54 protein-coding genes (1 of these 54 cut by a window edge) are annotated in these 56,545 nt (G+C 63.0%); 14 read left to right on the top strand and 40 right to left on the bottom strand.

Annotated features, from left to right (window positions below):
- A protein-coding gene (locus EOA19_RS17730; RefSeq protein WP_128304339.1) for a molybdopterin-synthase adenylyltransferase MoeB crosses the window boundary here: on the top strand, nt 1–263 show its 3' end. 493 nt of this gene lie to the left of the window's left edge; the window shows 263 of its 756 coding nt (coding positions 494–756); the start codon falls outside the window, past its left edge; the stop codon is at nt 261–263.
- A 4-nt stretch (nt 264–267) separates the two neighbouring features.
- On the top strand, nt 268–756 hold the full coding sequence (locus EOA19_RS17725; protein ID WP_023811390.1) for a GNAT family N-acetyltransferase: 489 nt from the start codon (nt 268–270) through the stop codon (nt 754–756).
- 33 nt (nt 757–789) lie between these two features.
- Here the strand turns inward: EOA19_RS17725 and EOA19_RS17720 are convergent, their stop codons facing one another.
- A complete protein-coding gene (locus EOA19_RS17720) occupies nt 790–1,791 on the bottom strand; it encodes a D-glycerate dehydrogenase (protein ID WP_023811391.1) in 1,002 nt (333 codons plus the stop codon).
- Between the two features lie 219 nt (nt 1,792–2,010).
- On the opposite strand from EOA19_RS17720, the gene EOA19_RS17715 reads away from it, so the two are divergent.
- Nucleotides 2,011–2,571 carry an SH3 domain-containing protein gene (locus tag EOA19_RS17715; protein ID WP_023811392.1) on the top strand — a complete coding sequence of 187 codons (561 nt, stop codon included), beginning with the start codon at nt 2,011–2,013 and terminating at the stop codon, nt 2,569–2,571.
- A 111-nt stretch (nt 2,572–2,682) separates the two neighbouring features.
- Here EOA19_RS17715 and EOA19_RS17710 read toward each other — a convergent pair whose 3' ends face one another.
- Nucleotides 2,683–3,540 (bottom strand): LysR family transcriptional regulator, encoded by an 858-nt coding sequence (locus EOA19_RS17710; protein ID WP_023811393.1) that lies wholly within the window; start codon nt 3,538–3,540, stop codon nt 2,683–2,685.
- 116 nt (nt 3,541–3,656) lie between these two features.
- Here EOA19_RS17710 and EOA19_RS17705 point away from each other — a divergent pair, with 116 nt between their 5' ends.
- The gene (locus EOA19_RS17705; protein WP_023811394.1) at nt 3,657–4,196 is read left to right on the top strand and encodes a carboxymuconolactone decarboxylase family protein; all 540 of its coding nucleotides are present in this window, start codon (nt 3,657–3,659) and stop codon (nt 4,194–4,196) included.
- A gap of 25 nt (nt 4,197–4,221) precedes the next feature.
- The gene (locus tag EOA19_RS17700; protein WP_164892952.1) at nt 4,222–4,638 is read left to right on the top strand and encodes a DUF302 domain-containing protein; all 417 of its coding nucleotides are present in this window, start codon (nt 4,222–4,224) and stop codon (nt 4,636–4,638) included.
- Between the two features lie 29 nt (nt 4,639–4,667).
- On the opposite strand, the gene EOA19_RS17695 is transcribed toward EOA19_RS17700, so the two are convergent.
- A complete protein-coding gene (locus tag EOA19_RS17695) occupies nt 4,668–4,796 on the bottom strand; it encodes a DUF4260 family protein (protein ID WP_245486205.1) in 129 nt (42 codons plus the stop codon).
- Between the two features lie 59 nt (nt 4,797–4,855).
- The gene (gene irrA / locus EOA19_RS17690) at nt 4,856–5,287 is read right to left on the bottom strand and encodes an iron response transcriptional regulator IrrA (RefSeq protein ID WP_164892951.1); all 432 of its coding nucleotides are present in this window, start codon (nt 5,285–5,287) and stop codon (nt 4,856–4,858) included.
- A 242-nt stretch (nt 5,288–5,529) separates the two neighbouring features.
- Here irrA and fabA point away from each other — a divergent pair, with 242 nt between their 5' ends.
- The 4 genes from fabA (at nt 5,530) to EOA19_RS17670 (ending at nt 9,892) form a co-directional block, all read left to right on the top strand.
- Complete coding sequence (gene fabA / locus EOA19_RS17685) at nt 5,530–6,045, top strand: 3-hydroxyacyl-[acyl-carrier-protein] dehydratase FabA (RefSeq protein ID WP_013527885.1); 516 nt, start codon at nt 5,530–5,532, stop codon at nt 6,043–6,045.
- Nucleotides 6,046–6,095: 50 nt separating this feature from the next.
- On the top strand, nt 6,096–7,316 hold the full coding sequence (gene fabB, locus EOA19_RS17680; RefSeq protein ID WP_128304336.1) for a beta-ketoacyl-ACP synthase I: 1,221 nt from the start codon (nt 6,096–6,098) through the stop codon (nt 7,314–7,316).
- A gap of 13 nt (nt 7,317–7,329) precedes the next feature.
- Nucleotides 7,330–8,142 (top strand): enoyl-ACP reductase FabI, encoded by an 813-nt coding sequence (gene fabI, locus EOA19_RS17675; RefSeq protein WP_023811399.1) that lies wholly within the window; start codon nt 7,330–7,332, stop codon nt 8,140–8,142.
- A gap of 205 nt (nt 8,143–8,347) precedes the next feature.
- A complete protein-coding gene (locus EOA19_RS17670; protein ID WP_023811400.1) occupies nt 8,348–9,892 on the top strand; it encodes a bifunctional diguanylate cyclase/phosphodiesterase in 1,545 nt (514 codons plus the stop codon).
- Nucleotides 9,893–9,966: 74 nt separating this feature from the next.
- On the opposite strand, the gene EOA19_RS17665 is transcribed toward EOA19_RS17670, so the two are convergent.
- From EOA19_RS17665 to rimP, 10 genes are all read right to left on the bottom strand, one after another.
- Entirely contained in the window at nt 9,967–10,986 is a 1,020-nt protein-coding gene (locus tag EOA19_RS17665) for a class I SAM-dependent methyltransferase (RefSeq protein WP_023811401.1), read from the bottom strand.
- A gap of 99 nt (nt 10,987–11,085) precedes the next feature.
- On the bottom strand, nt 11,086–13,233 hold the full coding sequence (gene pnp, locus EOA19_RS17660; protein WP_128304335.1) for a polyribonucleotide nucleotidyltransferase: 2,148 nt from the start codon (nt 13,231–13,233) through the stop codon (nt 11,086–11,088).
- A gap of 276 nt (nt 13,234–13,509) precedes the next feature.
- Nucleotides 13,510–13,821, bottom strand: coding sequence for a 30S ribosomal protein S15 (rpsO, locus tag EOA19_RS17655; RefSeq protein ID WP_269470859.1), 312 nt, complete (start codon nt 13,819–13,821; stop codon nt 13,510–13,512).
- Nucleotides 13,822–13,961: 140 nt separating this feature from the next.
- Nucleotides 13,962–15,056, bottom strand: coding sequence for a magnesium/cobalt transporter CorA (gene corA / locus EOA19_RS17650; RefSeq protein ID WP_128304334.1), 1,095 nt, complete (start codon nt 15,054–15,056; stop codon nt 13,962–13,964).
- A 44-nt stretch (nt 15,057–15,100) separates the two neighbouring features.
- Nucleotides 15,101–16,114, bottom strand: a complete 1,014-nt coding sequence (truB, locus tag EOA19_RS17645) for a tRNA pseudouridine(55) synthase TruB (RefSeq protein ID WP_128304333.1) — start codon at nt 16,112–16,114, stop codon at nt 15,101–15,103.
- Nucleotides 16,114–16,554 carry a 30S ribosome-binding factor RbfA gene (gene rbfA, locus EOA19_RS17640; protein WP_128304332.1) on the bottom strand — a complete coding sequence of 147 codons (441 nt, stop codon included), beginning with the start codon at nt 16,552–16,554 and terminating at the stop codon, nt 16,114–16,116. The genes truB and rbfA overlap by 1 nt, the downstream gene beginning before the upstream one ends.
- 126 nt (nt 16,555–16,680) lie before the next feature.
- A complete protein-coding gene (gene infB / locus EOA19_RS17635; protein ID WP_128304331.1) occupies nt 16,681–19,251 on the bottom strand; it encodes a translation initiation factor IF-2 in 2,571 nt (856 codons plus the stop codon).
- The gene (locus EOA19_RS17630) at nt 19,248–19,898 is read right to left on the bottom strand and encodes an RNA-binding protein (RefSeq protein ID WP_023811407.1); all 651 of its coding nucleotides are present in this window, start codon (nt 19,896–19,898) and stop codon (nt 19,248–19,250) included. The genes infB and EOA19_RS17630 overlap by 4 nt, the downstream gene beginning before the upstream one ends.
- A 38-nt stretch (nt 19,899–19,936) precedes the next feature.
- Nucleotides 19,937–21,532 carry a transcription termination factor NusA gene (gene nusA / locus EOA19_RS17625; RefSeq protein ID WP_013527896.1) on the bottom strand — a complete coding sequence of 532 codons (1,596 nt, stop codon included), beginning with the start codon at nt 21,530–21,532 and terminating at the stop codon, nt 19,937–19,939.
- A 49-nt stretch (nt 21,533–21,581) separates the two neighbouring features.
- On the bottom strand, nt 21,582–22,226 hold the full coding sequence (gene rimP / locus EOA19_RS17620; protein ID WP_013527897.1) for a ribosome maturation factor RimP: 645 nt from the start codon (nt 22,224–22,226) through the stop codon (nt 21,582–21,584).
- A gap of 297 nt (nt 22,227–22,523) precedes the next feature.
- On the opposite strand from rimP, the gene EOA19_RS17615 reads away from it, so the two are divergent.
- Nucleotides 22,524–22,691, top strand: a complete 168-nt coding sequence (locus EOA19_RS17615; RefSeq protein ID WP_013527898.1) for a hypothetical protein — start codon at nt 22,524–22,526, stop codon at nt 22,689–22,691.
- A 66-nt stretch (nt 22,692–22,757) separates the two neighbouring features.
- On the opposite strand, the gene EOA19_RS17610 is transcribed toward EOA19_RS17615, so the two are convergent.
- The 18 genes from EOA19_RS17610 to EOA19_RS17525 all read right to left on the bottom strand — a co-directional run bounded on the left by EOA19_RS17610 (nt 22,758) and on the right by EOA19_RS17525 (nt 40,414).
- Nucleotides 22,758–23,459 carry a tRNA (guanosine(46)-N(7))-methyltransferase TrmB gene (locus EOA19_RS17610; protein WP_128304330.1) on the bottom strand — a complete coding sequence of 234 codons (702 nt, stop codon included), beginning with the start codon at nt 23,457–23,459 and terminating at the stop codon, nt 22,758–22,760.
- A gap of 23 nt (nt 23,460–23,482) precedes the next feature.
- Nucleotides 23,483–24,748: a methionine adenosyltransferase gene (gene metK, locus EOA19_RS17605; RefSeq protein WP_023811409.1), complete on the bottom strand. Its 1,266-nt coding sequence runs from the start codon at nt 24,746–24,748 to the stop codon at nt 23,483–23,485.
- A 169-nt stretch (nt 24,749–24,917) separates the two neighbouring features.
- Nucleotides 24,918–25,337: a helix-turn-helix domain-containing protein gene (locus EOA19_RS17600; protein ID WP_023811410.1), complete on the bottom strand. Its 420-nt coding sequence runs from the start codon at nt 25,335–25,337 to the stop codon at nt 24,918–24,920.
- Nucleotides 25,338–25,477: 140 nt separating this feature from the next.
- The gene (lnt, locus tag EOA19_RS17595; protein ID WP_128304329.1) at nt 25,478–27,070 is read right to left on the bottom strand and encodes an apolipoprotein N-acyltransferase; all 1,593 of its coding nucleotides are present in this window, start codon (nt 27,068–27,070) and stop codon (nt 25,478–25,480) included.
- A gap of 102 nt (nt 27,071–27,172) precedes the next feature.
- Nucleotides 27,173–27,451 (bottom strand): hypothetical protein, encoded by a 279-nt coding sequence (locus EOA19_RS35895; protein WP_245486204.1) that lies wholly within the window; start codon nt 27,449–27,451, stop codon nt 27,173–27,175.
- A gap of 324 nt (nt 27,452–27,775) precedes the next feature.
- Complete coding sequence (locus tag EOA19_RS17585; protein WP_023811412.1) at nt 27,776–28,888, bottom strand: hemolysin family protein; 1,113 nt, start codon at nt 28,886–28,888, stop codon at nt 27,776–27,778.
- Nucleotides 28,889–28,916: 28 nt separating this feature from the next.
- Entirely contained in the window at nt 28,917–29,417 is a 501-nt protein-coding gene (ybeY, locus tag EOA19_RS17580; RefSeq protein ID WP_023811413.1) for an rRNA maturation RNase YbeY, read from the bottom strand.
- An 18-nt stretch (nt 29,418–29,435) separates the two neighbouring features.
- Nucleotides 29,436–30,428: a PhoH family protein gene (locus EOA19_RS17575; RefSeq protein WP_023758127.1), complete on the bottom strand. Its 993-nt coding sequence runs from the start codon at nt 30,426–30,428 to the stop codon at nt 29,436–29,438.
- An 83-nt stretch (nt 30,429–30,511) separates the two neighbouring features.
- Complete coding sequence (miaB, locus tag EOA19_RS17570) at nt 30,512–31,933, bottom strand: tRNA (N6-isopentenyl adenosine(37)-C2)-methylthiotransferase MiaB (protein ID WP_023811414.1); 1,422 nt, start codon at nt 31,931–31,933, stop codon at nt 30,512–30,514.
- Nucleotides 31,934–32,005: 72 nt separating this feature from the next.
- Nucleotides 32,006–32,806 (bottom strand): 1-acyl-sn-glycerol-3-phosphate acyltransferase, encoded by an 801-nt coding sequence (locus EOA19_RS17565; RefSeq protein ID WP_023811415.1) that lies wholly within the window; start codon nt 32,804–32,806, stop codon nt 32,006–32,008.
- A 21-nt stretch (nt 32,807–32,827) separates the two neighbouring features.
- Nucleotides 32,828–33,322, bottom strand: coding sequence for a ribosomal protein S18-alanine N-acetyltransferase (rimI, locus tag EOA19_RS17560; protein ID WP_023811416.1), 495 nt, complete (start codon nt 33,320–33,322; stop codon nt 32,828–32,830).
- Complete coding sequence (gene tsaB / locus EOA19_RS17555; protein WP_023811417.1) at nt 33,323–34,000, bottom strand: tRNA (adenosine(37)-N6)-threonylcarbamoyltransferase complex dimerization subunit type 1 TsaB; 678 nt, start codon at nt 33,998–34,000, stop codon at nt 33,323–33,325. It lies immediately after the preceding gene.
- A gap of 95 nt (nt 34,001–34,095) precedes the next feature.
- Nucleotides 34,096–35,202 carry a DUF1513 domain-containing protein gene (locus tag EOA19_RS17550; protein ID WP_023811418.1) on the bottom strand — a complete coding sequence of 369 codons (1,107 nt, stop codon included), beginning with the start codon at nt 35,200–35,202 and terminating at the stop codon, nt 34,096–34,098.
- 352 nt (nt 35,203–35,554) lie between these two features.
- The gene (locus tag EOA19_RS17545; RefSeq protein WP_128304328.1) at nt 35,555–36,634 is read right to left on the bottom strand and encodes an imelysin family protein; all 1,080 of its coding nucleotides are present in this window, start codon (nt 36,632–36,634) and stop codon (nt 35,555–35,557) included.
- A complete protein-coding gene (locus EOA19_RS17540) occupies nt 36,634–38,235 on the bottom strand; it encodes a di-heme oxidoredictase family protein (protein ID WP_023811420.1) in 1,602 nt (533 codons plus the stop codon). The genes EOA19_RS17545 and EOA19_RS17540 overlap by 1 nt, the downstream gene beginning before the upstream one ends.
- Nucleotides 38,236–38,247: 12 nt before the next feature.
- On the bottom strand, nt 38,248–38,733 hold the full coding sequence (gene bfr / locus EOA19_RS17535; RefSeq protein ID WP_013527914.1) for a bacterioferritin: 486 nt from the start codon (nt 38,731–38,733) through the stop codon (nt 38,248–38,250).
- Nucleotides 38,699–39,010 carry a (2Fe-2S)-binding protein gene (locus tag EOA19_RS17530; protein ID WP_023811421.1) on the bottom strand — a complete coding sequence of 104 codons (312 nt, stop codon included), beginning with the start codon at nt 39,008–39,010 and terminating at the stop codon, nt 38,699–38,701. The genes bfr and EOA19_RS17530 overlap by 35 nt, the downstream gene beginning before the upstream one ends.
- A 114-nt stretch (nt 39,011–39,124) precedes the next feature.
- Complete coding sequence (locus EOA19_RS17525; protein ID WP_023811422.1) at nt 39,125–40,414, bottom strand: imelysin family protein; 1,290 nt, start codon at nt 40,412–40,414, stop codon at nt 39,125–39,127.
- Between the two features lie 433 nt (nt 40,415–40,847).
- On the opposite strand from EOA19_RS17525, the gene EOA19_RS17520 reads away from it, so the two are divergent.
- Nucleotides 40,848–42,101 (top strand): FAD-dependent oxidoreductase, encoded by a 1,254-nt coding sequence (locus tag EOA19_RS17520; RefSeq protein WP_023811423.1) that lies wholly within the window; start codon nt 40,848–40,850, stop codon nt 42,099–42,101.
- Between the two features lie 116 nt (nt 42,102–42,217).
- Here EOA19_RS17520 and EOA19_RS17515 read toward each other — a convergent pair whose 3' ends face one another.
- On the bottom strand, nt 42,218–43,495 hold the full coding sequence (locus tag EOA19_RS17515; RefSeq protein WP_023811424.1) for a 4-aminobutyrate--2-oxoglutarate transaminase: 1,278 nt from the start codon (nt 43,493–43,495) through the stop codon (nt 42,218–42,220).
- Nucleotides 43,496–43,738: 243 nt separating this feature from the next.
- Between EOA19_RS17515 and EOA19_RS17510 the strand changes: the two genes are divergently transcribed.
- From EOA19_RS17510 to EOA19_RS17500, 3 genes are read left to right on the top strand one after another with little or no spacing between them, the layout of a single operon-like run.
- Entirely contained in the window at nt 43,739–44,878 is a 1,140-nt protein-coding gene (locus EOA19_RS17510) for an efflux RND transporter periplasmic adaptor subunit (RefSeq protein ID WP_128304327.1), read from the top strand.
- Entirely contained in the window at nt 44,875–45,954 is a 1,080-nt protein-coding gene (locus EOA19_RS17505; protein WP_023811426.1) for an efflux RND transporter periplasmic adaptor subunit, read from the top strand. Before EOA19_RS17510 ends, EOA19_RS17505 begins: the two co-directional genes overlap by 4 nt.
- Nucleotides 45,951–49,046: an efflux RND transporter permease subunit gene (locus EOA19_RS17500; protein WP_128304326.1), complete on the top strand. Its 3,096-nt coding sequence runs from the start codon at nt 45,951–45,953 to the stop codon at nt 49,044–49,046. The genes EOA19_RS17505 and EOA19_RS17500 overlap by 4 nt, the downstream gene beginning before the upstream one ends.
- 12 nt (nt 49,047–49,058) lie before the next feature.
- Here EOA19_RS17500 and EOA19_RS17495 read toward each other — a convergent pair whose 3' ends face one another.
- From EOA19_RS17495 to EOA19_RS17465, 7 genes are all read right to left on the bottom strand, one after another.
- Nucleotides 49,059–49,397 carry a hypothetical protein gene (locus EOA19_RS17495; protein WP_128304325.1) on the bottom strand — a complete coding sequence of 113 codons (339 nt, stop codon included), beginning with the start codon at nt 49,395–49,397 and terminating at the stop codon, nt 49,059–49,061.
- Nucleotides 49,398–49,441: 44 nt separating this feature from the next.
- The gene (locus EOA19_RS17490; protein ID WP_128304324.1) at nt 49,442–50,191 is read right to left on the bottom strand and encodes an ABC transporter ATP-binding protein; all 750 of its coding nucleotides are present in this window, start codon (nt 50,189–50,191) and stop codon (nt 49,442–49,444) included.
- Nucleotides 50,188–51,033 carry an ABC transporter ATP-binding protein gene (locus EOA19_RS17485; RefSeq protein ID WP_031213315.1) on the bottom strand — a complete coding sequence of 282 codons (846 nt, stop codon included), beginning with the start codon at nt 51,031–51,033 and terminating at the stop codon, nt 50,188–50,190. Before EOA19_RS17485 ends, EOA19_RS17490 begins: the two co-directional genes overlap by 4 nt.
- Nucleotides 51,030–51,956 (bottom strand): nickel transporter permease, encoded by a 927-nt coding sequence (gene nikC, locus EOA19_RS17480; RefSeq protein WP_023811431.1) that lies wholly within the window; start codon nt 51,954–51,956, stop codon nt 51,030–51,032. The genes EOA19_RS17485 and nikC overlap by 4 nt, the downstream gene beginning before the upstream one ends.
- Before the next feature lie 298 nt (nt 51,957–52,254).
- Nucleotides 52,255–53,322, bottom strand: a complete 1,068-nt coding sequence (locus tag EOA19_RS17475; protein WP_128304323.1) for an ABC transporter permease — start codon at nt 53,320–53,322, stop codon at nt 52,255–52,257.
- Between the two features lie 18 nt (nt 53,323–53,340).
- A complete protein-coding gene (locus EOA19_RS17470) occupies nt 53,341–54,984 on the bottom strand; it encodes an ABC transporter substrate-binding protein (RefSeq protein ID WP_128304322.1) in 1,644 nt (547 codons plus the stop codon).
- A 262-nt stretch (nt 54,985–55,246) separates the two neighbouring features.
- Nucleotides 55,247–56,524, bottom strand: coding sequence for a lytic murein transglycosylase (locus EOA19_RS17465; RefSeq protein WP_128304321.1), 1,278 nt, complete (start codon nt 56,522–56,524; stop codon nt 55,247–55,249).
- Nucleotides 56,525–56,545 lie beyond the last annotated feature (21 nt).

Genomic DNA, 56,545 nt, shown 5'->3' with positions numbered 1-56,545 from the left:
TGCTGAAGCCATTCGAAGACGGCAAGGACGGCAAACCCAATCCAGGCTATCGCGATCTGTTTCCCGAGGCGCCGCCGCCGGGCCTGGTGCCGTCCTGCGCCGAAGCCGGCGTGCTTGGCGCGCTGACCGGCGTCGTCGGCACGCTGCAGGCCATGGAGGCGATCAAGCTGATCACCGGCGTCGGCGAACCGCTGGTCGGCCGGCTGCTGCTCTATGACGGGCTGGCGGCGCGCTTCGACACCATCCGCTACAAGAGAAGCTGAATTCTTGGACCGGATCGAAGCTGCCTCCATCACGCGGATCCCGACCGATTTCGACCGCTGGGACGATGTGCTCGCATTGATCATGCGCGCTTTCGCCTCGATGGACGGCGTCATCGACCCGCCCTCCTCGGCCCACCTTTTGACCACCGACACTCTGCGGGACAAGGCGCGGTGGGAGACCGGCTTCGTGGCGCTCAAGGGCGATCGGATCGTCGGCTGCGTCTTTGCCCTTGAAAAGGTGACAGAGTTCTATGTCGGCAAGCTCGCGGTCGCGCCGGACTGCCAGGGACAAGGCATTGGCCGGCGGCTGATGCAGGCGGTCGAAGACCTTGCCCGCAGCCGCGGCAAGGCGGCAATCGAGCTTCAGACGCGGATCGAGCTGACCGGGAATCATGCGGCCTTTGCTCGCCTCGGCTTTCGCGAAACTGAACGGACGGCGCACGAGGGCTATGCCAGGCCGACCTCGATCACCATGCGCAAAGCTATCCCGTAAGGTTTATCTTACGGTTTGTGGGCCGCGACAGCGTCAGGTCCTGAGCGGCAGCACGCGGTCTGGTGGGCGGTGGCCGTCAACGAAGGCGCGGATATTGATGATGACCTTTTCACCCATGTCGATGCGGCCCTCGAGCGTCGCCGAGCCCATATGCGGCAAAAGCACGACCTTGTTCTTGGCGGCGAGCTTCAGCAGCTTGCTGTTCAAGGCCGGCTCATGCTCGTAGACATCGAGCCCGGCGCCGGCGATCTTGCCGTCCTGGATCAGCTTGACCAGCGCTTCCTCGTCGATGATGTCGCCACGTGCGGTGTTGACGACATAGGCAGTCGGCTGCAGCAGCGCCAGCCGCCGCGCCGAAAGCAGATGGAAGGTTGCCGGCGTCGAGGGACAGTTGACCGAGATGATATCCATGCGGGCCAGCATCTGGTCGAGGCTTTCCCAATAGGTCGCCTCCAACCCGTCTTCCACGGCCGGCAGCACGCGGTGGCGATTGTGATAATGGATCGACAGTCCGAAGGCCTTGGCCCGCCTGGCGACGGCGGTGCCGATGCGGCCCATGCCGACAATGCCGAGCCGCTTGCCCCAGATGCGCCGGCCCAGCATCCAGGTCGGCGACCAGCCGGCCCATTTCTTGTCACCGGTGAGCACATTGGCGCCTTCCGCCAGCCGCCGCGGCACCGCCAGCATCAGCGCCATGGTCATGTCGGCGGTGTCCTCGGTCAGGACATTCGGCGTGTTGGTGACGGTGATGCCCCTCTTGGCCGCGGCCGCGACATCGATCTTGTCGACGCCATTGCCAAAATTCGCGATCAGTTTGAGGTTGTCGCCGGCCTGGGCGATCAGTGCGGCGTCGATCTGGTCGGTTACCGTCGGCACCAGCACGTCGGCCTCCTTGACCGCCGCGACCAGTTCCGGCTGCGTCATCGGCCGGTCCTCGACATTCAGCCTTGCGTCGAACAACTCGCGCATGCGGGTCTCGACGGGGTCGGGCAGCTTTCGCGTGATGACGACGAGAGGCTTCTTTTTGCCTGCCATTGTTTCCCTCTCGAGTACTTGCCGCAATTCCGAACGCAAAACCGCTTCACACTTTTGCTGGAATTGCTTCTAACCCGATCTCGTTGAGACCTCTTTAACCAAGACCGGCGAAACTGAAAGCCGGTCGCGGTGCCGATTACTCCCTGTAACAAGCGGTGCCGCCGAAGACAAAGAAAAAGGGGCGCCGAGGCCGATGGGCAAGCGCCGAAAGGAATGAAAGTGTCTGGTTTCGCGTCGCTTCGCCTGACCCTCAGCGCAGCATTTCTCGGCGCTCTGCTTTATTCTCCGCTTGCGGGCGCGCAGAGTGCCGCAGCACCTGCCCAGGGCGTCGTCACGCTTGGTCCGAGCGGCCTGCCGCTGCCGCGCTTCGTCAGCCTGAAATCCGGCCGCGTCAACTCGCGCGTCGGTCCCGGGGCCAACTACTCGGTCGACTGGATGTATATGAAGGCCGGCCTGCCGATGGAGATCATCCAGGAATTCGACACATGGCGCCGCGTGCGCGATGCCGATGGTTCGGAAGGCTGGATCAACCAGTCGCTGCTTTCCGGCCGACGCACGGCAATCGTCGCACCATGGCAGCGCGGCAAGGGCGCCCAGATCGACCTTCTCAACAGTCCCGACAAGGACGCAAGAGTGGTCGCGATGATTGAACCTGGCGTCATGGGTACGATCAAATCCTGCGACGGCCAGTGGTGCGAAATGACGTTCGACGGCCACACCGGCTGGCTTGCCCAGTCGGTTGTCTGGGGCGCCTATCCCGGCGAACGGGTCAAGGACTGACAACTTCATCGCGAGGCTCGGAAGAACTCGGGATCAGAAATAGGCCGGCAATCACGGATACGGCAACAAGGTGCTTGCGCCTCCGCTTCATCAAACTCAATTGCAGCATTGTCATTCACGCCGCCGATCGCTCGCGTCCGTTGCGAATGCGGCAGCGATTGCGCCTCTCAGCGGGTTGCTCAACCGTGTCAGGAGCGTAATCCGGCTGGCTGGCAAATCCGGCAATCCATGCGACCGGTTCAGTATCACGCAATCGGCCGGTACCTGGCTCTGCCCGATCGCCGCCACTCCCAAGCCCGCGCTGGCGGCCGATTGCAACGCAGTCACCGAACCGCCGGTGAAGGCGAGGCGCCAGGCGGTATTGCTGCCATCGAGCGCGCGTTCCGCTGCCAGTCGGACGGTGCAGGATCCGGGCAATGCCAACAGCGGCAACGCGGCAGACGACCGCCAGACGTCAGGCGACCTTGCACACCAGACAAGCTGGTCTCGGTAGAGCGGGATGCCCTGGCGCCGGCTGATATCCATGCGCACGACGGCAAAATCGGCCTTGCCTGCGTCGTAGCGGGCCTGCATCTCGGCTGAGAGACCCACCGACACTTCCAGCAGCAATTCCGGAAAGACTTGGCTCAGACGCCCAAACGCCGACTCCAGAAGCGCACCGGCGGCGTGATCGCCGATGGCCGCCCGGAGCGTGGTGGTTTGCGTGCCAGCATCGAATGTAGCCACGGCCCGGTCATGAGCCTCGAGGACCTGCCGCGCCGAAGCAAGGAACCGCGCGCCTTCGGGCGTCAGCGAAACCGCGCGCGGCGTCCGCGCCAGGAGACGCCGCTCCATCGCTTGCTCGAGCTTGCGGACCCGCAGGCTGATCGCCGACTGGGTGGTCCCGAGAAGATCGGCCGCGGTGGTGAAGCTCTCGCAGTCGGCAACAAGCACGAAGCTGCGAAGCTGTTCGATGGCAAGATGCTTCATTTCGTACTCATATCATAGAGACAGCTACTATGACATTTCCAAATGCTCCTCGTCGAGTCATATGGATTCCGACGAAGCACGGCGGTTGCCGGCTGACCCGGAAGGAGAATGATTAGATGTCTCGCCTATCGCCAATAAACGAAGATTCCGACACGGAAGCCGGCAAGCTTCTGGCGGAAACGCGACGCCAGCTCGGACGCGTCCCGAACCTCTATCGCGTCCTGGCCAACTCTCCGGTCGCTCTCAAAGGTTATCTGCAATTTCGCGAGTCGCTGCAGAGCGGCCGTCTCAGTTCGAAATTGCGCGAGCAGATCGCCCTGATAACTGCTGAGGTGAACCGCTGCGAATACTGCGTTTCGGCCCACGCATTTCGCGGATCCAAGATCGGCATCTCCGATACGGAATTGGAGCTAAATCGCAGGGGCGATTCAAGCGATGCCAGAGTGGCGGCCACGCTGGCGTTGGCTGCGGATGTGGCGCGTAGCCGCGGAGCCGTCACCGACCAGGCATTCGGCGCCGCCAGGGCCGCGGGGCTCGACGACGAGGAACTGGCAGAGGTGATCGCGCATGTCGCACTCAACTTCTATTCCAACATCCTCAATCACTTCGCCCAGCCAGAACTCGACTTTCCACGGACAGTGCTTCTCAATGACTGACCTCGTGACCCTCGATCCGAGTTCGATGGCGACCATTCCGCGTCACCAGATCGTCGTTTCCTCCAGCTATGGTTTCGATGAGACACTGCAACGGCTTCGCGACGCCATCGCTGCTGCCGAGCTATGGATCATCCATGAGATCGATCCGCAGGCCCTGCTCAGGAAAGGCGGGATCTCCACCATTCGGCTCCGTCAACTGCTTTGGTTCCACCCGCGATACATGGCGCGCCTGTTGCTGACCGATCCTGGCGCCGTGCCCGAAGCGCCGTTCAAGTTCGTGGTCAGCGAACAAGCAGCCGGCGTGACGGTCTGCGCCTTGAACCCGATTTTGGTGTTCTCGCCATATCCCCGGCTTTTTGGTCTCGCCCATGAACTGTTCGACGCGACGGAGCGAATGCTCGAGACGGTTTCCACGATGCCGGTGTCGGGAGGCGATATCTAGCGGAGCCATGAGCGGTCCGGCCGCCTGCATCAGGCGTGGTCATCTAGTCCCGATGCGGCCGAGATGGTGTCCGGAAAGCCGGTCGACAGCTTCAGGCCATAGCCCAGCGCACGGTCGATGGCGATGTGGGCGATCCAGATCAGCAACCGCCATCGCATTGCCCCACATGTGCCCGGCGAGCAGCAACAGCGCGGGCACGGTCAGGGGGCCTCGCCGGTCATTCGCGGCGTTTGGGGCGCAGCCTCACCACGATGTCGACATTGGCGATCTCCATCCCTTCCGGAGGCTCCGGCAGGTTGGCAACCGTCACCGGACCGCTGTCGATGTCGAATATGCGGTTTTGGCCTTCGATGTAGAAATGGTGGTGGTCGGAGGTATTGGTGTCGAAATAGGTTTTCGCGCCCTCGACGGCGAGGATGCGCAAAAGTCCCGCCTGGGTAAACTGGTGAAGGGCATTGTAGACGGTGGCCAGCGACACCGGCACGCCGGCGGCAACCGCCTCCTCGTGCAGTTCCTCGGCCGACAGATGCCGGTCGCCCTTGGCGAAAAGCAGATCGGCCAGCGCAATGCGCTGACGCGTCGGCCTCAGGCCGGCTTCACGGACCCGCTTGTCCACAGCGACATTTTCCTTCCGGCCGTCCAGGTCCATCTTCTCGTCGAACCCCACAGTTCCGCCCCAAGACACGCCCAGAATGGCAAAAAAATGAACGTCTGCCGAAACCGGACCTCTCAGGACATATATTCTGTCGTCCGAATGCGATCAATAGCGCGCATTGACCCAGGCAGACGAGCAGGCTAAGCGCAAACGCCGGTTTCCGGCCTGAAACAGATTGTGTTAGGAAACCAACGACAAGGGCACCCGATAGCCCGGAACGATATGGGATGAGATTGATGGCGGGTAAATCCAGCTACGAGTACGACGAATTGCTGGCCTGCGCCCGCGGCGAACTGTTCGGACCGGGCAACGCCCAGCTTCCTTATCCGCCGATGCTGATGTTCGACCGCATCACCGAGATCAGCGAGACGGGCGGCGCCTTCGAGAAGGGTTTCATCCGCGCGGAGTTCGACATCAAGCCGGACCTGTGGTTCTTTGCCTGCCATTTCATCGGCAATCCGATCATGCCGGGGTGCCTCGGCCTCGACGCCATGTGGCAATTGACGGGCTTCTATCTTGGCTGGCTGGGCGAACCCGGCAAGGGGATGGCGCTGTCGACCGGTGAAGTGAAATTCAAGGGCATGGTCACGCCCTCGGTGAAGAAGGTCGAATATGGCATCGACTTCAAGCGCGTGATGCGGGGCCGGCTGGTGCTCGGCATCGCCGATGGCTGGCTGAAGGCGGATGGCGAACCCATATACGCGGCAACGGATTTGAAAGTCGGTCTGTCCAAGCAGTCGGCGGTTGGCTGACCGGCATCCCTGGCCAGCTCTCTGGCCAGCATCCCTGGAAGGAGTTGCGAATGAGACGTGTCGTAGTCACAGGCATCGGCGTTGTGTCGTCGATCGGCAACAATGCCAACGAGGTGCAGACCTCTCTGCATGACGCCAAATCCGGCATCAGCTTCTCCGATTCCTTCGCCGAACACGGCTTCCGTTGCCAGGTCTGGGGAGCGCCGACGCTCGATCCATCGGCCATGATCGACCGCCGTGCGATGCGCTTCCTGAGCCAGGGGGCTGCCTGGAACCATGTCGCCATGGATCAGGCGATCGCGGATGCGGGCCTCGGCGAGAGCGACATCACCAATGAGCGCACCGGCATCGTCATGGGATCGGGCGGACCATCCACCCGCACCATCGTCGAAGCTGCCGAAACGACGCTGAAGAATGGCAGTCCCAAGCGCATCGGTCCGTTCGCGGTGCCGAAGGCAATGTCATCAACCGCATCGGCAACGCTTGCCACCTGGTTCAAGATCCACGGCGTCAACTACTCGATCTCGTCGGCCTGTTCGACCTCGGCGCACTGCATCGGCAATGGCTGCGAATTGATCCAGTGGGGCAAGCAGGACATCATCTTTGCCGGCGGCCACGAGGATCTCGACTGGACGATGTCGGACCTGTTCGACGCCATGGGCGCGATGTCGTCGAAATTCAACGACAAGGCATCGACCGCTTCCCGCGCCTATGACGCCAATCGCGACGGCTTCGTCATCGCTGGCGGCGCCGGGGTGCTGGTGCTGGAAGAGCTTGAGCATGCCAAGGCGCGCGGCGCCAAGATCTATGCCGAGATCGTCGGCTATGGCGCGACGTCGGATGGCTACGACATGGTTGCTCCTTCAGGCGAGGGCGCGGTCCGCTGCATGCGCCAGGCGCTGGCCACGGTTTCCACACCGGTCGACTACATCAACACCCATGGCACCTCGACGCCGGTGGGAGATTCCAAGGAAATGGGAGCGATCCGCGAGGTGTTCGGCCCAGAGATGCCGTATATCACCTCGACGAAGTCGCTGACCGGCCATTCGCTGGGCGCGGCCGGCGTGCAGGAATCCATCTATTCGATCCTGATGATGCAGGGCGGCTTCATCGGCGAAAGCGCCCATATCGAGACCCTCGACCCCGAATTCGAGGGCATGCCGATCGTGCGAAAGCGCATCGACGACGCCAGGATCGATACTGTCTTGTCCAATTCGTTCGGCTTCGGCGGCACCAACGCCACGCTCGTTTTCCAGCGCTATTCCGCATAAGGATTTGCCGGCCATGGACGGATTGATGAAGGGCAAGCGCGGGCTTGTCATGGGTGTCGCCAACGATCATTCGATCGCTTGGGGAATTGCCCGGAAATTGTCCGAACATGGGGCGGAACTCGCCTTCACCTATCAGGGCGATGCCTTCGGACGCCGGGTCAAGCCGCTGGCCGACAAGCTCGGCGCCTCGCTGGTGGTGCCGTGCGACGTCGAGGACAGCGCTTCGGTCGCCGCCACATTCGAGACCCTGGGCAAGGAATGGGGCGGGCTGGATTTCATCGTCCACGCCATCGGCTTTTCCGACAAAAACGAGTTGAAAGGCCTCTACGCCGACACCAGCCGGGACAATTTCGTCCGTACCATGGTGATCTCTTGCTACTCCTTCACCGAGGTCGCCCGCCATGCAGCCACCTTGATGCAGGACGGCGGATCGATGATCACGCTGACCTATGCGGGCTCCGTCCGCGTCATGCCGAACTACAATGTCATGGGCGTCGCCAAGGCAGGGCTGGAGGCGAGTGTCCGCTACCTCGCCAACGATTACGGTCCGCGTGGCATCAGGGTGAACGGCATATCGGCTGGACCCGTGCGCACGCTCGCCGGCGCCGGTATTTCCGATGCGCGCCATATGTTCTCCTACCAGCAGCGAAACTCGCCGCTGCGCCGCACGGTGACCATCGACGAGGTCGGCGGCTCGGCACTTTATCTGTTGTCGGATCTGTCTTCCGGGGTTACCGGCGAGATCCACTATGTCGATTCCGGCTATCACATCGTTTCCATGCCGACACTCGACGAATTGAAGCAGACCGACGGCGGACGAGACTAACGCCTGTCGCCCAAAGGTGCGCGGCGGTTTTGGAATGGCGACATTTGAAGACACGAAGCTTAAAGCGCGCCAACTGAATCCGTTTCAGCGCCAGGCGTATTGATCCGCTCAAGAAATACTTTCGGTCCAATAAAATTGGATTCATTCGCGGAAACTCATTTTAAGGAGATATCCGCTAGAAAGCCCCGTACTCAGGGGAACTTCAATGCTCGCCGTCAGCAACCCGAAGCGAACACCGGTGTTCCGACTGCTCACCATAGCGAGTTCGGGTCTCGGCAGTTTCGTCCTCGGGCTCTGGGGCTTGAAGCTCGGTCTCGGCGATGGTTTTGCCGGCATCTCCGCGGATATGATGGTCTCGGTGATGGCCGCTCTTTGCGCACTGGCGGCCTCGGTCGCCGCGATGTCCTTTTTCGCCGGCGTCGATGAATCGGCGGATTTCGTCTTCACGGAAACCCATTTCGACAAGCTGACCGGCCTGGTGGCACGCCCGGCGATGGTCGGCAAGATTGCCGAGGCGGCATGCGCGACCAGCCGGACCGGCGAGCCGATGTTCCTCATCGATATCGACATTGACCGCTTCAAGCAGATCAATGACGCCATCGGCTACAGCCAGGGCGACGAGTTGATCCGCGCCTTCACCAAGCGCTTAAAGACGTGCGTGCCGCCGCGCGCTCTGATCGGACGCATCGGCGCCGGTGAATTCGCGATCCTGCTGCCCGACAATCAGGTGTCCGGATCGCTGGAAAGCACCGTCGAGAGGCTCATCGACGAGATGATGGAGCCCTATGATCTCGGTACGCACCTGCAATCGGTCAGCCTGTCGGTCGGCATCGTGGCGATGCCAAAGGACGGCGTCGATCCGGTCCTCATCCTGCGCCGCTCCAATCTGGCGCTGCAGAACGCGCGCGCCAGTGGCGTCGGCAACTGGTCGGTCTTCCATGCCGAAATGGGCAGGGTCGCCGACCATCGCCAATGGATCGAATCCGAACTGCATATAGCCTTCGAGCGTGGCGACTTCGACCTTCATTACCAGCCGCAGCTCGATCTCCCGACCGGCCGCATCGTCGGGTATGAAGCGCTTATCCGCTGGCGGCATCCGGAACGCGGCATGATCCCGCCGATGGAGTTCATTCCGATCGCCGAGGAAACCGGCATGATCGGCCCGATCGGCGAATGGGTGCTGCGCAAAGCCTGCAGCGACGCACAGCATCTGCCCGATGATTGCTTCGTCGCCGTCAACATCTCGCCCGTCCAGTTCATGACCAAGGACTTCGTCGGCATCGTGCGCGACACTATGACGAGCACCGGCATCAAGCCGTCGCGGCTGGAGCTGGAAGTGACCGAGACGGCGATGATGCAGGACCGCGACCGCGCCGCCGCCATCCTGAAGGAGCTTGCGGATATGGGCATCTCGGTCGCCGTCGACGATTTCGGTACCGGCTATTCCAATTTGAGCTACCTGATCGATTTCTCATTCGGCAAGCTGAAGATCGACCGGTCCTTCGTCAGCCGCCTCGACACCGATTCCAGCTCCGGCGCTGTCGTCTCGACCATCGTCGGGCTTTCGCGCGCGCTCGGCGTCAGCATCATTGCCGAAGGCGTCGAGACCGAAAGCCAGGCGACGCTGCTCAGGGCGGCCGGCTGCGAGGTGGTGCAAGGCTATCTTTACGGCAGGCCCGCCCCCCTCAAGATCAGGGTCGGCGACGTGCATGTCACCGATGAGGTCCGGCGCGTCGCCAATCTGCATTGAGTGCGACGCGATGCCTGCTTCTGTCTGAGCATGATCTTTTCCGAAAACCGGTATCCACTTTTCGGGATCATGCTTCAACGACGAGCGGAAAGCACCTTGAACATGCCGTCGCGGGCGAGTTCGGCATGGCTCGAAAAGGCAGCCGCCAGGATCGGCTCATAGGGAAGCTGACGGTTGGCGACCATGAGCAGCCGCCCACCCGGCTTCAAGGCCTTGGCCGCCGCGCGGATCATGCCGGCGCCGATCTCCGGCTCGGCCGCCCGGCTGCGATGAAAGGGCGGGTTCATCGCAATCGCGTCGTAGCGCTTCTCGACTGGTTCCTTCAACAGATCGATCCAGAAGAAGTTTCTGGCGATCGACTGGGTGACCCCTGTCAGATTGAGCTTTGCGGCTTCGAGCGCGGCGAAATCGGCCTCATAGAGGTCGAGCGCCTGAACGCCGGGGGAGCGGGCGGCGATCTCGGCAGCTACATAGCCCCAGCCGGCGCAGAAATCGGCAATGTTGCCACGCAGATCATTGGGCAGATTCTCGACCAGCAATTTCGAGCCAGTATCGATCCGGTCGAAGGAAAACATGCCGGGCGCGGTGTGGAACCGGCTTTCAACCAGCAGAGCGGGATTGGCGGCGCGCAATTCTTCCGCGGCGGCCAGATCGGCGGGACGTCGCAACCAGAAGGCAATGCCGTGATATTTGGGCAAATGGCCTTCAAGCGGCACAAGCTCGTCAACGCGCTTGCGCAGGCTGGCAATGCCATCGTCCTTGCCGCCGGCAATGACGACCAGGCCGCCCGGCGCCACGCGCTCAAGCGCCTGCGCGAGGCGCACTTCGTTCAGGCCGCGATGCCGGCCGGCAAGCACAAGTGCCATATCGAAGCCATCGCCTTCCACTTGCGCGGTGACGACGAAGCCCGACGCCTGCAGCGCGCTAAAATGCGGCCGGAAGCCCTGCACGAGGTGAAGGGTCGCCTCAAAGCCTTCAGGCAGGCGAAAACCCGGCTCAGCGCCGAGAAACAGGGCGCGCGTGCCCTTTCCCGGCAGAGGAACAGCCTCGGCCTCGAAGGGATGGAAAAGCGTCTTCAACGGCTCGGCGGACATTGTTCGATCTCGACTTGTCTAAGCGCTTTGAAACCCAGGCTGAAAATGAAAACGGGCGCGACATAAGCCGCGCCCGTTTCGATTCATGGCTCAGACCAATCAGGCGGCGTTTTCTTCGCCTTCGGTCTTCTTGTCGCGGGCGAGTTCCTTGCCGGTGGCCTGATCGACGACTTTCATCGACAGGCGGACCTTGCCGCGCTCGTCGAAGCCCATCAGCTTGACCCAGACCTTGTCGCCTTCCTTGACCACGTCCGAGGTCTTGGCGACCCGGTCGTTGGCAAGCTGCGAGATGTGGACTAGGCCGTCACGCGGACCGAAGAAGTTGACGAAAGCGCCGAAGTCCGCGGTCTTGACGACCGTACCTTCGTAGATCTCGCCGACTTCCGGCTCGGCGACAATGGTGTGGATCCACTTCTTCGCCGCCTCGATCTCCTTGGCGTTGGACGAAGCGATCTTGACCGTGCCGTCGTCCTCGATGTTGATCTTGGCGCCGGTCTTTTCGACGATCTCGCGGATCACCTTGCCGCCCGAGCCGATCACGTCACGGATCTTGTCGGTCGGGATGTGCATCACTTCGATGCGCGGTGCGAACTCACCCAGTTCCGAACGCGCGCCGGTCAGAGCATGCGCCATCTCGCCGAGGATGTGCTGGCGGCCATCCTTGGCCTGGTCCAGCGCGATCTTCATGATCTCCTCGGTGATGCCTTCGATCTTGATATCCATCTGCAGCGAGGTGATGCCGCTGGCGGTGCCGGCGACCTTGAAGTCCATATCGCCGAGGTGATCTTCGTCACCCAGGATGTCGGACAGAACGGCGAAACGCTCGCCTTCCTTGATCAGGCCCATGGCGATACCGGCGACCGGCTTGGCCAGCGGCACGCCGGCATCCATCAGCGCCAGCGAGGTGCCGCAGACGGTGGCCATCGACGACGAGCCGTTGGACTCGGTGATCTCCGAGACGACGCGCAGCGTGTAGGGGAACTGGTCAGCGCTCGGCAGCATCGGGCGAATGGCGCGCCAGGCGAGCTTGCCATGGCCGATTTCGCGACGGCCCGGCGAACCCATGCGGCCGGTCTCACCGACGGAGTAGGGAGGGAAGTTGTAGTGAAGGAGGAACTTCTCCTTGTACATGCCGGTCAGCGAGTCGACATACTGCTCGTCCTCGCCGGTGCCGAGCGTGGCAACGACCAGCGCCTGGGTCTCGCCGCGGGTGAACAGCGCCGAACCATGGGTGCGCGGCAGAACGCCGACTTCGGAGACGATCTTGCGAACCGTGCTCAGGTCGCGGCCATCGATGCGCGAGCCGGTGTCGAGGATGTTCCAGCGAACGACCTTGGCCTGGAGTTCCTTGAATACCGAACCGATCTGCTCGGAAGTGTATTTGGCGTCTTCACCTTCGGCCGGGGCAAACGCTGCCTTGACCTTCGCCTTGACGGCATCGACGGCGGCGTAGCGCTTCTGCTTGTCGACGTTCTTGTAGGCAGTGCTGAGTTCGTCGCCGACGATCTTCAGCATCTCGGCTTCAAGCGCGGAATAGTCCGGCGCGGTGAAGTCGCGCGGCTCCTTGGCGGCAACTTCGGCCAGCTTGATGATGGCGTCTATGACTGGCTGGAAGCCCTTGTGGCCGAACATGACGGCGCCGAGCATCAGCTCTTCGCCCAATTCCTTGGCCTCGGACTCAACCATCAGCACGGCGTCGGTGGTGCCGGCGACGATCAGGTCGAGCTTGGATTCCTGCATCTCGTCGACATGCGGGTTGAGCACGTATTCGCCGTTGATGTAGCCGACGCGAGCGCCGCCGATCGGGCCCATGAAGGGAACGCCGGAGAGCGTCAAGGCGGCCGAAGTGGCAACGATCGACAGGATGTCGGGATCGTTCTCGAGATCATGCTGGACGACGGTGACGACGATCTGGGTGTCGTTCTTGTAGCCTGCGGCGAAGAGCGGGCGGATCGGGCGGTCGATGAGGCGGGAAACCAGCGTTTCCTTCTCGCTCGGACGGCCTTCACGCTTGAAATAGCCACCCGGGATCTTGCCGGCGGCGTAGGTCTTTTCCTGGTAGTTGACGGTCAGCGGGAAGAAATCGAGGCCGGGCTTCGGCTCCTTCATCGAAACGACGGTGGCGAGAACCTTGGTCTCGCCGTAGGTGGCGAGCACCGCGCCGTCAGCCTGGCGTGCGATCTTGCCGGTTTCGAGGATGAGCGGACGGCCGCCCCATTCGATTTCCACTTTGTGGTGATTGAACATGTCTTGTCCTTAATATGAGGAAAGGGCCGCGCCGTTTCACGGTGCGCGGATGCCCTTTCCCTGGCTTCCTTTCTCGGGCAGCCACGGGCAAGACAACGGGAAGCTCGGGTGATTTCGGCGCGGTGCGCGCGCGAGCGTCCTGCAATCCTGCCCCATGACCGTCCATGGGCGGTTTCGAGTGCCCTCTGCACGATCGAAACCGGGTCTGGCCAGTCGATGCGACTGGCAGAATGCGCGACCGGCGGGCTCTCCTTCGAAAGCCCGCCGGTCAATTCGTCAACGGCGCAGACCGAGCTTCTCGATCAGCGTCTGGTAGCGCGCGTCGTCCTTGCGCTTGAGATAATCAAGCAGGCTGCGGCGCTGGGAGACGAGAGCAAGCAGACCACGGCGGGAATGGTTATCCTTCTTGTGGTCCTTGAAATGGTCGGTCAGGTTCTTGATGCGCTCGGAAAGGATGGCCACCTGGACTTCCGGAGACCCGGTATCGCCCTTGGCGGTTGCGAATTCACCCATCAATTCCTGTTTGCGCTCGGCAGTAATCGACATCGTGTTTTTCCTTATCTGTTTGAGGAAACGGGTCGCCCTCAGCCGGGATGTCGTCCAGCAGGGGCCGGTGCAAGCAAAACGTCATAGCGCTATGCTGCGGCGCATATAGTGCAATTCCCCGGAAAACACCAGCCCAATTCACAAGCCGGCTTTTCAGGCCAAAATGGCAGGTTTTAGCCTTGTCAAAGCCATTTCTTCCATTTGAAGAAGGCGATCAGCCCGAACGCGACAAGCGCCATGAACAACAGCGACAAGGGATAGCCATAATAGGCCTTCAGTTCCGGCATGTTCCAGGGCGAAGACTCAGGATCGAAATTCATGCCCCAGATGCCGACCAGGAAGGTGAGCGGCATGAAGATTACCGAGACGATGGTGAGATAGCTGATGACGTCGTTGGTGCGCGCCTGGCTCAGCGACAGGTGCATCTCGATCAGGCCGGTCAGCATGTCGCGCTGGGTTTCGACCAGCTCGATCAACCGTAGCGCATGGTCGAGCGTGTCGTTGAGGAAGATCTTGGTCTCGGCCTTCACATAGGGCACATCGTTGCGGATCAGCGTCGCCAGCGCATCGCGCATCGGCCACAGCACGCCTTTCAGCACGTTGGCGTCGCGCCGCAATTCATGCAGCTGCCGCATCTGATGCTTGTGCGGCGAATGCAGCATCTGGTCCTCGATGCTGTCGACCATGTCGCCGGCTGCCTCGATCGGCGGAAAATAGCTGTCGACGATGGCATCGATCAGCGCATAGGCGAGGTAATCGGCACCGCGGGCGCGCAACCGGTTGGGCGCTGAGCTTTCGATGCGCTTGCGCACGGGATCGAACGGGTCGCCTTCACGCTCCTGGAAGGTGACGACGAAGTTGTTGCCGAAGAAGACGGCGATCTGCTCATAGCGGTGCGAGGCGACGTCGTCGATCATCCTGACGACGACGAAGGCATGATCCTCGAAAAAGTCGACCTTCGGCCGCTGGCCGGTGTTGACGACGTCCTCCAGCGCCAGCGGATGCAGGTTGAATATACGGCCGATCTCCTCGATCAGCGGGATGTTGGCGAGGCCGGTACAATCGAGCCAGAGGATCGGCCATTTATCGCAATGGGTGTTCAGGTCGTCGATGCTGGCATTTTCGATAGTCTTGAATTTTTCGGGCGAGATCAGCGTCAGCCTGAGTTCGCTGCGCCGCGCCGAGGGATCGGCGATCAGCGTGCCGGGCGACGCACCGACCGGCGGCCGCCGCGTTTTCACTGGTGCCCGCGTCTTCACGGTCTCAGCCTTTGCCATATGCCCCTCGTGCGAGTCCTCGCCTCGACATTAGACGACAGGAGTCACCCGGCAAAGACCCGCTTGGGCTTGAACATGCCTTGCTCGATGGCACCGATGGCGACCAGCTTGCCGCGCGCCGTGGCGCAGGCTTCCTCGGCTACCACCGGTGCATCACGGCCGCGGATGATGACTGGATTGCCGAGGCGGACCTTGGTCGCCGCATCGTCGCTGATGGCGATCTGCGGCAGGCAGTCAAGGGCGGCCGATGTATCGACCAGAAGCGCATCGATGGCGTCGAAGTCGATTGGTACTTCCACCGCGTCTGCGACTTCTGTCGTATCAGCGGCTTCAGCCGTGTCGGCGACGTCCGTCGCGCCTGATCTGTCTTCATCCTGCACACCGAAACGGGCGGCTTCCAGTTCGGCGATGGTGACGAAATCCTCCGCCGTGAACGGCTCGACCTCGACCCGGCGCAATTCGGAAATGTGGCCGAAACAGCCCATGTCGCGGCCCATGTCGCGGGCCAGCGCGCGCACATAGGTGCCCTTGCCGCATTCGACCTCGAAAACAGTATGGTCGGCGCCATGCTCGACAACGTCCAGACGGCCGATCTCGATCTCGCGCGCGGGTATGTCGACTGTCGCGCCGTCGCGGGCCAGATCATAGGCACGCTCGCCCGCGATCTTGATGGCCGAGAATTGCGGCGGCGTCTGCATGATGACGCCAGTGTATTTCGGCAGCAGGGCGAGCACTTGGGCTTGCGACGGGCGCAGGTCGGACTCTTTCGTCACCGGACCTTCGAGGTCATCGGTGGAGCGCTCCTGCCCCCAGGCAACGGTGAAGCGGTAGATCTTTGCGCCGTCCTGCACGTAGGGAACGGTCTTGGTGGCCTCGCCAAGCGCGATCGGCAGCATACCGGACGCCAGCGGGTCGAGCGTGCCGGCATGGCCGGCCTTTTCGGCCTGGAACAGCCATTTGATCTTGGAGACGGCTTCGGTCGAGCCCATGCCGACCGGCTTGTCCAGGATCAGCCAGCCCGAGATCGGCCGGCCCTTCTTCTTGCCGCGGCGCGCCACTATTCGGTGTCCTTGTTGTCGTCTTTGCCCTGGTGCGGGTTTTCCTGGTCCTCAGGACCCAGATCGCGCGCCACTTCCGGCGATTTCAACAGGTCGTTGATCCTGGCAAAGTTGTCGAAGGAGGTGTCGAGCTTGAAGCGGAACTCCGGCATGAACTTCATCTGCCGCAGCGCGCCGGAGACACGGCCACGGACGAATTTCGCATGCTTGTTCAGCGCCTCGACCACCGCATCGGTATCCTTGGCGCCGAGCGGCGAGACGAAAGCGGTAGCGACCTTCAAATCGGGCGACATGCGCACTTCCGAGACCGACACCACGGTGTTCTCGATCAGCGGATCGATGATCTCGCCGCGCTGCAGGGTTTCGGATAGCGCATGGCGCACCTGTTCGGCGACGCGCAGCATGCGCTGGGATGGGCTGGATGTGGTTGGACGGGGCATTTTTCTCTATCCTGAAAGCGTGAGGCGCGGGATGGGACCGTGCCGCATGTCTCATATGGGTCGTTCTCAATAGACCTCGGGCGGCGGCCTCTCGGCCACCGCCCGGTATGGACAAGTCACTCGAACTCAGAGTGTCCGGGTCACCATCTCGACGCGGAAGCACTCGATGACGTCGCCGACTCGCATGTCCTCGTAGTTCTGGAAGGCCATGCCGCATTCCTGGCCGCCGGGGACTTCCGAAACTTCGTCCTTGAAGCGCTTCAGCGTCTTCAGCGTGCCTTCGTGGATGACGACGTTGTCGCGGATCAGGCGCACGCCCGCACCACGCTCGACCTTGCCTTCGGTGACACGGCAGCCGGCGATCTTGCCGACCTTGGTGATGTCGAAGATCTCGAGGATCTGCGCGTTGCCAATGAAGGTCTCGCGACGCTCCGGCGACAGCAGGCCCGACAGAGCCGCCTTCACGTCATCCACGAGGTTGTAGATGATCGAGTAGTAGCGGATCTCGATGCCAGCCGCCGCTGCGGCGGCACGTGCCTGGACGTTGGCGCGGACGTTGAAGCCGATGATCGCGGCACCCGAAGTCTCCGCCAGCGACACATCGCTTTCGGTGATGGCGCCGGCACCGGCATGGACGATGCGCGCACGCACCTCGTCGGTGCCGAGCTTGTCGAGCGCGGCGTTGATCGCCTCGATCGAGCCCTGCACGTCGCCCTTGATGACCAGCGGGAATTCCTTCAGCCCGCTTGTCTGCAATTGCGACATCATCTGCTCGAGCGAACCGCGCTGGCCGGCATGCTTGGCAACCGCCTTCTCGCGCGCCAGACGCTGGCGGTATTCGGTGATCTCGCGGGCACGGGCCTCGTTGTTAACCACGGCAAAGCGGTCGCCGGCCTGCGGGGTGCCCTGCAAGCCAAGCACTTCCACCGGCATCGCCGGCGGCGCTTCCTTGATCTGCACGCCACGGTCGTTGACCAGCGCGCGCACCCGGCCCCATTCGTTGCCGGCAACCAGGATGTCGCCCGGCATCAGCGTGCCGGTCTGCACCAGCACGGTGGCAACGGGACCACGGCCCTTGTCGAGCTGGGCTTCGATGACGACACCCTCGGCGGTACGATCCGGATTGGCCTTCAGGTCGAGAATTTCGGCCTGCAGCAGGATCGCCTCGAGCAATTTGTCGAGATTGGTGCCCTTGGTCGCCGACACTTCGACGTCCAGAACTTCACCGCCCATGGATTCGACGAAGACCTCGTGGCGCAGCAGTTCGGAGCGCACTTTCTGCGGATCGGCATCATGCTTGTCGATCTTGTTGATCGCCACGATGATCGGAACGCCAGCCGCCTTGGCATGGCTGATCGATTCGATCGTCTGGGGCATGACGCTGTCATCGGCAGCAACCACCAGGATGGCGATGTCGGTCGCCTGGGCGCCACGAGCACGCATCGCCGTGAAGGCGGCGTGGCCGGGCGTGTCGATGAAGGTGATCTTGTGACCATTCTTCTCGACCTGATAGGCGCCGATATGCTGGGTGATGCCGCCGGCTTCGCCGGAGACGACATTGGCGTTGCGGATCGCGTCGAGCAGCGAGGTCTTGCCATGATCGACGTGACCCATGATCGTCACGACCGGCGGACGCGAAACCAGGTCCTCGGCATTGTCGGCGATGTTGAACAGGCCTTCCTCGATGTCGGACTCGGCGACGCGGCGGACCGTATGGCCGAATTCGGTAGCAACCAGCTCGGCCGTGTCGGCGTCGATGACGTCGCCCGGCTTCAGGATCTGGCCCTGCTTCATGAAGAACTTGACCAGGTCGACCGCGCGCTCGGACATGCGTTGCGCCAGTTCCTGGATGGTAATGGTCTCTGGCAGGATCACTTCGCGCATGACTTTCTCGCGCGGCTCATTGTGCATCGCGCGCTTGAATTTTTCCTGGCGGCGACGCATCGACGACAGCGAACGGGCCCGCGCGTCTTCGTCGGACAATGCTGAATTCAGCGTCAGCTTGCCGCGGCGGCGATCTTCCTCGCTCTTGGTCGGCTTGGCCGGACGCGCAACTTCGGGCGTGACCGGACGGCGCACCGGTGCGCCGGCACCAACACGCTTCGGCTTGGCCACTTCCTCGTCATCGACTGTTGCCAGTTCGGCAGCCAATGGCGCGCGTCGACGGGCTTCTTCCTCGGCCCGACGGCGGGACTCGGCCTCGGTCTGCAACCGCGCCTCTTCCTCGGCCTGGCGGCGTGCGGATTCATCGCGTTCGCGCTTGCGGCGCTCTTCGTCCTCGGCGCGACGCTTGGCATCCTCGGCGGCGCGCTGGCGGTCCTCGACCTCGCGAACCTTCGAGCCCTCCAGCGCCCTGCGGCGTGCTTCCATTTCACTGCGCGAAAGCTCGTTCAGCACCATGCCGCTGCGTTCGACCGGGGGCGGCGGGGGTGGCGGCGCCTTCGGTGCTTCCGGCACGACGACGGGCGCGGCCACGACCGCCGGCTTCGGTGTGAAGACGGGGGCGGCAGCAGGCTCCGGCTTGTCGCCGGGCATCGAGAACTTGCGCTTCTTGGTTTCGACGACGACCTGCTTGGTGCGGCCGTGCGAGAAGTTCTGGCGCACAGTGCCCTGTTCCATACCGGGGCGCTTCAGCGTCAAGGTCTTCTTCGGCGTCACACTCAGCGTATTGTCGTCACCCGATTTCGTATCGCTCATTCCATATCCTCTGCGGCATCATCTTCGTCAGCAACAGCCGCAAGCATTGCCAGATCGTCCGGGGAACCGCCCCGATACCGGTCGAGCGCAACCATGCGCTTCTGGACCGCCCTGCCCGCGTCTCCCGCGAGAACGGCAGCATGTATCACATTTGTACCCCCCAATGCCAAGCTCAACTCGGCCTCGGAGAAAAGTTTGTAGGCAAGGATGGCGGGCCCGCCGAGATGGACTGTCGCCCGTCGCGCCTGGCTGATCTTGCGCACGCCGTCGTCGGACGCCTCGGTCGCGTGGAGCACGAAAAGCGCCAATCCACCGCGGACAGCACTTTCGACCTTGGTAGCACCAAGCGAAATTGCGCCTGCCTTGCGGGCAAGACCAAGCATGCCCAGAGCGTGCCTGGAAAGTAGCCCGTCGATCATGCCGCCAAGATCGGGCGGCACGACCACCTGTGCCTTGAAGGCGCGGGCAAAGAGGTTCTTCGCCGCAGCCTTGTCGATATGTAGGCGGTCGGCGCTCACCCAGCAACCGCGGCCGGGCAGATTTCTCTTGATGTCGGGAACGACGGCCGAATCCGGGCCGACGACAAACCGGATCAGATCATCCGGTTCGGCTTGTTTGCGCGTAACGATGCAGGTGCGATCGTTCATCTCGTCCAAGGGCGGGTTCGGTGCGATGCGGTTTCACCTCACGCACCAACGGCTTCGTCAGCCGAGACTTCTTCGGCTGCAAGCTCGTCTTCGGTGATCCAGCCGGCCTTGAGGCGGGCGGCCAGAACCATTTGTTCGGCGTCTGCGCGGGTCACGCCATGATTGGCCAGCACGCCCGGATAGACTTTTGTCTCGCCGTCCTTGCGTTCCTTCCAGCCGGTCAGGTCGTCGGCGGCATAGCCGGCGAAATCCTCGATCGTCTTCACGCCGTCCTCGCCAAGCGTCACCATCATGGCGGTGGTGACGCCGGGGATTTCGCGCAATTCGTCCGAAACGCCGAGCGCCTTGCGCTTGTCGTCGTGCTCGGCCTCGATCTTCTCCAGATATTCGCGGGCGCGGGTCTGGATTTCCGAAGCGGTGTCCTCGTCGAAACCGTCGATAGAGGCGATCTCGCCGGAATCGACATAAGCGACTTCCTCGACGCTGGTGAAGCCTTCGGAGGCCAGCACCTGGCCGACCATCTCGTCGACGTCGAGGGCTTCCATGAACAGCGACGAACGCTCGACGAATTCCTTCTGGCGGCGCTCGGATTCTTCGGCCTCGGTCAGGATGTCGATATCCCAACCGGTCAGCTGCGAAGCCAGGCGCACGTTCTGGCCGCGGCGGCCGATGGCCAGCGACAGCTGGTCGTCGGGAACCACGACTTCGATGCGTTCGGCATCCTCGTCGAGCACGACCTTGGCGACTTCCGCCGGCTGCAGCGCGTTGACGATGAAGGACGCCGCCGAAGGCGACCACGGAATGATGTCGATCTTCTCGCCCTGCAATTCGCCGACGACGGCCTGGACGCGGCTGCCGCGCATGCCGACGCAGGCGCCGACCGGATCGATCGAGCTGTCGCGCGAGATGACGGCGATCTTGGCGCGCGAACCCGGGTCGCGGGCGACCGACTTGATCTCGATGATGCCGTCATAGATTTCCGGCACTTCCATGGTGAACAGCTTGGCCATGAACTGCGGATGAGTACGCGACAGGAAGATCTGCGGGCCGCGCTGCTCGCGGCGCACATCGTAGACATAGGCGCGGACGCGGTCGCCATATTTGTAGTTCTCGCGCGGGATCAGCTCATCGCGGCGGATGATCGCTTCGCCGCGGCCGAGATCGACGATGACGTTGCCGTATTCGACGCGCTTGACGGTACCGTTGACGATCTCGCCGATGCGGTCCTTGTACTCGTCATACTGGCGGTCGCGTTCGGCCTCGCGGACCTTCTGCACGATGACCTGCTTGGCCGACTGGGCGGCGATGCGGCCGAAATCCATGGGCGGCAGCTGTTCGGCGATGAAGTCGCCGAGCTGAGCGTCGGGATTGCGCTCGCGAGCCGAGGAAATGGCGATCTGCGTGGCGTAGTCATCGACCTTCTCAACCACTTCCATCAGCCGCTGCAGCTTCATCTCGCCGGTGTTCGGGTTGATGTCGGCGCGGATGTTGGTCTCCTGACCGTAACGCGAGCGCGCCGCCTTCTGGATCGCATCGGCCATGGCGGCGATGACGATCGACTTGTCGATCGACTTTTCACGCGCGACCGCGTCGGCGATCTGCAGCAATTCAAGTCTGTTGGCGCTTACAACCATCGTTTTTCTCCCGAGCCTGTTTGCCGGACCTTTGCGCCCGGCAGCTCAATCATAGTTCCTGTTCGTGTTCTTCCGTGGCGTCCGCTTCCGCACCCGACTCGTCGTCGTCCGGTTCGCCGCGGCGTTTCTTGGCTTCCTTGCGCGCCCTGTTGTCCTTCGACAGGGCATCGCGGATAAGATCGTCTGTCAGGATCAAGCGCACATCGGCAATCGCATCATAGGGGACGCGCACCGTCGGCTCCTCGCCATAGGCGGCCTTGTCGCGCTCGATCAGCACATCGTCTTCGCCGGCTTCGGCGATCTTGCCCTTGAAGCGCTTGCGGTCGGCAACGACGATCGATGTTTCCATCTTCACCAGATGACCCGTCCAGGTCGTGAAATCCGATTTGCGGACCAGCGGCCGGTCGATGCCGGGCGACGAGACTTCAAGATGATAGGCCTTTTCGATCGGATCGTCGACGTCGAGCGCCGGCGACACCGCGCGGCTGACCTCTTCGCAATCCTCGACGGTCATGGTGCCGTCCTCGCGTTCGGCCATGATCTGCAGCGTCAGCCCGTTCTGGCCCGACAGATGCACCCGCACGAGGCGGAAGCCGATGCCACGCAGGACCGGCTGGACGATCAGCGCGATGCGCGCATCGATGCCGCTTTCGCGGATGATGCGATCGTCGCCCTCGCTTGCCGTTGCAGTCATTGAAGCCCTGTCGTTCTACCAAGTTATCGGCAGGTAATAAAAAAGAGCGGGACCGGGTGGACCCACTCTTCGTCATACCGACCAAGAATTTGAGGCTGATATAAACGATCATGGCCTGTGTTTCAAGCCCGCTATGCTGGTCGGGCAACGCCGCCATCGAGGCGGCCCGCGCCAGCGTTGCATGGGGTGCATGGCGCCTATGCGGCGACCCCCATGGGATTGGCGCCGAAACGCACCTACCTATGTTGCGCTGCACAAATATGGCCGTGGGTCACACGTGCGCGAAAGGACATGATCATGAGCAATCGCAAGATATTTTCTGCAATAGGCGACTTCTTCACCGTATTCGGCAGCGCCGTGGCCGCTTCACGGGCCGTGGAAGCCGGTCGCAGGCCGCGCGCCGACGACCTGCGCAACCTCGGCGTCGAGCCTGCCGCCTTCGATCGCATCGGCCGCCGCTTCTAGCTTTGACGCAATTCCGGACGGAAAACCGTTTCACACTTTTCCTGGAATTGCTCTAAGACCGCGAGCCTATTTCCGAATGAAGGTAAGATAGGCCGGCCGCCGTCCCTCGCGAATGGCCTTGGCCTCATAACGGGTGCCCGGCCAACCATCATAAGGCCGGTGCCAGTCTGCCGCCTCGCAAGCCTGCCATGCGAACGCGCCATGCGCGCGGCAATGCAGCAGGGTCCAGTTGACATAGGTGTCGATGTCGGACGCAAAGCGGAATTTTGAACCAGGCTTCAGCACACGCGCGAACCGCTCCAGATTGACCGGGCTGACGAAGCGCCGTTTCCAGTGTTTCTTCTTCGGCCAGGGATCGGGGTAGAGCAGATCGATGCCGTCGAGCGAGGCTTGCGGCAGCCAGTCCAGCAGCCTTGTTGCGTCGTCGTCATAGACCCGCAGATTGGCGAGCGGTTTCTCGCGCACCGCCATCATCATCTTGGCCATGCCGTTGACGAACGGCTCGACGCCGATAAAGCCGATCGAGGGCGCCTCGGTGGCGCGATGCAGGAGATGTTCGCCGCCGCCGAAGCCGATCTCGAGGCGAACCGCGCTAACATCGGCTTCAAACAGAGTGTGCAGATCAGCCGGCGGCTCGGCCGCCAGATCGAGCCGATATGTGCCGAAGCCGCTTTCCAGCGCGGCCGCCTGCTGCGGGCGCATGGTCTTGCCGCGCCGGCGACCGAAAAAGGCTTCGGTCGCGCGGCTTGGTCTGTCCTTCGGATCCATGGCGGGACTTTGCGGTGCCGCTGTCAGGCGGCGACCGCGTCCTTGAGTGCCTTGGCGAGATCGGTCTTTTCCCAGGAGAAAGACCCATCACGGCCGGCCTTGCGGCCGAAATGGCCGTAGGACGACGTCTTGGCGTAGATCGGTTTGTTGAGATCGAGGTGACGGCGGATGCCCGACGGCGACAGATCCATCACCGTGCGCAACGCGTCCTCGAGCTTTGCCTCGTCGACCTTGCCGGTACCGTGCAAGTCGACATAGACCGACAGCGGCTGGGCAACGCCGATGGCGTAGGAAAGCTGGATGGTGCAGCGGTCGGCGAGTTTCGCCGCCACGACGTTCTTGGCCAGGTAGCGCGCCGCATAGGCCGCCGAACGATCCACCTTGGTGGTGTCCTTGCCGGAGAAGGCGCCGCCGCCATGGGGTGCGGCACCACCATAGGTGTCGACGATGATCTTGCGGCCGGTCAGTCCGGCATCGCCGTCCGGCCCGCCAATGACGAACTTGCCGGTCGGATTGATGTACCACATGCAATCGTCGGCGATCTTGAGGTCGCCCAGCGCCTCTCGGATATAGGGTTCGACGACCTTGCGGACCTTCTTCGAATCCCAGCTCGCATCGAGATGCTGTGTGGACAGCACGATCTGCGTCGCCTCGGCGGCCTTGCCGTCGACATAGCGAACGGTGACTTGGCTCTTGGCATCCGGCCCGAGCTTGCCGGCTTCACCGCTGCCTTCGTGACGGGCGGCAGCCAGCAGCTCGAGGATCTTGTGGCTGTAGTAGATCGGCGCCGGCATCAAATCCGGCGTCTCGCGGCAGGCGTAACCGAACATGATGCCCTGGTCGCCGGCACCCTCTTCGCCCTGACGGTCGGAGGCGTTGTCGACGCCCTGGCCGATGTCAGGCGACTGGCCGTGCAGCAGAACCTCGATCTTCGCCGTTTTCCAATGAAAGCCGGCCTGCTCGTAGCCGATTTCGCGGATCGCCTTGCGGGCGACCGATTTGAACTTGGCCGGATTGACGACCGAATGCCCGGCGGCATCCTTGAGAATATTGCCGGCCTTGTCCCGCTTGAGCAACGTGTCGGGAACACGCACTTCGCCGGCGATCACGACACGGTTTGTGGTGGCCAGCGTCTCGCAGGCGACACGGACTTTCCACGGGTCCATGCCGGTCTTCTTGGCTTCGCGATACACCAGATCGACGATCTCGTCGGAAATCCGGTCACAGACTTTGTCGGGATGGCCCTCGGCAACGGATTCCGAGGTAAAGAAGTAGTTCTGCCGCGTCACGGGTGTCCCCTCTTGAAAAACGATCGGCAGGCTGCCGATTTTGGCGCGCCACGTGTTAGCGGGGCGAAGCGCCGCTCGTCAAGCGGTGCTTCGGTTCTGGCATGAATGTCGATGCAGTTATCTTGTGCCACCGGCGGCAAGACGCCGCCAGTCCTGGCGTGATTGCCGATCAGTCGGGATCGTCGGTGGAGAGGGACTTGACCAGGTCTATGATCCTGCGGCGCACCTTGGCATCCGCGATCTTGACAAAGGCCCGGTTGAGCTGGAGTCCTTCGGGACTGCCGCAGAATTCGACGGCGAAAGCCATCGACGCGTCCTCGGCAAATCCACGGCCCGCCACGGGCTCCTGGCCGGGCGCATCCTCGAAAAAGAAGGCGACCGGCACGCCGAGTATGGACGCTATCGCCTGCAGTCGGCTGGCGCCGACGCGGTTGGTGCCTTTTTCATATTTCTGAATCTGTTGAAATGTGATGCCGAGGTTTTCTCCCAGCTTTTCCTGGCTCATTCCCAGCATGTTACGGCGAAGCCGGATGCGACTGCCAACATGGATGTCGATCGGATTCGGTTTCTTCTTGTTGTCTTCTGTCATTTTTTCCTCGCCGAATTTTTTCGGCTTTCTCTATTTTTTCCTGCCCAAACAAAGCCGGAGGCAACTGCCCCAACAGAACGATCCACCGGCTTCGAGAAATTTTCAGGCACTTACAGTATGAGTTTCTAATGTGTTGGCTGTCAATTCACCCGTAGCCTTTGCCTTACGTTCAACAGCGCTGCCCCAACGGCAAACAGCAACATGATCAGCATTCCGTTAATGCGCCGTTGGCCGGGAGATATGAGCGCCTGTCCGGAAATCGGTATGTGGGCGTCGATGGCGCCGCGTGCGTCGATCGCAAGCGCATCGACGATGCGCCCGCGCGGATCGACGACGGCCGAGATGCCGTTGTTGGCAGCACGCACCAATGGCAATCCATTTTCCACCGCACGGATCTGGGCCTGCCTGAAATGCTGATACGGACCCGGCGTGTCGCCGAACCACGCATCGTTGGTAACGTTCACAATAAGCTGCGCTGACGCAGCGTCAACTGCCACAAGATCGGGAAAGATCACCTCATAACAGATAAATGGCAGCGCACGGATGCCATCGGGCAGCGTGATGGCGTGGCGCTCATTGCCGGCCGCGAAACTCATCGGCCCGGCAACCAGTTGCTCGATGCCGAAACGCTGGAGCAGATCGGCGAAAGGCAGGTATTCGCCGAACGGCACCAGGTGAACCTTGTCGACGGCGTCAGCGATTTCACCCTTGTCGTCGATCGCCACCACGGAGTTGTAGTAACGGCTGTCGGCATTCGCGGCCGAACCGCCTTCCTCGCGAACGACGCCGGCAATCAGCATCTGGCCGGGTCCGAGCATGTCCCCCAGCGCCGTCAATGCGTCCGGACGCTCGGTGAAGAGGAACGGCACCGAGGTTTCGGGCCACAAGATCAGTTGCGGCTTTTGATGGCCTGGGTCCGGCGCCTTGGCCGAGAGCCCCATCAGGACCGCGAAGATGCGGTCGCGCACCGAGGCATCCCATTTTTCCGACAGGTCAACGGCCGGCTGGACGATGCGGACATCCAGGCTGCGTGAAGCTGGCGGTTCGGGAGCGGCAAGCCTGACATAGCCGAAGCCGACATGGGCGGCGGCGAGCACGACAAACAGTGCCGCGCCGAGGCGCAGATGCCGACGTGCCGCCAGCAGTGCCGGCAATGCGAAGACGAACACCGCGAGCGCGTTCATGCCGATCATGCCCGTCACCGAGACGCTCTGCATCAGCAGCGGCACGGGCATGGCCGCGTAGCCGACGGCATTCCAGGGAAAACCGGTGAACAGGAAATCGCGCAGCCATTCCGCCAGGCCGAAGCCGAAGGCAAGGGCGGCGATGCGGCCAATGTCGTTGCTCCACAGCAGCCGGGCAACGATTGCCGCAAAGCCGTAGAAAAAGGCGAGCATGAAAGGAATGCCGACCACCGCGAAGGGAAGCGCCCAGGCAAAACTGTCGGCCTCGACCAGCAGCGCCGAGCCGATCCACCAGAGGCCGGCGAGGAAATAGCCGAAACCGAACCACCAACCGACGGCGAAAGCCGGCCGCAGGCGCTGGAACAGGCTGCCGGAAGCTTCGCCGGTGGCGCCGTCGAGCAGCCAGACCAGCAGCGGAAACGAGACGAAACAGGCGGCGAAGAAATCGTAAGGCGCCTGCCCAAGCACGGCAAAAGCGCCTGCGAGAAACGCCACGAGCGCACGCCGCCAACCCCAAAGCAGAATTATCCGGCCGGTGAGGCGCTCCATGCATACTTCCGAGTCGCGAATCAGGACACAAGATTTAACAGGCTGCGCTCCGCGCTCCAAACGGCGGATGGGCTGGCTGAGATGCACAGCTTCGGCCCTGCCCTACCGGTGCCAACCCTCGATTTGGACGCCGCCCAGCCGCTCGGCCTCCTCGCGCGGAACCGAACGGATGGTCTGCGTGAAGGTCCAGACATGGCCTTCGGGGTCGCGTGCACGATACTGGCGCTCGCCGTAGAACTGATCCGCCGGCTCCTGGATTATATCAGCGTCGACCGCCCGCGCCTGCTCGCAATCGCATCCAGGCCGCGCTTCAGCCTGACATAGATCGACTGCGTGTTCTTGCCCAAGACCGAAGCCGGGCTGGCAACATAATCGCTCCATTCGGAATCTACGATGATGTAGCTGTCGCCGAATCGCATCTCTGCATGGACGAGTTTCCCTCGGCATCGCTGACCACCATGCTGCGCGCGAAGCCTAAGGCTGCTTCCAGCCAGTCCAGCGCGGCACGAGGGTCCTTATAGAAAACACCGGACCCCAGACTTGGATGCTTGAAGGGGTCCTCGACCGCCATCCCTAAGCGCCTGGATTCTGGTTTTGCCGCATGATGTTCATTCGAAAAGTCTGCAACTTTTCGGCATCATGCTTAAGCCCTGGTTTTGCCGCATGATGTTCATCCAAAAAGTCTGCAACTTTTCGGCATCATGCTTACGCCTGTTCGGTGCGCGCGGTGGCGCGCCGGCGGCGCTCACCCTTCTGGCTCTGCACGATGCGCACGCGCTTGACGCGGCGCGGATCGGCGTCGAGGACGTGGAACTCGAAGCCGGGTATGGCCTGCACCACCTCGCCGCGGGCCGGAACACGGCCAAGCGTGTTGAAAATCATGCCGCCGATCGTGTCGACATATTCGCCATGTTCACCGGCGGCGAAATCCCCGCCGATCATCTTGGCGACGTCGTCGATCTCGGCCTTGCCGTCGACGATGAACACGCCGTCGCCGCTCTGGGTGATCATCGGCTCGTCGTCGTCATGCTCGTCCTCGATGTCGCCGACCACCATCTCGACGATGTCTTCCAGCGAGGCGAGGCCGTCGGTGCCGCCATATTCGTCGATGACCAGCGCCATCTGGGTGCGCGTCGTCTGCATGCGGCCCATCAGGTCGGAGGCAAGCATCGACGGCGGCACGAACAGCACCGGGCGGATCAGATTGAGGTCGCCAATGGTGCGTGCGAGGTCGACCTGGGCAAGATCGAGAACCGTGGCAGCGGGGGTTTTCCTGGTCGTGCGGCCCTTCTTGACGCGCGCGATCTTGGTGATGTGGGCCAGCACGTCACGGATATGGACCATGCCGCGCGGATCATCGAGCGTCTCGGAATAGACCGGCATGCGCGAATGGCCGGATTGTTCGAAAGTGCCCAGGAGATCGCCGAGCGTCGTCGTGATTTCGACCCCCTGAATGTCGGCGCGCGGTACCATGACGTCCTCGACGCGCACTTCGCGCAGCCGCAGGATGTTGTTGAGCATGGCGCGTTCGCCGGGCGAGAAGGCGCCGGCATCGCTCGTCGTCTCGGCTAGCGCGCCGGCAATTTCCTCACGCAGGCTGGTTCCGTTGCGTTGCCTGAACAGGCCCAGAACGCGGTCGAACAGTGAGGGACCGGCAGGCAACGTCTCGCTGGCAGCGCTGCCAGCACCGGCAGCAGCAGAGGTACTGCTAGCGCCAGACGTAACGGTACTCGGACTTGATCCCTCTTCCGACGTGTCGGAAGCCTTGTTCGCACTGCCGGCGTCGGGGCGGGCGGCAGTCTCTGGTTTGTCGTTCATCGTCGTCCGGTCAATTGATCAGATGTAGTTACGCGTAGGGGTCGGGAATGGCAAGCCTTGCAAGCGCCGCGCGTTCGACGGCTTCCATCGCCTCGGCCTCGGCCTCGGTCTCGTGATCGTAGCCCAGCAAATGCAGCAGGCCGTGGATGACGAGATGGGTGATATGGTTCTCGACCGGCTTGTCTTCCAGTGCCGCTTCATGGGCGACCGTTTCGGCGGCCAGCACGATGTCGCCCAGCATCGGCGGCAACGGACCGCCTTGCGCAAACGGAAAAGCCGGGAAAGACAAGACGTTGGTCGGCTTGTCCTTGCCGCGCCAGCCGGCATTGAGGAGCTGGACATGGGCGTCGTCGGTAAAAACGAGGCTGAGTTCGGAACGGCCCGCCACGCCGGTTTCGGCAAAAGCCGCCTTGACCGCGCCATCGACCAGCCGCGTCAGGCTTACCTCGTCGGGCCAGTTGCCCGCCTCAACCGATATGTCGATGTCGACGGGAACATTCCCGTCGCCGGATATTATGTCCTCAGGCATGAAGCCGCATCGTCAACATCAATTCTCGGCGCCGAGGCCGCGCGCCAGCTTGGCGTCCCGGTCGTAGGCCCTGACGATTTCCGCCACCAGTGGATGGCGGACCACATCGCCGTCGTTGAAGCGCACGGTGACCGCGCCCGCCACACCGTCCAGCACGCGCAAGGCTTCGACCAGGCCCGATTTGGTGTTGGAGGGAAGGTCGATCTGGGTCGGGTCGCCGGTGACGATCATGCGCGAATTTTCGCCCAGACGCGTCAGGAACATCTTCATCTGCATCGGCGTGGTGTTCTGCGCCTCGTCGAGGATGACGGCGGCATGCGCCAGCGTGCGGCCGCGCATGAAGGCGAGCGGCGCGATCTCGATCACTTCGGCGGCAATGGCGCGCTCAACCTTGTCGGCGGGCATCATGTCGTAGAGCGCATCATAGAGCGGCCGCAGATAGGGATCGACCTTCTCCTTCATGTCGCCGGGCAGGAAGCCCAGCCGTTCGCCGGCCTCGACCGCAGGCCGCGAGAGAATGATGCGCTCGACCATGCCGCGCTCGAGCAGCATCGCCGCATGCGCCACCGCCAGATAGGTCTTGCCGGTGCCGGCCGGGCCGATGCCGAACACCAGTTCCGACCGTTCCAGCGCCCGCATATAGGCGTCCTGGTTGAGTGAACGGGCATAGATCGTCTTCTTGCGGGTGGCGATCTGGGCGGCGGAAACCTTGCCCTTACGCTCCAGCGTCGGCAGGGTCAGCTGATCGTCGGCGGCAATCGCCATGCGCACGGCGCCATCGACGTCGGACTGGCCGATATCGACGCCCTTCTGGAGAATGCCGTAGAGATTGTCGAGCGCGCGGCGCGCCTGCTCGGCGGCCGACGCCGAACCCTTGATGGTCAGCTGGTTGCCGCGTGAGCGGATGTCGACGCCAAGCTTCTGCTCCAGCCTGGCGAGGTTTTCGTCGAACTGACCATAAAGGGCGCTGGCAAGCTTGTTGTTGTCGAAAGTCAGAACGATGTGCGCCATGTCAGAAGCCCCAGATGCCGGTACCGGGGGCAGGTTCTTCAGCTCTGCTGCGCTCAACCGTCTCTCCTCATCTGCCGAGACCCTCAGGCCAATTCGGCGAACAGGCTATTGTAGCCCGTCTTCGTGATTCGCACCTGGATAATGTCACCGATTTCGCCGGCCTTTTCATCAACAATAACCGGCTGCAGCCAAGGTGAGCGGCCAACCTTCTGGCCAGCCTGACGGCCGGGCTTCTCGATCAGCGTGTCGATGGTGCTTCCAACGAGGCTCAAGCCGAAATCCTGCTGCTGCTTCACAAGCAGAGCCTGCAGCCGCTGCAAGCGCTCGTCCTTGACCGTTTCGGGCACATGATCGGACATTTCGGCGCCCGGCGTGCCGGGGCGCGGCGAATATTTGAACGAGAAGGCCGAGGCGTAATTCACCTGACGCACCAACTCCATCGTCGCCTCGAAATCCGCTTCTGTCTCGCCGGGGAAGCCAACGATGAAGTCGCCGGAGAGCGCGATGTCAGGCCGCGCGGCACGGATACGGTCGAGCAGCGCCAGATAATCCCTCGCCGTGTGCCGGCGATTCATCGCCTTGAGGATGCGGTCGGAGCCGGATTGCACCGGAAGATGCAGATAGGGCATCAACGCCGGCAGATCGCGATGGGCCGCTATCAGTTCGTCATCCATGTCGCGCGGGTGGCTGGTGGTGTAGCGCAGACGCGCCAGCCCGGGGATTTCGGCCAGCCTGAAGAGCAGGCGGCCAAGGCCCCACTCCTCGGTCTTGCCCCCTTTGGCCTCGCCCCGGCCATGCCAGGCATTGACGTTCTGGCCAAGCAGCGTCACTTCGCGCACGCCGGCTTCGGCCAGGCGCTCAGCCTCCGCGACAATCTGCGCCACCGGCCGGGAGACTTCGGAGCCCCTTGTGTAGGGCACAACGCAGAAGGTGCAGAACTTGTCGCAGCCTTCCTGCACGGTGAGGAAGGCGGTGACGCCGCGCTTGATGACCTCGGCGCGCTTGGGCTGCGGCAGATGCTCGAACTTGTCCTCGATGGCGTAGTCGGTCTCGACGATCTTTTCGCCGCCGCGCACCCGCGCCAGCACGTCCGGGAGCCGGTGATAGGTCTGCGGACCGATGACCAGGTCGACGGCAGGCGAACGGCGGATGATCTCGGCGCCTTCGGCCTGCGCCACGCAGCCGGCGACGCCGACCAGCATCTCACGGCCGGCCAGGGCACGCTCGGCTTTCATGTCGCGGATACGGCCGAGCTCGGAATAGACCTTTTCGGCCGCCTTCTCCCTGATATGACAGGTGTTCAGCAACACCAGGTCGGCCTCGCCAATGGCATCGGTCGCGGAATAGCCGTCGGCAGCCAGCGCATCGGCCATACGCTGTGAATCATAGACATTCATCTGGCAGCCATAGGTCTTGATGAAGACTTTTCTCGCTGCCGCGGGAAGCACCGCCGGCTGTCCAGCCGTAGTGCCGATGTCGTCGCTTTCTATCGTGTTCAAGTCCATAAGGCGGCTTCTAACGCCTTTCCGTGACAAAAAACAGACGATTCTCGGCGCGCCAGCAAGGGCATGCCGGAGCTACCGGCTCGGCCGCGGGTCGGCAAGCGCCGCCTGCATCATCTCACGCACCTGGCTTTCCATCAGTTTCGACGTCTCCTTGCGGTTCGAACCCTTGGAAAAGGCGATTGCCTCGCCGAAATGCACCTCGACGTCGAGCGCGCCCTCAGCGAGCAATACCTTGAGATGCGGCATCAGATCCTCATCGCCGATCCAGGCGGCAAGCGGGCGATGCCGGCGGCCGAGCGGCACGCCGTGCAGACGCGTATAGGCGATCGCCACCGGCTGGATGAACACCTGTTCCGCCGCGCCTTCGGAAATCGCCATCGAGGCGGCGCCGAACAGCGTGCTCTTGAACGGCAGGACCATATTGCCGTCGCCGGTCGAGCCCTCGGCAAACAGCACCATCGCATCGCCCTTGGCCATGCGGCTGGCAATCTCGCTTGCCTGGTCGCCCGACGATCGCTTGCGCTCGCGCTCGATGAACACGGTGCGCTGCAGCTTCGACAGCATGCCGATCAGCGGCCAGCCTTCCATATCCGCCCTGGCGATGAACTTTACGTCGGCAAAAGAGCCGAGCACCATGATGTCGGTCCAGGAGATGTGATTGGACGCAACCAGCAGCGGGCGCTTGTCGGACAGCGTTCCCTTGACATGGATGCGCATGCCGAGCGCCCTGACGATCAGCCTGTGCCAGATCTTGAGGATGAAGGTTTCCGGCCACCAGCCGGTCTTCATCGACAGGATCTGTAACGGCACGAGGACCAGCGAACCGGCGACAACGAGGCCCAGCGCCAGGAAAATCCTGATTTTCTTGATCATCGCCTCATCCCGGCCGTGTCGCTAGCGAAGATCGCGGCGCATGACAAGCGCGCCGGTCGGTCCGTGTTCGGCCGATCTGTAGTAATTCGGCCGCTTGCCGACCTCATGGAAGCCCAGCCGACGATAAAGCGCGATCGCCGCGACATTGGTCTCATCGACCTCGAGGAACAGCGCTTCGGCGCGCTGCGCGTGCAGTTCGCGCAACACCGCGTCCATCAATTGCCAGCCCAACCCCTGGCGACGATGCGATCGCGCCACCGCGACGGTCAGGATCTCGCCCTCGCCTGCCGCAAGCCTCGCCAGCACGAAGCCGACGGGCGGCTTGGAGCCCTGCCCGGTTTCGCGCGCGGCATAGCCGAACACGGTGTCCTGTTCGAGCAGGGCGGCGAATTCGCCATCGGTCCAGGGGCGGACAAAGTCCTCGCGATGCAGCAGCGAGACCGCCGGACTGTCGGCGATCCTCAGCGGCTCGAGCGCGTAGTCCCGGCGGCGTGGTTGGAGAAAAGGTATGCGCATTTATCTTTCTTGCCTTGATAGAATAAAGCCAGCCTGCGGCTTGGCGTCGGCGCCGCGCATATAGAGTGGTTTCGGCCGTTCGCCTGCGCCCTTGGCGGCAGCCAGGCGGGCGTAGGTGACAATGTCGGCGGTGGCTGTCCGAGGGCCGACATCAAATTCGCGCCCGGCCGATGCGCTGATGAGCGCTGCCGCGGTGCCGGCAAGCACCGGAGACGTTTCCATCGCCATGGCCACCACGTCAGCCAGCGTGGCCACGGCCGGACCGTAAGCCAAGGCTGACGTTTCGTCGTAAAAGGCGGCGTGGATCTCCTCACGGCCGGCATCGAGCGCCGCCAGCACGGCGCGACCGGGAAATGCGGCTGCTGCTTCGGCGGCCAGCGCCTCCAGGGTCGTCACCCCGATCGCCGGTATCTTCAGCGCCAGCGCCAGGCCACGCGCGGTCGAGACGCCGACCCGCAGACCGGTGAAGGAACCGGGGCCGACAGAGACGGCAATGGCGCCAAGACCGGCATAGTCGGTTGCGCTTGCCTCCAGCGCTTCGGCTGTGACCGCCATCAGGTGCTCGGCATGGCCCTTGCCGAGATCGAGCACCGAGCGGCCAAGCTCCCGCTTCGCCACAGCATCATAGACGCAAGCGGCGCAAAGGTTGGCGGCACAGTCGATGGCAAGCAATTTCATGAGGCAACCGGTTCGAAAAACAATTCCCTGTGCCCGCCACGGCCCGCCACCGCAAGGGGATAGTGCATAATTCGTTAAACGGCTTCGCTGGTAGACTATGCGGCCTGTTCGATGCGCAGCATGTGGTTGTCCCAGACATAGTCCGGTTCGGAGCGTGTCGCGCCGCTGCCCTCGACGATCTCGCCGGCGCCGGTGGTGGCCATGAAGCCGGTTCCATCGGGGGCCACGCCGCAGACCTCGACCAACGCGCTGTTCGCAACGACCCGGCCGCTGGCCGCATCGATCACGACAAGCGAGTTGCCTTCCGGCGAGGAAACGGCGACGGTTCCGGCAGCCCGATTGGCCGCGACCGAGCCTATGTAGTTGCGGAAGCCGGACAAAACGTCCTGCGGCATGTCGAGCAACTGCAGATCCTTGCCGCGCGCGGCGCGACCGACCAGCAATGGACGATCGCTGCCCGGTCCCCGGTACTGGCAGCCGAACCAGACGCTTCCGGCCGGATCGGTGTCCATGTGGCGGATCGACAGCTGATGCAGTGCGGCCGGCAATTCGTGTTTCTCGATGACATAGCCGGTAACGCGGTCTATCAGCACATAGGACGGCTTCATGGTGGCGATGTTGAGCTCGGCGCGGCCGTAATCCGGATGGGTCTCGATGCCGCCATTGGCAACAGCGATCGTCCTGCCGTCGCCCAGCAGCAGAAGCTCGTGCGGACCCATGCCGTAGGTCGGGAACTCACTGATGCGGCTGAATTTCGCCCGCGCGTCGTAGACGCCGACGACGCCGGCAGCATTCTCGAAGTCGTTTTCGGTGGCATAAAGCAGCGCCCCGTCGGGCGAGAACACGCCATGGCCGAAGAAATGCCGGCCGGCGATGCTGGCGATGGTCAGCGGCGCGTCACGGCCCGAGTGATCGAAAACCACGGCGAAGGTGCCGGGCTGACGCGCGAAGACCACCGAGCGTTTCGATATGGGATCGAAGGTGACATCGTGGCCGCGATCGGGCAGGTCGATCGCATGCAGGAGCTTGCCGGCCTCGGACAGGACGGCAGCGCCAAAGCTGCCGTCGCGTTTGACGAAAGCGGTGGCGAAGACGGCGTCGGCCGCAAGCGTCGTTGCCCAGGCCGACGGCGCCATTGCCGCGGCAAAGCCGATACCCGCAGCCCTCAGGAAATCGCGGCGATCGATGAGGGAGGTTTTCAAGAGACTATCCTCCCCTGCACTGGCTCGCTCCAGGACACGGTGATTATTACGGATCGGAGCTGACGCTTGGCACCTACCGATTCTTGGAATGATCCATCGCAGACATTGGAAGTTGGCCGACGCCTCCGGAACTTCGTCATCCACGGGCGGAGCAGGAGCGAAGCTCCGTCGCGGAGACCCGAGGATCCATGCCGTGACCTTGACCGTCGGGTGCAACGGAGCAAAATTCTGGACCGCGGCAGCGCTTTGAAGTCGCGGCATGGATCCCGGGGTCTGCGCTGCGTCGCTTCGCTCCTTGCTTCGCCCCAGGATGACGAAGCTATGGGCGTTTCGGCCAATCTCAAGGTCATGCTCAGTCCCCATCCAGCGACGAGAAGCCGGCGGTCAGGCCGAATTCAGCGGTCAACCTGGTGCCGATCAAGGTCGACAGGCTGGAGGTGATCAGCGCGAAATGGTCGAGTTTGTCACGCAGTGTCGGATCGGCGAGCGCCTTGTCGATCGGGCCCTGAATGGACTTTGCGGTGGCGACACCGTTGACCAATTGGATATGGATCGATTGGGCCATCCAGCGCGCATCGGGCGGCAGGGCGTCGCCAAGCTTCGAGGCCTGGAACAGCGTGTCGATGCCGGAGAGATTTCCAGCCAGCGAATTGGTGGTGTTTTGCGAGCGCCAGTAGATCGCCTGTTTCGGCTTGTCCGCATCCGGCTTGCCGCCGAAAAACCCTTTCAGGCGCACGTCGCGGACCATTTCCAGCTCATTGATGAAGACGCCGACCAGTTCGGTCACCGCTTCGTTGCCGTCGCGGTAGAGCGGGTTCTGCGTCCCCGGATTGGCCCAAAGGGCTGGAAAGCCGTCCCGCTTGTTCCAGGCGGCGCTGACCTCGCCGGCCATGGTTTCGATGTTGCCGGCAACAGCAGTGCCATAAGCGCAGCGGTAGGGATCATCCTTGCCGGCAAGTGCATCGGCGCCGTCGCCGTAAAGAACGAATTCGAGCGCGCCCAGCCCCTGCATGGCAACGCTCTTGCCAGCCAGTTGTGCCGGATCGGTCGCGGTCGGATCCTTGTCGGACAGCGCCGCCTGTACCTGTTTCAGGCCGATGCTCTTGCGATCCGGCCAGAACAGCATGCGTTCCAGCCGGTTGTTCTCCTTGATCGGTCCGAAGGCGATGATTTCGGCTGACGACCAGGCATAGACGGTGGCGGAGAATTCGGCGCGTGCGGCATCGAGTTCTCCTTGCGAGGGCGCTTCGCAGAGCTTGTGCATCGCTTTCGTCAAGGCTTCCGCATGCTGATGCAGGCCGGCATAGGCCGGGCGGACAAAGCCATCGATCGCCCGCTGGATGATGTCGGAGGCTTTGACCGCCGCCGACGCCGGGACGACGCCCAGCAGAGCCAGCGGAAGAACGAGAAACAATGCAGAGCGCTTGAACATCACAGTGCCTCCAGGAATTTGAGCAGCGCATTGCGGTCGGCCGCATTGGCTGCGGCAAAGCGGTCGCGCGCTTTCTGCGCCTCGCCGCCATGCCACAGGATCGCCTCGGTCAAGCTGCGCGCGCGCCCGTCATGCAGGAAGAAGGAATTGCCGTTGACCGTCTCGGTCAGGCCGATGCCCCACAGCGGCGGCGTGCGCCATTCATTGCCCGTCGCATCTCCCACGGCCTGGCCGTCGGCCAGATCAGGCCCCATGTCGTGCAGCAGGAAGTCGGAATAGGGCCAGATCAGTTGGAAGGCCTGCGCCTTGTGGGCCGTGCCGCGACGGGTGACGAATTTCGGCGTATGGCAGGCGATGCAGCCGATCTCGTAGAAGATTTTCTTGCCAATGAGCACCTGCGGCGTGTCGAGGTCGCGGCGCGCCGGCACGGCCAGGTTCTGCGAATAGAAGGTGACGAGATCCATCACCGGCGGCGGCGCCTCGACCGGGCCAAGACGCTGCTGCACGCCGTTCGGCATGGCGATGCATTTTGCCTCCGCAGCAGTGCAATCGCCCCAATGCTTCGGCTCTTCGGGCGTCGAGATGCCGATGTCGCCGGCAAAGGCATCCGCTGCCTGCTGGCGGATCGACGCGGTCTGCGCCTTCCAGCCGAAGCGGCCGAGCGTCAGTTCCCCGCTCAAGCTATCGCGCACGATGTTCGGCCTGCCGGAAATGCCGTCGCCGTCCCTGTCGTCCGGATCGGCGTGGGCGAGAATATCAGCCGGCGCGATCTGTTCGATCAGGCCCAGGCCGATCATTGGCGGCGTCAGTCGCGGCGACAGCGTGGTGCGCGGGTCGAGTGGTCCATAGGCAGGGTCGACGACCGAATAGCTCGGTTTGCGCAAGGAAATCACGGTGCCGTCCGTCAGCTCCGCCTTACGTTCCTGGTAGTCGACATGCATCCCACCTTCGCCGCGCAGACCGGGTACGGCGAGCTCCTGCAATTGCGTGCCGTAGACCGGGTCGGGGAAGTTGAGCACCTTGTGTTCGGCAATCGCTGCCCTCTCTTCCGCGTTGCTGGCCTCCCGTGCCAGCCGCAGGAACATCGAGGTCGTGCCGGCGTCGCCTTGCGGCGGGCGGCCGCGGCCATCCTTCAGATGGCAGTTCTGGCAGGCACGTTCGTTGAACAGCGGGCCGAGCCCGTCCGAAGCCTGCGTCGAGGATGGCGACGACACCCAGTTCTTGCGGAAAAGGGCATTGCCGAGCTTGAAGTCGCCCTCTTCCTCGAAGGTGATGTTGGCCGAGGATTGCGAGAAGGAATCGCGGCTGACGTCCTTTCGGGACGTGCCGGCGCCACCTTGCATCAGTTCGAACTGCTCTGGCCTGGAAAAATCCATGGTCGGCCTGGTGACGGCGATGACGCGCGCCTGATCCTTCGCATTGAGGTCGGTGCGCGTGGTGGCGAGCCCGGCCGGCTGAAGATCACCGGCCATCGCCGAAGAGGCAAGCGCAAACACGAGCACGACACAGCGCCGACGCGCCAATCCGGCCGGCGTCTTCTCAGGGAGCGGCGAGCCGTCGGCCCGCCGCGAGCGGCGCACGAATTCTAGCAGGCGCCGCATTCCCGCATGCCCTTACTCCGCCTCGTCCGCCGATGCGGCGTTGAGCTGGCCGTATTTCTCCTCGCCGATCGAGGCAAGCAGGTCGAGCTGCGTCTCGAGAAAGTCGATGTGACCCTCCTCATCGGCCAGCAATTCCTCGAACAGCTTCATCGTCACGTAGTCGCCGGCGTCGTTGCAGATTTCGCGCGAGCGCTTGTAGGCGGTACGTGCGTCATATTCGCCGGCAAGGTCGGATTCGAGCACTTCCTTGACGTTCTGCCCGATGCGCAGCGGCGCCACGGACTGCAGGTTCGGATGGCCTTCGAGGAAGATGATGCGGGCGACGAGCTTGTCGGCATGGTGCATCTCCTCGATCGATTCCGCCCGCTCCTTCTTTGCCAGCTTGGCGTATCCCCAGTCCTCGAGCAGGCGGAAATGCACCCAGTACTGATTGACAGCCCCAAGTTCCAGAAAAAGGGCCTCGTTAAGCCGCTCGATGATCTGCGGATCGCCTTTCATGAATTCTGCTCCCGTATTGGACGCGCAGGCCTCTGACGCGATCCAGGTGTGAAACGACATCCACGCCGCTCGCCTCCGAGCGGGCGTGGTAATTTTCGGTGACCCGAATGATCGTTTCCACCACATTTGGGAAGCAGCCGCAACAGCGACCGCGCTTTTGCATGGCATGATAGATCTTCGCCGGCACGATCAGCTGCCAGGGATCCTGGTCCAGCAGCCCGACGATCGTCTGCTCGATCTCCTTCTCGGTGATGATATTGCAATGACAAATCAGCATTGGCTTGCTCGGCTGGCTGACGGCGTCTCCCGCGCCGTGTGGCTTGATTTTCTAGCGGAGGCCGTTCCAGAGCCGGTTTTCCGGCTCCCGGATCAGTCACCTGTCTTGCGACCCTTACTTGAACACCTTGTCCGGCGCGTCGAGGCTATCGGACCCTTCGAAGGCGATGGTGCTGAGCTTCAAGGAGCCGACGGCGCGCTCAATCGACTTGGTCTGATCGATCAGCGCATCGATCGCCGCCTGCACGGTGGCGTTGCCCTCAATGTTGCCCTCGGCGATCTGCTGGTCATAGGCCTCGCCGGCCAGTGCACGCGCCTTGATCGCCTCCATCTTGGCGACCGAAACATCGAGCTTGTCAGACAGTTCCTTGTCGATCGCCGGATCGGCCGCCTTCACCATATCGGCCACCGAGGGACCCGAAACGACGGTGCCGTCGAGACGCGTGTAGCTCGCATGATAGGCCGCGCGAATGCCGATGGCGTCGTAGAGATGCGAATTGTACGTGTTGTCGGAGAAGCAATCGTGCTCCTCTTCCGGATCATGCAGCAGCAGGCCGAGCTTCATGCGCTCGCCGGCCAGTTCGCCGTAGGACAGCGAGCCCATGCCGGTGAAGATGGTCGAGATCGCCGTGTTCGGCTCGCCATCGACGAGAGCCTTGCGGGCGGCGCCGTCTTCCTTCCAGTTGCCGACCATCTCCTGAAGATCCGAAACCAGAAGGTCGCTGGCCGATTTCAGGTACTCGGCGCGGCGATCGCAATTGCCGCCGGTGCAGTTCTGGAGGTCGTAGTCGGTATAGGGGCGCTCGCCGGCACCCGGCCCGGTGCCATGCAGGTCCTGGCCCCAGAGCAGGAATTCGATGGCGTGGTAGCCGGTGGCGACATTGGCCTCGATGCCGCCGGCTCCCTGCAGCGTGCCGGAGAGGAATTCCGGCGAAAGCTTCGATGCATCGACCTTCTTGCCGTTGATCTCGATCTCCTTGTTGGCGATCACATTGGCCGTGTAGAGCGCATTCGCGTCCGATTCGGTGCCGTAGCTCTTGGCGACGTAGTCGATCAAACCTTCATCCAGCGGCCAGGAATTCACCTTGCCTTCCCAGTCGTCGACGATCTTGTTGCCGAAGCGGTAGACCTCGGTCTGCTGGTAGGGAACGCGCGATGCCTTCCAGGCGTCACGGGCAGCGTTGAGGGTTTCCGCCGATGGCGTGGCGAGCAGCGCGTCGACCGCCTTGTCGAGCGCCTGCGCGGTGGTCAGCGAATCCTCATATTTGGCGAGCGCGATGTCGGAATAGGTCTTGATGACGGCCTTTGCATCGGTTTCCGCCTTTGCCGGCAACACGAATACCGCCGCCGTCAGCAGGGCAGTGGCGCCGATCGCCGCAAGCCTGCTGCCATATCGTGCTGTCATAATCACTCTCCAGTTTCTCGGAAATTCTGTAAACGGCGCGCACAGCAACCGGCGCCAGGCCATCTGCGGGCCATTGGGCGCAAGAGATGCCGCGCTAGCGCGCGGTTCGCGGAAGAAAGACACCAAAATGCCTCCAATCGAAAGGGTTCAAGGCCCAGACATTAAAGGGATGCGCTGACGCGCGAGCTTCCATAAAGCTGCGACATCGTCGGATGTCAATGACAATCCGTAGGAAAAGTCAATTGAAACAACAGTTTAGAATTATTCTAAACTACGACTGTCAACTTATGCGTCTTTCTGCACCGGTCTTGCCGTTGAACTGTACGATTGACAGCTGCCATTCCGGGTGCGACCCGCAAAAGCTCTCTTGCGGCGGCACCAGACAATTGCCACTTGGCGAGACATCCTAGGATAGAAGCGGGATTGGAATGCGATGAAGAACGGTGTGGTCATTGTCGGCGCGGGTCATGCGGGCGTGCAAGCGGCCGCCAGTCTGCGCGAAGACGGCTATGACGGGCCGGTGATCCTCGTCGGGGATGAGGACGAACTTCCCTATCACAAGCCGCCGCTGTCGAAGACTTTCATCAAGGATGCCGAGGCCAAGCCGCAACCCTTGCGCGGCGAGGCCTTTTACACCGGCAGCGCCATCGATTACCGGCCTGGCGTCAGGATCGATCGGATCGATACCCGACGCCGCAGTTTGGATATTGCCGGCGGTGGTGCGCTGGCCTTTGACCATCTGATCCTGGCGACAGGCTCGCGCCCGCGCACGCTGCCGCTGCCCGGTGCCGACCTGTCCGGTGTGCTGTCGCTGCGCTCGCTGGCCGATGCGCGGCTGATCCGCGACCTCAGCGCGCAAAGCGACGAAATCGTCATCCTCGGCGGCGGTTTCATCGGGTTGGAGATAGCAGCCACACTGCGGGCCACCGGCCGCACGGTGACAGTGGTGGAGGCCGTGGACCGGCTACTCGGCCGCGCCGTGGCGCCGGTGGTGGCGAGCCACGTCCGGCAACGGCTGGAAGCGACAGGCGTGCGCATTCTCACCGGCACCTCGATCGCCAGGCTCGATGGCGAAAACGGTCATGTCACGGCCGCCATCACCTCGTCAGGCGAAAGGCTGCCGGCGCGCATGGTCATCGTCGGCATTGGTGCCATGCCGAATGTCGAACTGGCGCAGTCTGCAGGCCTCGGCATCGCCAACGGCATCCGCGTCGATCATCAGATGCGCACGTCGATGCCGGAGATTCTCGCCATTGGCGATGCTGCCTCCTACCGTCACTGGTTCACCGGCGGCGACGTGCGGCTGGAATCGGTGCAGAACGCCACCGATCAGGCGCGGCTTGCCGCGCGCACGATATCAGGCCACACCGACGCCTATTCGGCGGTGCCATGGTTCTGGTCGGACATCGGCGACATGAAATTGCAGATGGTCGGCCTGACCGCCGGCGGCGACAGCCATGTCGTGCTGGGCGACCTGCCCGAAAACAAATTCTCGATCTACCACTATGCCGGCGACCGGCTGCTCGGCATCGAATCGGTCAACCGCCCCGGCGACCACATGCTTGGCCGCAAGATGCTCGGCGCCGGCTTTTCGCCGACGCAGGAAACGGTTGCTGAGGGACCTGACGGTTTGAAGGCGGCGCTGGCCGCGTTTCAGCAGGATGAGCCTGCCAGGGCTGCGGGCTAGCCCCCGCTTACCCTCCCCTTGTGGGGAGGGTCGCTGCGAAGCAGCGGGGTGGGGGTCTGTGCGAGGCCCCCACCCGGACCTTCGGTCCGACCTCCCCACAGGGGGGAGGTAGAAGTTCAGGCGGCGCAGACTTCGCGGATCGAGCTTTCCAGGATGTCGAGTGCTTCGTTCATGACTTCGTCCTGGATGGTGATCGGCGCCAGGAAGCGGATGACGTTGCCGTAGACACCGCAGGTCAGCAGGATCAGGCCCTTGTCGAGCGCCTTCAACCGGATCGCATTGGCGATCTCGGCCGACGGCAGGCCCTTCTTGACGTCGTTGAACTCGACCGCGTTCATGAAGCCGAGGCCTCTGATGTCGACGATCTCGGGCACGTCGTCGCGGATCGACTGCAGCCGCTGCTTCAGCCTTGCGCCCAGCGTGTTGGCGCGGTCGCACAGGTTTTCGTCCTCGATCACGTCGAGCACGGCGTGCGCGGCGGCAACGCCGATCGGGCTGCCGCCATAGGTGCCGCCGAGCCCGCCGGGCCCGGGCGCATCCATGATTTCGGCGCGGCCGGTGACCGCCGCCAGCGGGAAACCGCCGGCAAGGCTCTTGGCCATGGTGGTGATGTCGGCGGCCACCTCATGGTGATCCATCGCAAACATCTTGCCGGTGCGGGCAAAGCCGGTCTGCACTTCGTCGGCGATCAGCAGCATGCCGTGCTGGTCGCAAAGCTTGCGCAGCGCAACCAGGAAGTCACGCGGCGCGTCGTAGAAGCCGCCCTCGCCCTGAACCGGCTCGATGATGATGGCGGCGACGCGGGCCGGATCGACATCGGCCTTGAACAGCCGGTCGAGCGCCGCCAGCGAGTCGGCGACCGAGACACCGTGCAGCGGCACCGGGAACGGCGCATGATAGACATCGCCCGGCATGGCGCCGAAGCCGACCTTGTAGGGCACGACCTTGCCGGTCAGTGCCATGCCCATGAAGGTGCGGCCATGGAAACCGCCGGCGAAGGCGATGACCGCCTGACGGCCGGTGGCATTGCGGGCGATCTTGATGGCGTTCTCTACCGCCTCCGCCCCGGTGGTGACGAAGATCGTCTTCTTCTCGAACTTGCCGGGCAGCATGCCGTTCAGCCGTTCGGCCAGGCGCACATAGCTCTCATAGGGCACCACCTGGTGGCAGGTGTGGGTGAAGCGGTCGAGTTGTGCCTTGACCGCTTCGATCACCCTGGGATGGCGATGCCCGGTGTTGACGACGGCGATGCCCGACGAGAAATCGATATAGCGACGCCCCTCGACATCCCAGATTTCCGAATTTTCAGCCCGGTCGGCATAGATCTGCGTGGTCATGCCGACACCGCGGGAAATCGATTGGTTCTTGCGTTCGGAAATGGCTGAATTCTTCATCGTATCCCTCACCGGGCCGGCGCCCGTCCTGTTTGATGCCGTTGAGACATCTTCTGACCTTATTTCACGTTTTCCTCAAGTCGGCACCACCGGCAGGCGATTGGGCCTGCGGTGGGCAGATCCCGGCGCTTAACCAGTCAGGCGATACACGTACGAGACCGGTTTCCTTTTCCCGGGGATCGACTATCCTCTGGATGTCCACGAGGCATCGCGACCAGCGAGCCGCCGCGGCCGGGGGAGCCCATGAGCAGGAACGTGACTTCGCCCGTCTCGCAGCCGTCGGTCCAAGCTCCCGGTCTTTTGTCTTTTCCAGCCGCCCCGGCGCTTTTCGCCTGCACGGCTGCGCTGCTTTTGGTCGGCTGCCAGAAGCAGGAAGCGGTGGACAAGAAACTGCAGATCATGGTGCGCACCGAAACGGTGGCGATGGCCGACTATGCGCCAAGGACCTCGCTGACCGGGGTGATCGCGGCGCGTACGCTGAACAATCTGTCGTTCCGGGTCGGCGGTCGCGTCGCCGAACGGTTTGTCGATGTCGGCCAGCATGTCGATCAAGGCACGGTGCTTGCCCGGATCGATCCGCAGGAGCAGGAATCCGATTTGCGCTCGGCGCAGGCCGATCTCGACGCGGCACAGGCGCAATTGACCCAGTCCGCCGCCGCCTTCGAACGGCAGAAGACGCTGCTCGCCCAGGGTTTCACCACCAGGCGCGATTATGACGCCGCGGACCAGGCCCTGAAGATGGCACAAGGCAGCGTCGATGCCGCGCAGAGCGCTTTCTCCAACGCCCAGCAAAACCTGTCCTTCACCGAACTCAAGGCCGGTGCCGCCGGCGTGATTACCGCCCGCCAAGTCGAAACCGGCCAAGTGGTGCAAGCCGCGCAAACCGTCTTCACCGTCGCCGAGGACTGGGACCGCGACGCGGTATTCAACGTGCAGGAGACGCTGATCGCCAAGACACCGGCATCGCCTGCGGTGACGATCACGCTGTTGTCCGATCCGCAGGTCAGGGCGACGGGCAAGGTCCGCGAAATCTCGCCTGCGGTCGACCCGGCTTCGGGCTCGATCCGGGTCAAAGTCGCCATTCCCGACACGCCCGCCGGCATGCCGCTGGGGGCAGCCGTCATCGGCTCGGTAAGCGCCAAACCGGCGAAGGCGATCCTGCTGCCTTGGCAGGCGCTGACGTCCAGCGGCGGCAAGCCGGCGGTCTGGATCGTCGATCCCTCGACCAAGGCGGTGACGATGGCGCCGGTCGAAGTGCTGGCGTTCAATTCGGGCACGGTCGTGATCGCCAAGGGGCTGGACGCGGGCCAGAGCGTCGTCACCGCTGGAGGACAGCTGCTCAGCCCTGGACAGACGATCGAAATATCGGGAGCGGGCCAATGAGCCGAACGCCACGCATCCTGCTCGGCGTGCTCATGCTCGGCGCGCTGGCATCCTGCTCCAAGTCGGAGGAAAAGCCGCCAGAGATCATCCGACCGGTGCTGTCGATGGTGATCGAGCCGCGCACCACGCAAATCTTCGGTTTTGCCGGATCCGTCGAACCGCAGGTCAGCGCCGACCTGGCCTTCCGCCTGCTTGGGCGGGTCGTCTCGCGCGACGTCCAGGTCGGCGACATCGTCAGCAAGGGCACGACGATAGCGGCACTCGATCCGACCGCGCTGGAGTTGGGCCTCCAGGCGGCCAAGGCGGAACTGTCCAATGCCGAGGCGCAGCTCGCCAACGCCGCCGCCAGCGAGGAACGGCAGCGCCAGTTGCTCGCCTCGGCCAACGCCACGCAAGCTGTCTTCGATGCCGCGCAGCAGGCGCGCAAAGCTGCGGAGGCAGGTGTCGAGCGGGCCAAGGCTTCGCTTGCCAAATCGCAGGAGCAACTCGGCTATGCCAGGCTGTTCTCTGATTTCGACGGTGTCGTCACCGCGGTGGGCGCCGAAGTTGGCCAGACGGTCTCGCCCGGCCAGACCATCGTCACCGTGGCGCGTTCGGACCTGCGCGAGGCGGTGGTCGACATTCCCGATCAATTGACCGGTGATCTTGAGGCCGGCACGCCCTTCCAGGTGATCCTGCAGTCGCTGCCGACGATCCAGACCGGGGCCAAGCTGCGCGAGATCGCACCGCAATCCGAGGGCTCGACCCGCACGCGGCGCGTCAAGCTGACGCTCACGGATCCGCCACAGGCCTTCCGGCTCGGCTCGACGGTGACGGCGACCCGCGTGACCAAGGTGGCACCGACGATCGAACTGCCGATGTCGGCGCTGTTCGAAAAGAACGGTTCCGCGAAAGTGTGGATCGTCGACCCGCAGACATCCAGCGTGAACGCACGCGACATCAAGATCGCGTCGAAGAATGGCGTTATCTTCACCGTGGCCGAAGGGCTTGACGCGGGCATGCGTGTCGTCACGGCGGGCGTCCACAGCCTGAGCGAAGGCCAGAAGGTGAAAGTGCTCGAGGGAGGCGCCTCATGAAAGGCTTCAATCTCTCCGACTGGGCGCTCAACCACCGCTCCATGGTCTGGTATTTCATGCTGGTCTTCGTCGTGGCTGGCGTGTTCTCCTACCTCAATCTCGGCCGTGAAGAAGACCCCAACTTCACCATCAAGACGATGATCATCCAGGCCAACTGGCCGGGCGCCTCGGTCAAGGAAACCGTGCAGCAGGTGACCGACCGTATCGAGAAGAAACTCGAGGAACTCGACAGCCTCGACTACACCAAGTCCGTCACCACGGCCGGCCAGACCGTCATCTTCGTCAACCTGAAGGACACCACCAAGGCACGCGATGTCGTGCCGAACTGGATTCAGGTGCGCAACATGGTCAACGACATCGGGGCGCAGTTTCCGCAGGGGGTGCAGGGACCGTTCTTCAACGACCGCTTCGGCGACGTCTATGGCAACATCTACGCCTTCACATCGGACGGGCTGACGCCGCGCCAGTTGCGCGACTATGTCGAGGACGCCAGAACAAAAATCCTGACCGTGCCCAACGCCGGCAAGGTCGACCTGGTCGGCGCCCAGGACGAGGCGATCTATCTCGAATTCTCGACCCGCCAGATCGCCGCCCTCGGCCTCAACCAGCAAGCGATCGTGGCGAGCCTGCAGGCGCAGAACGCGATTACGCCGTCCGGCGTCATTCAGTCCGGGCCGGAGCGCATCAGCGTGCGTGTCGGCGGGCAGTTCACCTCCGAGGACAGCCTGCGCGCCATCAATCTGCGCGTCAATGACCGCTTCTTCCGCCTCAGCGACGTGGCGACGATCACGCGCGGCTATGTCGATCCTCCTACGGCGCTATTCCGCTTCAACGGCCAGGACGCGATCGGGCTCGCCATCGGCATGAAACCCAACGCCAACCTGCTCGAATTCGGCGAGGCGCTGCACAAGGAGATGGACAAGGTGCTGGCCGACCTGCCGGTCGGTGTCGGCGTGCATCTGGTGGCCGACCAGCCGGTCATTGTCGAGGAGGCCGTCTCGGGCTTTACGCGCGCGCTGTTCGAGGCGGTCGCCATCGTGCTCGCGGTGTCGTTCATCAGCCTCGGCATGCGCGCCGGCTTCGTCGTGGCGCTGTCGATCCCGCTGGTGCTGGCCATCACCTTCACGGTCATGGCCTATCTCGGCATTTCGCTGCAGCGTATTTCCCTGGGTGCGCTGATCATCGCGCTCGGGCTTCTGGTCGACGACGCGATGATCGCGGTCGAGATGATGGTGGCGCGGCTGGAGGTCGGCGACAATCTGCGCAAGGCGGCGACCTATGTCTACACATCGACCGCCTTTCCGATGCTGACCGGTACGCTGGTGACGGTCGCCGGCTTCATCCCGATCGGCCTCAACAACAGCGCCGCCGGCGAATATACCTTCACCCTGTTCGTGGTCATCGCCGTTTCGCTGCTGGTGTCATGGGTCGTGGCGGTGCTGTTTGCGCCACTGCTCGGCGTCACCATCCTGCCGGCGACGATGAAAACCAAGCATCACGACCAGCCCGGCCGCTTCACCTCGCTTTTCCGGCGCGTGCTTGTCGGCTCGGTGCGCCATCACTGGCTGACCATCATCGTCACCGTGCTTTTGTTTGCCGGCTCGATCGCCGGCTTCGGGCTGGTGCAGCAGCAGTTCTTTCCGCCATCGGACCGGCCGGAGCTGATCGTCGACTGGAACCTGCCGCAGAATGCCTCGATCGCCGATACGCGCGACCAGATGGAGCGGTTCGAGCAGCGGGCGCTGGTCGGCAATCCCGACATCGACCATTTTTCGTCCTATATCGGCCAGGGCGCGGTGCGTTTCGTGCTCGCCTATGACGTGCAGCCGGCCAACCCCTATTTCGGCCAGACCGTCATCGTCACCAAGAGCATCGCGGCCCGCAACCGGGTCAAGCCGGCGCTTGAAAAACTGCTGCGCGAGGAGTTCGTCGGCACCGACGCCTTCGTCAAGCCGCTCGAACTCGGGCCCCCGGTCGGCCGCCCGGTGCAGTATCGCGTCGGCGGTCCCGACATCCAGACGGTGCGCGGGCTGGCGCAGCAATTCGCCGGTATCATTTCCGCCAACCCCAAGCTTGCCGCGCCGACCTTCGACTGGAACGAGCCGCAACGCGTGCTGAGGGTCGACGTACTGCAGGACAAGGCACGCCAGCTTGGCATCACCTCTTCCGACATCGCCAGCGCGCTCAACAGCACCGTCGGCGGCGCTACCATCACGCAGGTGCGTGACGCCACCTACCTGATCAATGTCGTGGCGCGCTCGCGTGGGTCCGAACGCGGCTCGATCGAAACCTTGCAGAACATGCAGCTGCCGACCAGTACCGGCGAGGCGATCCCGCTCGCGGCCGTCGCCAACTTCCGCTACGATCTGGAGCAGCCAACGGTGTGGCGACGCGACCGCATCCCGACCATCACCGTGCGCGCCGGACTGGTCGGCGACGTGCTGCCGGCCACCGTCGTCAACGAATTGAAGCCTTCGGTCGATGCCTTCACCGCCAAGCTGCCGCCGGGCTATTCGATCGCCACCGCCGGCTCGGTCGAGGAGAGTGCCAAAAGCCAAGGACCGATCGCCGCCGTCGTGCCGTTGATGCTGTTCGTCATGGCGACGATCCTGATGGTGCAATTGCAGAGTTTCCAGCGCCTGTTCCTGGTGGTGGCGGTGGCGCCGCTCGGCCTGATCGGCGTTGTGGCGGCCCTTGTGCCGAGCGGCGCGCCGCTCGGCTTCGTCGCCATCCTCGGCGTGCTGGCGCTGATCGGCATCCTGATCCGCAACTCGGTCATCCTGATCGTGCAGATCGAGGATCTCGTCCGGGAAGGCAAGGACCGCTGGGCGGCCGTCATCGAGGCGACGGAACACCGCATGCGGCCAATCGCGCTGACGGCGGCGGCCGCAAGCCTCGCCCTGATCCCGATCGCGCGCGAAGTGTTCTGGGGCCCGATGGCCTATGCCATGATGGGCGGCATCATCGCCGGCACGGCGATCACGCTGCTGTTCCTGCCAGCGCTTTATGTGACGTGGTTCAGGATCAAGGAGCCGAAAGCCCAGGAAGAGCTACCCGTGGAGAGCGGCGAACCGGTGCAAGCTCAGACTTAAGGCTTTGCCGGGTCATTCGTTGTCGTTGGAGGGTACGGGGCGTGACTTGGCGCGTTGCCACGGCGACGATTTTGAGGTGCGCCAGGCATGCCAACCTTTCGGCAAATCGGCCAACTCCACGATGGTTTCATCCAGTTGAACCACCTCTTGCAGGCCTACGAGCATTACCTCGCGTTCATCCCAATCTCGAGTGTCGCTGCTGTAGAATTGCCAACTGCCACCTTCGTCGTTGTAGCTGTCGTCGTCGTCATCTTCATGCACAACGTATGCGATCCAGTCGCCACGTTTAAATAGGCTCTTGTCCGACAACACCGCGAGGTTGGGCGGATCCGCAAACTTCCATTCCTCCATCGGAATCCCTGAAGACGGTTGGTTCTGCACACAGGAAGACGAATTCAGGCGGTTCTCACAAACCCGTCGCTCGCTCTCAGCAGGTTGCGAGTATAGTCCTTCGTCACGCGACGTTCGACGAGATCCGCCGCCGCCAGGTTCTCAACCGCCCCGCCGCTTTGCATCACCATCAGCCGCTCGCACATATGGGTGATGATGGCGAGGTCGTGGCTGACCATCAGGAAGGTCAGCTTGCGCCGCTTGCGTACCTCTTCCAACAGGTTGAGCACTTCCGCCTGCACCGAGGCATCGAGCGCCGAGGTCGGCTCGTCGAGCAGCAGGATCGAAGGTTCGAGGATCAGGGCACGGGCAATCGCCACGCGCTGGCGCTGGCCGCCCGATAGTTGGTGCGAATAGCGGAAGCGAAAGCCGTTTCCCAGCCCGACCTCGTCGAGCGCCCGCTGGATGCGCTTTTCGCCATCGGCGAAGCCGTGGATGGCAAGCGGCTCCTGCAGCAGGCGGTCGACGGTCTGGCGCGGGTGCAGCGAGCCGTACGGATCCTGGAAGACCATCTGCACTTCGCGGTAGAAGGCCTTGTCGCGGCGTGGCCCGAGCGTCTTGCCGTTGACGGCGATGCTGCCCGATGCGACCGGCGCAAGGCCGGCGATGGCCCGAAGCAGCGTCGATTTGCCGGAGCCGGATTCACCGACCAGGCCAAAGGATTCACCCGGCTGCACGTCGAGGCTGACGCCCTTCAGTGCGCGAAAACGGTCGAAGATCACTTCCAGCCTGTCGACGGCAATCGCAGAAGTCATGCCGCCCACTCCGGCTTGCGGTCGAGCACCGGCAGCGGGTGGCGGTCGGCACCGATCTTGGGCATGCAATTGAGCAAGCCGCGCGTGTAGGGATGCTGGGCATGGCCGAGTTCGGACGCCTTGAGCTGCTCGACCACCTTGCCGGCATACATGACGATGACGCGGTCGCAGAAGGATGAGACCAGGCGCAGATCGTGCGAGATGAAGATCAGCCCCATGCCGCGCTCACTGACCAGCCGGTCGAGAATGCCGAGCACATCAAGCTGCACGGTGACGTCGAGCGCCGAGGTCGGCTCGTCGGCGATCATCATTTCCGGACCGGCGATCAGCATCATGGCGATCATGGCGCGCTGGCCCATGCCGCCGGACACTTCATGCGGATGCAGGTTGAAGACGCGAGAGGGATCACGGATCTGCACCGCCTCCAGCATGGCCAATGCGCGGTCGCGCGCCTCGGCCTTGCCGACCTTTTCATGCGTGCGCAGCGTTTCGACGATCTGGCGGCCGATGCTCATCACCGGGTCGAGCGAGTATTTCGGATCCTGCAGGATCATGGCGATGCGCTTGCCGCGCAGCGCCCGGCGTTCGCGCGGCGAGACGCTGAGCAGGTCGATGCCGTCGAAGGCGAGCTTGTTGGCCGATATCCGCGCCTGCGGCGGCGTCAGGCCCATGATGGCGCGGCCGGTCTGCGATTTGCCGGAGCCGGATTCTCCGACGATGCCGAGCCGTTCGCGGCCGAGCGAGAAGGAGACGCCGCGAACCGCCTCGATCAGCCCGGTGCGGGTCGGGAAGGTGACGCGCAAATCGTCGACCTCGAGCAGCGTCTTCGTTTCCCTGCTCATTGGTCACCACTGCGGGGATCGAGCGCGTCGCGCAGGCCGTCGCCGAGCAGGTTGAAGCCGAGGCTGACGATGAGGATGGCGAAGCCCGGCGCACCGGCCACCCACCACTGGTCGAGCACGAAGCGGCGCCCCGACGCGATCATCGTGCCCCATTCCGGCAGCGGCGGTTGCGCGCCGAGGCCGAGGAAACCGAGCCCGGCGGCGGTCAGGATGATGCCGGCCATGTCGAGCGTCACCCTGACGATCAGGGACGAAATGCAAAGCGGCATGATATGGCGCAGCACGATGCGGAAGGGCGAGGCGCCCATCAGCTGCACCGCCTTGATGTAATCGGAATTGCGCACCGTCAGCGTCTCTGCCCGCGCGATGCGGGCGTAGGGCGGCCATGAGGTGATGGCGATGGCCAGCACCGCATTCTCGATGCCGGGGCCAAGTGCTGCAACAAACGCCAGCGCCAGGATCAGCTTGGGAAAGGCGAGAAAGATGTCGGTGATGCGCATCAGGATGGCATCGGTCCAGCCGCCGGCATAGCCGGCCACCGTGCCGACCAGAAGGCCGATCGGTGCCGCGATGATGGCGACCAGGATGACCACATAAAGGGTCCAGCGCGAGCCGTAGAGGATGCGCGACAGGATATCGCGGCCGAGATCGTCGGTGCCAAACCAGTGCTCGGTGCTCGGCGCCAGCAGGCGCGCGTTCTTCAGGTCGCCGAACGTCGGAGAATAAGGCGCCAGCACACCGGCAAGGGCGGCAACGATCAGCAAGGCAATGATAATGAGCAGGCCGAGAAAGGCCAGCCGGTTGGCGGAAAAGCGCCGCCACGCCACATAGGCGCGGCCGAGCCTCGCCTGGGTGCGCGAGGCCGGCCGCTCGCTGAGCAGCCAGTCGCGACGAGAGAGAGGACGGGCGTCGGAGGCGGTCATGATGATGCCTCTTGGAGCTGTCGACCCCCACTCCGGCCTGCTTCGCAGACCACCTCTCCCCCGCTCGACGGGGGAGAGGAAAGGCGCGAAGCGTGCGACCGGCTTTTCCTCTCCCCCGGGCAGGGGGAGAGGTGACCCGAAGGGCCGGAGTGGGGGTGATTGGCCGCAGCTGGAGCAATTCCAGGAAAAGTGTGAAACGGTTTTCCGTCCGGAATTGCGTAAAAACAAGGAGTTAGAGCGGGTAGCCGTTTCCGTGAAACGGTGAACTGCTCTAGGCCCGAAAGTGGAATACCTCTGCTCATTGAACCTTCGTCCTCGGATCGAGGACCCGATACAGAAGGTCGGACAGAAGGTTGATGGCGATGAAGACCGAACCGATGACGATGGTGCCGCCGAGCACCGCATTCATGTCGGCGTTCTGCAGCGAGTTGGTGATGTAGAGGCCGATGCCCGGCCATGAGAAGACGGTCTCGGTCAGCACCGAACCTTCGAGCAGCCCGGCATAGGAGAGCGCGATCACCGTCACCATCGGCACCGCCGCATTGCGCAGCGCGTGGCCCCAGATGATGCGGGTTTCCGACAGGCCCTTGGCGCGCGCCGCGACGATATATTCCTGCGACAATTCGTTGAGCATGAACGAGCGCGTCATGCGGCTGATATAGGCGAGCGAGAAATAGCCGAGCAGCGAGGCCGGCAGGATGATGTGGCGGAAGGCGTCGTAAAAAACGTCCCACTGCCCCTGCATCGCAGAGTCGAGGAGATAGAAGCCAGTGATCGGCGTAAAGGTGTATTCGTAGACGATGTCGAGCCGCGCGGGGAAGGCAACCCATTGCAGCTTGGCGTAAAACAGCACCAGCGCCAGCAGTCCCAGCCAGAAGATCGGCACGGAATAGCCGATCAGGCCGATGATACGCACGATCTGATCGATGAAACTGCCGCGCCTGACCGCGGCCAGCACGCCAAGCGGTACGCCGAACAGCGCGCCGATCAGCGTCCCCAGCGTCGCCAGTTCCGTCGTGGCCGGAAGCGCCCGGCGAATGTCGGTCATGACAGGATTGGTGGTCAGCACAGAGACACCGAAATTGCCGTTCAGGGCATTTTTCACATAGATGTAGAACTGCTCGACCAGCGGCAAATCGAGGCCCATCTCGCGGCGCGTGCGCTCGACGACATTGGCCGGCGCCCGGTCGCCGAGCACCGCCAGCACCGGGTCGATCGGGATGACGCGACCGATGAAGAAGGTGACCGCGAGCAGACCAAGATAGGTCGTGATCGCGATGACCAGGAAACGGCCAAGCGATGATGCAATAGCGACGGCACGGGCGCTGCCGCGCCCCGCCGCCACTTCCTTTTCAACCGTGCTCATGCGGCGTGTCCGCGAGCACTATTCCTTGGACACCGGCCCGACGAAATTGCTGTCGAAGCTCGGGCCGAGGGCAAAGCCCTTGAGGTTCTTGCGCAGGCCGGCCACTTCCAGCTGCTGGTGGATGACGACGAAGGGGCTGGTGTCCAGGATCTTCTTCTCGAGATCCTTGTACATGTCAGCGCGCTTGCCGGCGTCCTTCTCAAGCAGCGCTGCTTCCGTCTCCTTGGTCAGGTCCGGAATGTCCCAGGCGTTGCGCCAGGCCAGCGTCTTGGACTTACCCGCATCCGAGTTGTCCGGATTCGAGGCAAAGGTCTGGGCGTTGGAATTCGGGTCGAAATAATCCTGGCCCCACTGGCCGATATAGATGTCGTGGTTGCGGGCGCGGTACTTGGTCAGCGTCTGCTTGCCGTCGCCCGGGATGATCTCGAGCTTGATGCCGGCCTGTCCGAGCGTCTGCTGGATCGATTCCGCCATGCCGGTCGTCGGCTGACCGGTGCGTACGTCCATGGTTACGCTGAAGCCGTCGGGCAGACCGGCCTTGGCCAGCAATTCCTTGGCCTTGGCGACATCGAACTTGAACGGATTCTCATCCAATTCGCCGAGCACACCCTTCGGCAGGAAGGTCTGGTGGATTTCGCCGATGCCCTTGAGGATCGTCGAGCTCAGCGCATCGTAGTCGACCAGGTATTTGAAGGCTTGGCGGACCTCGGGCTTGGCGAGGTTGGCATTCTTCTGGTTGAGGCTGATGTAATAGACCGTGCCCTTCGGCGCGCTGGTCGAGATGAGATCGGCGTTCTTGGCGATGGCGTCGAGGTCGTTCGGCTCGAGATTGCGGGCAACGTCGATGTCGCCGGCCTCGAGCGCCAGGCGCTGGCCCGAGCTTTCCTTCATGTTGCGGTAGATGACGCGGGCAAGCTTGGCCTTCTCGCCGTAGTAATTATCGTTGCGCTCGAGAACGACCACCTCATTTGCCCGCCATTCGCGCAGCTTGAAGACGCCGGAGCCGGCATAGCCGGTCTTCAGCCAGGCATTGCCGAAATCATTGTCCCATTTGTAGTCGGCGCTCGGCGTCACCGCAGCGACATGTTCCTTGACCAGCTTGGCGTCGACCACCGATGCAACCGTTGCCGACAGGCAGTTCAGCACGAAGCTCGGCGCATAGGCCTTGTCGACGGTGAACTGGAAGGTGGTCTCGTCGACCGCCTTGGCCTTCTCGGCGACGTTGTCGCCGCTGATGCCGAATTGGCCGATGATGAAGGCCGGGCTCTTGTCGAGCTTGACGGCGCGTTCGAACGACCAGGCGACGTCGGCCGCGGTGATCGGATTGCCGGAAGCGAATTTCAGGCCGGGCTTGAGCTTGAATGTGTAGGTCAGGCCGTCATCGGAGACGGTCCAGCTTTCGGCAAGGTCTCCCTTGACCTTGGAGGTGTCGCTGAGGTCGAGACGGACAAGCAGATCATACGTGTTGCCGGTGACCTCGGCGGTCGACAGCTCGAACGCCTCGCCCGGATCCATGGAGATGATGTCGTCGATCGCGAAACCTTCGACCAGCGTGTCGGCGGGCGTGACCGCACCGGCGGGCGCGCCGGCCAGAAGCAGCGCGGACATGGCTGCACCCGCCAGCAGGAAGCGAGAGCGTAGAGCAAACTTTTCCATCATCATCGTGATTGTTCCCTGTTTTGTTGTTTGTTGACCTGAGTTCCCGGCTCAGGGTTGTGCAATTCTTTTCGGGCCTGGAGAAGGCCCCAGTGATCTCTTACCGTTGCGGTTTTTGTCCAGTTGGTCAACACCATATCCGGCAGCCTCGTGGCGGGCAACGAGCATTTATACGATGGCTCAATGGGCCAGAAAGGCCGGTGGGATGTCGACGCATCGGCCAGCCAATCGAGGCTGCCGATCGAGGATAATCTGGCGAATGTCGCGGCTATCTCAGCGCCGCGACCAGGCTGGTGTCAGGGAAGCAGGTGGCGGCGCGGCCGTTCTTGGCTTGCCAAATGCCGATCGAACGGCGGGTCTTGAAGCCGGGCAGGCCATCGGCGCTGCCGACGTCATAGCCCTTGGCTTCCAGCGCGCGTTGCAGAGCGGCTATGTCCGAACGGTGGAGCCCGCCGACCGCGCCCCAGCTGCCGGCAAAATTCGAATCGCCATGGGCGATGCGATCGGCGCCATGGCCGATGAACAGCGCGTAGAGGTCGCTGGTGTTGTACTGCTTCAGCACGTAGAAATTGGGCGTGGCGATAAAGGCCGGACCGCTGCGCCCTGCCGGCATCAGCAGGAAGCCTTCGGCCTTCATCTCACTCGCTGGAAACGGCTTGCCGCCGACGCGCCTAACGCCCATTGCCGCCCATTCGGAGATTTTCTTGCCCTGGTCCGGGCCTTCCAACGAACAGGAAACGCTTTCCGGCACCATCACCTCGAAACCCCAGCCACGGCCCTTTACCCAGCCATAGTGGACGAGATAATTGGCGATCGAGGCCAGCACGTCCGGCGTCGAGTTCCAGATGTCGGCGCGGCCGTCGCCGTCGAAATCGACGGCATGTTTCAGGAACGAGGTCGGCATGAATTGCGGCTGGCCGAGCGCTCCGGCCCAGGACGATTTCATCGCGCCGACCGGAGCCAGCCCGCGCTCGACGATCTCGAGTGCAGCAAGCAGTTCGGTGCGGAAGAAGTCCTTCCTGGTCGACATGAACGCTTTGGTGCCCAGCACTTCGAAGGCGTCGTAGGGCATCTTCGCCGCGCCGAATCCGGTCTCGCGGCCCCAGATCGCCAGCAGCACTTCGCCCGGCACGCCGTAGCGCTTTTCGATAGATGCAAGTGTCCTGGCATTGGTGGCTTCGCGCGCCCGGCCGCCCGCCGTCACCGCGCGAACCGTCTTCTCGGCGAAATAGGCGCCGGGTGAGCCGAATTCGGCCTGGTGCTGCTTCTGCGGCGTGGTCGCCTTATCGCCCGGCTTGACCAGGTCGGGCAGCTTCAGATTGGGATTGATGCCGTCGAAGGCGGCATCGAGGGTGGCTTTGGAAATGCCTTTCGCCCTGGCTTGCGGCCAAAGGTCGTTCTGCAGCCAGGCGCGAAACTGGTCGTCGATCTTTGCGGCGGAGGCGGGGGTGGAAAGGAGGACCGCGAGAAGAACTGCAAAAAAGGAAAACAGAGCCAATCTGAGAGGTTTGCGTTCCTTCACACCCCCCTCTGTCCTGCCGGACATCTCCCCCGCAAGGGGGGAGAT

Origin of the sequence: Mesorhizobium sp. M7A.F.Ca.US.010.02.1.1 (assembly GCF_004023085.1) — a bacterium.
Lineage (GTDB): Bacteria > Pseudomonadota > Alphaproteobacteria > Rhizobiales > Rhizobiaceae > Mesorhizobium.
Note: the sequence above shows the minus strand (reverse complement) of the source record. Positions and strands in the feature narration are given on the sequence as shown.

Bases quoted from the DNA above. Each gene is read 5' to 3' on its own strand.
- EOA19_RS17720 (WP_023811391.1), bottom strand. From the start codon at position 1,791: ATGGCAGGCAAAAAGAAGCCTCTCGTCGTCATCACGCGAAAGCTGCCC.
- EOA19_RS17710 (WP_023811393.1), bottom strand. From the start codon at position 3,540: ATGAAGCATCTTGCCATCGAACAGCTTCGCAGCTTCGTGCTTGTTGCC.
- EOA19_RS17705 (WP_023811394.1), top strand. From the start codon at position 3,657: ATGTCTCGCCTATCGCCAATAAACGAAGATTCCGACACGGAAGCCGGC.
- EOA19_RS17700 (WP_164892952.1), top strand. From the start codon at position 4,222: ATGGCGACCATTCCGCGTCACCAGATCGTCGTTTCCTCCAGCTATGGT.
- EOA19_RS17695 (WP_245486205.1), bottom strand. From the start codon at position 4,796: ATGCGATGGCGGTTGCTGATCTGGATCGCCCACATCGCCATCGACCGT.
- irrA (WP_164892951.1), bottom strand. From the start codon at position 5,287: ATGGACCTGGACGGCCGGAAGGAAAATGTCGCTGTGGACAAGCGGGTC.
- fabA (WP_013527885.1), top strand. From the start codon at position 5,530: ATGGCGGGTAAATCCAGCTACGAGTACGACGAATTGCTGGCCTGCGCC.
- fabB (WP_128304336.1), top strand. From the start codon at position 6,096: ATGAGACGTGTCGTAGTCACAGGCATCGGCGTTGTGTCGTCGATCGGC.
- fabI (WP_023811399.1), top strand. From the start codon at position 7,330: ATGGACGGATTGATGAAGGGCAAGCGCGGGCTTGTCATGGGTGTCGCC.
- EOA19_RS17670 (WP_023811400.1), top strand. From the start codon at position 8,348: ATGCTCGCCGTCAGCAACCCGAAGCGAACACCGGTGTTCCGACTGCTC.
- EOA19_RS17665 (WP_023811401.1), bottom strand. From the start codon at position 10,986: ATGTCCGCCGAGCCGTTGAAGACGCTTTTCCATCCCTTCGAGGCCGAG.
- pnp (WP_128304335.1), bottom strand. From the start codon at position 13,233: ATGTTCAATCACCACAAAGTGGAAATCGAATGGGGCGGCCGTCCGCTC.
- corA (WP_128304334.1), bottom strand. From the start codon at position 15,056: ATGGCAAAGGCTGAGACCGTGAAGACGCGGGCACCAGTGAAAACGCGG.
- rbfA (WP_128304332.1), bottom strand. From the start codon at position 16,554: ATGCCCCGTCCAACCACATCCAGCCCATCCCAGCGCATGCTGCGCGTC.
- infB (WP_128304331.1), bottom strand. From the start codon at position 19,251: ATGAGCGATACGAAATCGGGTGACGACAATACGCTGAGTGTGACGCCG.
- EOA19_RS17630 (WP_023811407.1), bottom strand. From the start codon at position 19,898: ATGAACGATCGCACCTGCATCGTTACGCGCAAACAAGCCGAACCGGAT.
- nusA (WP_013527896.1), bottom strand. From the start codon at position 21,532: ATGGTTGTAAGCGCCAACAGACTTGAATTGCTGCAGATCGCCGACGCG.
- rimP (WP_013527897.1), bottom strand. From the start codon at position 22,226: ATGACTGCAACGGCAAGCGAGGGCGACGATCGCATCATCCGCGAAAGC.
- EOA19_RS17615 (WP_013527898.1), top strand. From the start codon at position 22,524: ATGAGCAATCGCAAGATATTTTCTGCAATAGGCGACTTCTTCACCGTA.
- EOA19_RS17610 (WP_128304330.1), bottom strand. From the start codon at position 23,459: ATGGATCCGAAGGACAGACCAAGCCGCGCGACCGAAGCCTTTTTCGGT.
- EOA19_RS17600 (WP_023811410.1), bottom strand. From the start codon at position 25,337: ATGACAGAAGACAACAAGAAGAAACCGAATCCGATCGACATCCATGTT.
- lnt (WP_128304329.1), bottom strand. From the start codon at position 27,070: ATGGAGCGCCTCACCGGCCGGATAATTCTGCTTTGGGGTTGGCGGCGT.
- EOA19_RS35895 (WP_245486204.1), bottom strand. From the start codon at position 27,451: ATGGAGCGATTATGTTGCCAGCCCGGCTTCGGTCTTGGGCAAGAACAC.
- EOA19_RS17585 (WP_023811412.1), bottom strand. From the start codon at position 28,888: ATGAACGACAAACCAGAGACTGCCGCCCGCCCCGACGCCGGCAGTGCG.
- ybeY (WP_023811413.1), bottom strand. From the start codon at position 29,417: ATGCCTGAGGACATAATATCCGGCGACGGGAATGTTCCCGTCGACATC.
- EOA19_RS17575 (WP_023758127.1), bottom strand. From the start codon at position 30,428: ATGGCGCACATCGTTCTGACTTTCGACAACAACAAGCTTGCCAGCGCC.
- miaB (WP_023811414.1), bottom strand. From the start codon at position 31,933: ATGGACTTGAACACGATAGAAAGCGACGACATCGGCACTACGGCTGGA.
- EOA19_RS17565 (WP_023811415.1), bottom strand. From the start codon at position 32,806: ATGATCAAGAAAATCAGGATTTTCCTGGCGCTGGGCCTCGTTGTCGCC.
- rimI (WP_023811416.1), bottom strand. From the start codon at position 33,322: ATGCGCATACCTTTTCTCCAACCACGCCGCCGGGACTACGCGCTCGAG.
- tsaB (WP_023811417.1), bottom strand. From the start codon at position 34,000: ATGAAATTGCTTGCCATCGACTGTGCCGCCAACCTTTGCGCCGCTTGC.
- EOA19_RS17545 (WP_128304328.1), bottom strand. From the start codon at position 36,634: ATGTTCAAGCGCTCTGCATTGTTTCTCGTTCTTCCGCTGGCTCTGCTG.
- EOA19_RS17540 (WP_023811420.1), bottom strand. From the start codon at position 38,235: ATGCGGCGCCTGCTAGAATTCGTGCGCCGCTCGCGGCGGGCCGACGGC.
- bfr (WP_013527914.1), bottom strand. From the start codon at position 38,733: ATGAAAGGCGATCCGCAGATCATCGAGCGGCTTAACGAGGCCCTTTTT.
- EOA19_RS17530 (WP_023811421.1), bottom strand. From the start codon at position 39,010: ATGCTGATTTGTCATTGCAATATCATCACCGAGAAGGAGATCGAGCAG.
- EOA19_RS17525 (WP_023811422.1), bottom strand. From the start codon at position 40,414: ATGACAGCACGATATGGCAGCAGGCTTGCGGCGATCGGCGCCACTGCC.
- EOA19_RS17520 (WP_023811423.1), top strand. From the start codon at position 40,848: ATGAAGAACGGTGTGGTCATTGTCGGCGCGGGTCATGCGGGCGTGCAA.
- EOA19_RS17515 (WP_023811424.1), bottom strand. From the start codon at position 43,495: ATGAAGAATTCAGCCATTTCCGAACGCAAGAACCAATCGATTTCCCGC.
- EOA19_RS17510 (WP_128304327.1), top strand. From the start codon at position 43,739: ATGAGCAGGAACGTGACTTCGCCCGTCTCGCAGCCGTCGGTCCAAGCT.
- EOA19_RS17505 (WP_023811426.1), top strand. From the start codon at position 44,875: ATGAGCCGAACGCCACGCATCCTGCTCGGCGTGCTCATGCTCGGCGCG.
- EOA19_RS17500 (WP_128304326.1), top strand. From the start codon at position 45,951: ATGAAAGGCTTCAATCTCTCCGACTGGGCGCTCAACCACCGCTCCATG.
- EOA19_RS17495 (WP_128304325.1), bottom strand. From the start codon at position 49,397: ATGGAGGAATGGAAGTTTGCGGATCCGCCCAACCTCGCGGTGTTGTCG.
- EOA19_RS17490 (WP_128304324.1), bottom strand. From the start codon at position 50,191: ATGACTTCTGCGATTGCCGTCGACAGGCTGGAAGTGATCTTCGACCGT.
- EOA19_RS17485 (WP_031213315.1), bottom strand. From the start codon at position 51,033: ATGAGCAGGGAAACGAAGACGCTGCTCGAGGTCGACGATTTGCGCGTC.
- nikC (WP_023811431.1), bottom strand. From the start codon at position 51,956: ATGACCGCCTCCGACGCCCGTCCTCTCTCTCGTCGCGACTGGCTGCTC.
- EOA19_RS17475 (WP_128304323.1), bottom strand. From the start codon at position 53,322: ATGAGCACGGTTGAAAAGGAAGTGGCGGCGGGGCGCGGCAGCGCCCGT.
- EOA19_RS17470 (WP_128304322.1), bottom strand. From the start codon at position 54,984: ATGATGATGGAAAAGTTTGCTCTACGCTCTCGCTTCCTGCTGGCGGGT.
- EOA19_RS17465 (WP_128304321.1), bottom strand. From the start codon at position 56,524: ATGTCCGGCAGGACAGAGGGGGGTGTGAAGGAACGCAAACCTCTCAGA.